The 57,671-nt window shown below is 60.1% G+C and carries 51 protein-coding genes (2 of these 51 running past the window's edge); 38 read left to right on the top strand and 13 right to left on the bottom strand.

Features of this window, described 5'->3' with window-relative positions:
* On the bottom strand, positions 1 to 368 hold the 5' portion of the coding sequence (locus BJP05_RS03505; protein ID WP_070362204.1) for a GNAT family N-acetyltransferase. It extends 205 nt beyond the left edge of the window; 368 of the gene's 573 nt are visible here — the first part of the coding sequence; the start codon lies at positions 366 to 368; the stop codon falls past the left edge of the window.
* A 129-nt stretch (positions 369 to 497) separates the two neighbouring features.
* Between BJP05_RS03505 and BJP05_RS03510 the strand changes: the two genes are divergently transcribed.
* The 22 genes from BJP05_RS03510 (at position 498) to BJP05_RS03615 (ending at position 26,708) form a co-directional block, all read left to right on the top strand.
* Positions 498 to 932 (top strand): SAV_6107 family HEPN domain-containing protein, encoded by a 435-nt coding sequence (locus tag BJP05_RS03510; protein ID WP_070362205.1) that lies wholly within the window; start codon positions 498 to 500, stop codon positions 930 to 932.
* A 96-nt stretch (positions 933 to 1,028) separates the two neighbouring features.
* Entirely contained in the window at positions 1,029 to 1,424 is a 396-nt protein-coding gene (locus BJP05_RS03515) for a DUF3040 domain-containing protein (protein WP_070362206.1), read from the top strand.
* Between the two features lie 405 nt (positions 1,425 to 1,829).
* A complete protein-coding gene (gene mraZ / locus BJP05_RS03520) occupies positions 1,830 to 2,264 on the top strand; it encodes a division/cell wall cluster transcriptional repressor MraZ (protein ID WP_070362207.1) in 435 nt (144 codons plus the stop codon).
* Positions 2,265 to 2,466: 202 nt separating this feature from the next.
* Entirely contained in the window at positions 2,467 to 3,465 is a 999-nt protein-coding gene (rsmH, locus tag BJP05_RS03525) for a 16S rRNA (cytosine(1402)-N(4))-methyltransferase RsmH (RefSeq protein ID WP_141742248.1), read from the top strand.
* Positions 3,466 to 3,479: 14 nt separating this feature from the next.
* Positions 3,480 to 4,187 (top strand): hypothetical protein, encoded by a 708-nt coding sequence (locus BJP05_RS03530; RefSeq protein ID WP_070362209.1) that lies wholly within the window; start codon positions 3,480 to 3,482, stop codon positions 4,185 to 4,187.
* 114 nt (positions 4,188 to 4,301) lie between these two features.
* Positions 4,302 to 6,239 carry a peptidoglycan D,D-transpeptidase FtsI family protein gene (locus tag BJP05_RS03535; protein WP_370295848.1) on the top strand — a complete coding sequence of 646 codons (1,938 nt, stop codon included), beginning with the start codon at positions 4,302 to 4,304 and terminating at the stop codon, positions 6,237 to 6,239.
* A 21-nt stretch (positions 6,240 to 6,260) separates the two neighbouring features.
* The gene (locus BJP05_RS03540) at positions 6,261 to 7,778 is read left to right on the top strand and encodes a UDP-N-acetylmuramoyl-L-alanyl-D-glutamate--2,6-diaminopimelate ligase (protein ID WP_070363470.1); all 1,518 of its coding nucleotides are present in this window, start codon (positions 6,261 to 6,263) and stop codon (positions 7,776 to 7,778) included.
* A 9-nt stretch (positions 7,779 to 7,787) separates the two neighbouring features.
* Entirely contained in the window at positions 7,788 to 9,326 is a 1,539-nt protein-coding gene (gene murF, locus BJP05_RS03545; protein WP_070362211.1) for a UDP-N-acetylmuramoyl-tripeptide--D-alanyl-D-alanine ligase, read from the top strand.
* A gap of 9 nt (positions 9,327 to 9,335) precedes the next feature.
* The gene (gene mraY / locus BJP05_RS03550) at positions 9,336 to 10,445 is read left to right on the top strand and encodes a phospho-N-acetylmuramoyl-pentapeptide-transferase (RefSeq protein ID WP_070362212.1); all 1,110 of its coding nucleotides are present in this window, start codon (positions 9,336 to 9,338) and stop codon (positions 10,443 to 10,445) included.
* The gene (murD, locus tag BJP05_RS03555; RefSeq protein ID WP_070362213.1) at positions 10,442 to 11,857 is read left to right on the top strand and encodes a UDP-N-acetylmuramoyl-L-alanine--D-glutamate ligase; all 1,416 of its coding nucleotides are present in this window, start codon (positions 10,442 to 10,444) and stop codon (positions 11,855 to 11,857) included. The genes mraY and murD overlap by 4 nt, the downstream gene beginning before the upstream one ends.
* 43 nt (positions 11,858 to 11,900) lie before the next feature.
* Positions 11,901 to 13,400, top strand: coding sequence for an FtsW/RodA/SpoVE family cell cycle protein (locus BJP05_RS03560; protein WP_070362214.1), 1,500 nt, complete (start codon positions 11,901 to 11,903; stop codon positions 13,398 to 13,400).
* A 33-nt stretch (positions 13,401 to 13,433) separates the two neighbouring features.
* Positions 13,434 to 14,513, top strand: a complete 1,080-nt coding sequence (gene murG, locus BJP05_RS03565; protein ID WP_070362215.1) for an undecaprenyldiphospho-muramoylpentapeptide beta-N-acetylglucosaminyltransferase — start codon at positions 13,434 to 13,436, stop codon at positions 14,511 to 14,513.
* Between the two features lie 7 nt (positions 14,514 to 14,520).
* Positions 14,521 to 16,008: a UDP-N-acetylmuramate--L-alanine ligase gene (gene murC, locus BJP05_RS03570; protein WP_070362216.1), complete on the top strand. Its 1,488-nt coding sequence runs from the start codon at positions 14,521 to 14,523 to the stop codon at positions 16,006 to 16,008.
* A gap of 1 nt (position 16,009) precedes the next feature.
* On the top strand, positions 16,010 to 16,753 hold the full coding sequence (locus tag BJP05_RS03575; protein ID WP_168156177.1) for a cell division protein FtsQ/DivIB: 744 nt from the start codon (positions 16,010 to 16,012) through the stop codon (positions 16,751 to 16,753).
* Positions 16,754 to 16,907: 154 nt separating this feature from the next.
* On the top strand, positions 16,908 to 18,125 hold the full coding sequence (gene ftsZ / locus BJP05_RS03580) for a cell division protein FtsZ (RefSeq protein WP_070362217.1): 1,218 nt from the start codon (positions 16,908 to 16,910) through the stop codon (positions 18,123 to 18,125).
* A 9-nt stretch (positions 18,126 to 18,134) separates the two neighbouring features.
* Positions 18,135 to 18,875, top strand: a complete 741-nt coding sequence (gene pgeF / locus BJP05_RS03585; RefSeq protein ID WP_070362218.1) for a peptidoglycan editing factor PgeF — start codon at positions 18,135 to 18,137, stop codon at positions 18,873 to 18,875.
* The gene (locus BJP05_RS03590) at positions 18,876 to 19,589 is read left to right on the top strand and encodes a YggS family pyridoxal phosphate-dependent enzyme (RefSeq protein ID WP_070362219.1); all 714 of its coding nucleotides are present in this window, start codon (positions 18,876 to 18,878) and stop codon (positions 19,587 to 19,589) included.
* 71 nt (positions 19,590 to 19,660) lie between these two features.
* Positions 19,661 to 20,149: a cell division protein SepF gene (locus BJP05_RS03595; RefSeq protein WP_070362220.1), complete on the top strand. Its 489-nt coding sequence runs from the start codon at positions 19,661 to 19,663 to the stop codon at positions 20,147 to 20,149.
* Between the two features lie 50 nt (positions 20,150 to 20,199).
* Positions 20,200 to 20,493: a YggT family protein gene (locus tag BJP05_RS03600; protein ID WP_070362221.1), complete on the top strand. Its 294-nt coding sequence runs from the start codon at positions 20,200 to 20,202 to the stop codon at positions 20,491 to 20,493.
* 273 nt (positions 20,494 to 20,766) lie between these two features.
* Positions 20,767 to 21,783 carry a DivIVA domain-containing protein gene (locus BJP05_RS03605; protein WP_070362222.1) on the top strand — a complete coding sequence of 339 codons (1,017 nt, stop codon included), beginning with the start codon at positions 20,767 to 20,769 and terminating at the stop codon, positions 21,781 to 21,783.
* Positions 21,784 to 22,127: 344 nt separating this feature from the next.
* The gene (gene ileS / locus BJP05_RS03610) at positions 22,128 to 25,316 is read left to right on the top strand and encodes an isoleucine--tRNA ligase (RefSeq protein ID WP_070362223.1); all 3,189 of its coding nucleotides are present in this window, start codon (positions 22,128 to 22,130) and stop codon (positions 25,314 to 25,316) included.
* Between the two features lie 6 nt (positions 25,317 to 25,322).
* Entirely contained in the window at positions 25,323 to 26,708 is a 1,386-nt protein-coding gene (locus BJP05_RS03615) for a DNA polymerase IV (RefSeq protein ID WP_070362224.1), read from the top strand.
* Here the strand turns inward: BJP05_RS03615 and BJP05_RS03620 are convergent.
* Entirely contained in the window at positions 26,697 to 27,608 is a 912-nt protein-coding gene (locus BJP05_RS03620) for an asparaginase (protein ID WP_070362225.1), read from the bottom strand. The two genes, BJP05_RS03615 and BJP05_RS03620, sit on opposite strands and share 12 nt — an antisense overlap.
* A gap of 130 nt (positions 27,609 to 27,738) precedes the next feature.
* Between BJP05_RS03620 and BJP05_RS03625 the strand changes: the two genes are divergently transcribed.
* Entirely contained in the window at positions 27,739 to 28,329 is a 591-nt protein-coding gene (locus BJP05_RS03625; RefSeq protein WP_070363472.1) for a hypothetical protein, read from the top strand.
* 7 nt (positions 28,330 to 28,336) lie between these two features.
* Here BJP05_RS03625 and BJP05_RS03630 read toward each other — a convergent pair whose 3' ends face one another.
* A complete protein-coding gene (locus BJP05_RS03630; RefSeq protein WP_070362226.1) occupies positions 28,337 to 30,034 on the bottom strand; it encodes an ABC-F family ATP-binding cassette domain-containing protein in 1,698 nt (565 codons plus the stop codon).
* 34 nt (positions 30,035 to 30,068) lie between these two features.
* Complete coding sequence (locus BJP05_RS03635; protein ID WP_070362227.1) at positions 30,069 to 31,001, bottom strand: DUF6263 family protein; 933 nt, start codon at positions 30,999 to 31,001, stop codon at positions 30,069 to 30,071.
* Between the two features lie 72 nt (positions 31,002 to 31,073).
* Between BJP05_RS03635 and lspA the strand changes: the two genes are divergently transcribed.
* From lspA to BJP05_RS03675, 8 genes are all read left to right on the top strand, one after another.
* The gene (gene lspA / locus BJP05_RS03640; protein WP_070362228.1) at positions 31,074 to 31,586 is read left to right on the top strand and encodes a signal peptidase II; all 513 of its coding nucleotides are present in this window, start codon (positions 31,074 to 31,076) and stop codon (positions 31,584 to 31,586) included.
* A gap of 44 nt (positions 31,587 to 31,630) precedes the next feature.
* A complete protein-coding gene (locus BJP05_RS03645) occupies positions 31,631 to 32,521 on the top strand; it encodes an RluA family pseudouridine synthase (protein WP_070976582.1) in 891 nt (296 codons plus the stop codon).
* Entirely contained in the window at positions 32,514 to 33,050 is a 537-nt protein-coding gene (locus BJP05_RS03650; RefSeq protein ID WP_145945241.1) for a hypothetical protein, read from the top strand. The genes BJP05_RS03645 and BJP05_RS03650 overlap by 8 nt, the downstream gene beginning before the upstream one ends.
* 76 nt (positions 33,051 to 33,126) lie before the next feature.
* A complete protein-coding gene (locus BJP05_RS03655; RefSeq protein ID WP_145945242.1) occupies positions 33,127 to 34,794 on the top strand; it encodes an efflux RND transporter periplasmic adaptor subunit in 1,668 nt (555 codons plus the stop codon).
* 186 nt (positions 34,795 to 34,980) lie between these two features.
* Positions 34,981 to 35,694 (top strand): ABC transporter ATP-binding protein, encoded by a 714-nt coding sequence (locus BJP05_RS03660; protein ID WP_070363473.1) that lies wholly within the window; start codon positions 34,981 to 34,983, stop codon positions 35,692 to 35,694.
* A complete protein-coding gene (locus BJP05_RS03665) occupies positions 35,691 to 36,971 on the top strand; it encodes an ABC transporter permease (RefSeq protein ID WP_070362232.1) in 1,281 nt (426 codons plus the stop codon). The genes BJP05_RS03660 and BJP05_RS03665 overlap by 4 nt, the downstream gene beginning before the upstream one ends.
* Before the next feature lie 56 nt (positions 36,972 to 37,027).
* Positions 37,028 to 40,591, top strand: a complete 3,564-nt coding sequence (gene dnaE, locus BJP05_RS03670) for a DNA polymerase III subunit alpha (RefSeq protein ID WP_070362233.1) — start codon at positions 37,028 to 37,030, stop codon at positions 40,589 to 40,591.
* 101 nt (positions 40,592 to 40,692) lie between these two features.
* Positions 40,693 to 41,901 (top strand): cobalamin-independent methionine synthase II family protein, encoded by a 1,209-nt coding sequence (locus tag BJP05_RS03675; RefSeq protein ID WP_070362234.1) that lies wholly within the window; start codon positions 40,693 to 40,695, stop codon positions 41,899 to 41,901.
* 79 nt (positions 41,902 to 41,980) lie between these two features.
* On the opposite strand, the gene BJP05_RS03680 is transcribed toward BJP05_RS03675, so the two are convergent.
* Together BJP05_RS03680 and BJP05_RS03685 are read right to left on the bottom strand one after the other, a co-directional pair.
* Positions 41,981 to 42,355, bottom strand: a complete 375-nt coding sequence (locus BJP05_RS03680; protein WP_070362235.1) for a hypothetical protein — start codon at positions 42,353 to 42,355, stop codon at positions 41,981 to 41,983.
* Between the two features lie 36 nt (positions 42,356 to 42,391).
* Positions 42,392 to 42,850, bottom strand: a complete 459-nt coding sequence (locus BJP05_RS03685) for a hypothetical protein (protein ID WP_070362236.1) — start codon at positions 42,848 to 42,850, stop codon at positions 42,392 to 42,394.
* Positions 42,851 to 43,044: 194 nt separating this feature from the next.
* On the opposite strand from BJP05_RS03685, the gene ilvA reads away from it, so the two are divergent.
* Positions 43,045 to 44,334 carry a threonine ammonia-lyase IlvA gene (gene ilvA / locus BJP05_RS03690; protein ID WP_070362237.1) on the top strand — a complete coding sequence of 430 codons (1,290 nt, stop codon included), beginning with the start codon at positions 43,045 to 43,047 and terminating at the stop codon, positions 44,332 to 44,334.
* On the opposite strand, the gene treZ is transcribed toward ilvA, so the two are convergent.
* A complete protein-coding gene (treZ, locus tag BJP05_RS03695; protein WP_070362238.1) occupies positions 44,318 to 46,102 on the bottom strand; it encodes a malto-oligosyltrehalose trehalohydrolase in 1,785 nt (594 codons plus the stop codon). The two genes, ilvA and treZ, sit on opposite strands and share 17 nt — an antisense overlap.
* Before the next feature lie 57 nt (positions 46,103 to 46,159).
* Between treZ and BJP05_RS03700 the strand changes: the two genes are divergently transcribed.
* Genes BJP05_RS03700 through BJP05_RS03710 form a run of 3 tightly spaced genes read left to right on the top strand, consistent with a single transcriptional unit; the run spans position 46,160 to position 47,444 of the window.
* A complete protein-coding gene (locus BJP05_RS03700; protein ID WP_070362239.1) occupies positions 46,160 to 46,804 on the top strand; it encodes a YigZ family protein in 645 nt (214 codons plus the stop codon).
* Positions 46,805 to 46,814: 10 nt separating this feature from the next.
* Positions 46,815 to 47,048: a hypothetical protein gene (locus BJP05_RS03705; RefSeq protein ID WP_070362240.1), complete on the top strand. Its 234-nt coding sequence runs from the start codon at positions 46,815 to 46,817 to the stop codon at positions 47,046 to 47,048.
* A gap of 9 nt (positions 47,049 to 47,057) precedes the next feature.
* Complete coding sequence (locus tag BJP05_RS03710) at positions 47,058 to 47,444, top strand: RNA-binding S4 domain-containing protein (RefSeq protein WP_070362241.1); 387 nt, start codon at positions 47,058 to 47,060, stop codon at positions 47,442 to 47,444.
* On the opposite strand, the gene BJP05_RS03715 is transcribed toward BJP05_RS03710, so the two are convergent.
* The 6 genes from BJP05_RS03715 to BJP05_RS03740 all read right to left on the bottom strand — a co-directional run bounded on the left by BJP05_RS03715 (position 47,441) and on the right by BJP05_RS03740 (position 56,013).
* Entirely contained in the window at positions 47,441 to 48,478 is a 1,038-nt protein-coding gene (locus BJP05_RS03715) for a GTP pyrophosphokinase family protein (RefSeq protein ID WP_070362242.1), read from the bottom strand. The genes BJP05_RS03710 and BJP05_RS03715 overlap by 4 nt on opposite strands.
* 25 nt (positions 48,479 to 48,503) lie before the next feature.
* Entirely contained in the window at positions 48,504 to 51,011 is a 2,508-nt protein-coding gene (gene treY, locus BJP05_RS03720) for a malto-oligosyltrehalose synthase (protein WP_070363474.1), read from the bottom strand.
* A 47-nt stretch (positions 51,012 to 51,058) separates the two neighbouring features.
* A complete protein-coding gene (locus BJP05_RS03725; protein ID WP_070362243.1) occupies positions 51,059 to 51,511 on the bottom strand; it encodes a hypothetical protein in 453 nt (150 codons plus the stop codon).
* Between the two features lie 188 nt (positions 51,512 to 51,699).
* On the bottom strand, positions 51,700 to 53,103 hold the full coding sequence (locus tag BJP05_RS03730; RefSeq protein ID WP_070362244.1) for an exonuclease domain-containing protein: 1,404 nt from the start codon (positions 53,101 to 53,103) through the stop codon (positions 51,700 to 51,702).
* A gap of 93 nt (positions 53,104 to 53,196) precedes the next feature.
* Positions 53,197 to 55,380: a glycogen debranching protein GlgX gene (glgX, locus tag BJP05_RS03735; RefSeq protein ID WP_070362245.1), complete on the bottom strand. Its 2,184-nt coding sequence runs from the start codon at positions 55,378 to 55,380 to the stop codon at positions 53,197 to 53,199.
* A 63-nt stretch (positions 55,381 to 55,443) separates the two neighbouring features.
* Positions 55,444 to 56,013: a TetR family transcriptional regulator gene (locus BJP05_RS03740; RefSeq protein ID WP_070363475.1), complete on the bottom strand. Its 570-nt coding sequence runs from the start codon at positions 56,011 to 56,013 to the stop codon at positions 55,444 to 55,446.
* 194 nt (positions 56,014 to 56,207) lie between these two features.
* On the opposite strand from BJP05_RS03740, the gene BJP05_RS03745 reads away from it, so the two are divergent.
* The 3 genes from BJP05_RS03745 to hisD form a co-directional block, all read left to right on the top strand.
* Positions 56,208 to 56,897, top strand: a complete 690-nt coding sequence (locus BJP05_RS03745; protein ID WP_070362246.1) for a hypothetical protein — start codon at positions 56,208 to 56,210, stop codon at positions 56,895 to 56,897.
* Positions 56,888 to 57,421 (top strand): hypothetical protein, encoded by a 534-nt coding sequence (locus tag BJP05_RS03750; protein ID WP_070362247.1) that lies wholly within the window; start codon positions 56,888 to 56,890, stop codon positions 57,419 to 57,421. Before BJP05_RS03745 ends, BJP05_RS03750 begins: the two co-directional genes overlap by 10 nt.
* Positions 57,422 to 57,553: 132 nt before the next feature.
* Positions 57,554 to 57,671, top strand: partial view of a histidinol dehydrogenase gene (gene hisD / locus BJP05_RS03755; protein ID WP_070362248.1) — the 5' end (the start) only. 1,196 nt of this gene lie beyond the right edge of the window; only the first 118 of its 1,314 coding nucleotides appear in the window; the start codon lies at positions 57,554 to 57,556; the stop codon falls past the right edge of the window.

The raw sequence follows: 57,671 nt of genomic DNA on the forward strand, positions 1-57,671 counted from the left end.
AACCTCGCGCCGATACCTCTCCCTTGATAGCTAGGGAGCACATGGATTTCAGCGACCTCAAAGTAGCTTTGGAGTAACTCCTTTTCGCTTTTCGACGGCCCCCCTTGCATGGCAAGCGCCCGCCTGAGCTGCTGATCCCACCATCGTTCACGCTGTCCCAACATTCCGTATGCAATGCCGATGATCGTGTCGTCAGCAACTGCCGCGATTGCAGTGAAGCCTGGGGAGAGAGCCTCTTGGCGCCAGGAGGAGATGCGTTGCGCCCGAACATTGACCGGGTAGTCCATGGCCTCTATATAGAGGTCGACGAGTGCAGGCGTTGCAAGAAGGTACTCGGCCGATGTGAGTCGGCGGATTTCGGTCTTCATGCCTTTATCGAACCATGAGTTCGGGAAGTTTCGCCATATTCGAACAAATGAGCGAAGTTCTGGGGGGTTTGTCGGACCCATTTTCTATATTCATCTCAAATGCGAAAGGGAAATGAAGGAGAAATCAACATGAACAGCGTTATCTCTGCGACAACGAACGAAGTTTACGGTGCTCGCGTCCGTCAATCGAAGCGTGACCAGTTTCTTGAAACTGCCGATGGTTGCCTCACGTATGCCTATGGGCGATTTGAGGAGGGGGCGTACGACGAGGCTATGGAATATGCCTACCGTGCAGCGCTGCGGACTGCGGGTGCGGTGTGTTCCGATAGTCCGGTAATTCAGAAGCGAAAGCGGCTGCCAAGTAGTGCGTGGAAGAAGCTTGCGCTCACGGGGAAGGGCGGTGAGCGGTGGGCGAATGTGTTTGAGTCGTTCTCGCGGGAACGCGGCCGCGTTGCCTCGGGGATTGAGCATATGCCGCCAGCTGGCAGGGTTGCGCAGTTGCTTGAGCAGGCGGAACAGTTCCACCTCGAGGCACTTCCTGCCGGAAATGGTGTTGCGGCTTAGCCGGGGCAATCTTGCCCTCGTCTCCCGGGGAACAAAGGCGCTAGGATGGCCGTTGTATGGATAGCAACGTCCGCTTTGGAGCTTGGGAGTAGAGCAGTGTCACTTTCTGAACAGGAGCAGCAAGCACTCCGCGCAATTGAGCAGTCACTCATGGCAGATGACCCTTCATTTGTGCAAAGCGTCGGCCGAAACGCCGACTATGCGGCTCCATCGTCCACAGGCCGGATTACGATGCGCAGCGTTGCGTTAATGGTGCTTGGAGTGGTGTTGTTGCTCGGCGGTGTTGCGCTTGCCTCGCTTTCCATTTGGACAGTAATCATTAGCGTTATCGGGTTCGGCGTCATGATGGCTGGTGGAATCATGGCGTTGCGCACCCCAGCGCATGGCCCATCTGTATCGCAGTTGCGGAATGTTTCCCGGAACCAGCCGAAGTCTCCTCGAGTGAGCTCGATGGAGCAGAACTTTAAACGCCGGTTCGAGGATCGGCCTTAATCCTAAAAAGGACCACGCCCCCTTTACTGGGGGCGTTTTTTATTGTGTGGGCGAAGCCAAGCGCCCCACTTTCACCCACATTCTCCACTTTTGCCCACACGTGTATGCGGAGATGGACTTTTGTGGGTATTTCTTTGCGTATCTAGTCGACTAGTGGGGTGATTGTGGCTATTGTGAAGCGCGAAAGGGGGAGGGAGCCCCACCGTTTTCTTACTCGTTGACCTGCGGTTATGTTGAAGTCGGTAATCTTTTTTGTGTGTGGTGTGGCATTTGTGGGGCACAGTGGGTTAAAGTGGGGCGTAGCGGAAGGCGCGGTGGTGTGCTGACTACACACCTTTGTCGCACGAAGCAGAGAAAACTACATACATCACGTGTCTGACGGCGTGGAGGAAGGTGGGTCGCCCGATGTTTCTGGGAACCTACACTCCCAAGCTTGATGACAAAGGACGCTTGACGCTGCCTGCGAAGTTCCGAGAGGACCTCGCGGACGGGCTGATGGTGACCAAGGGGCAAGATCACTCTTTGGCGGTCTACCCCCGTGCGGAGTTCGCAGCGCGAGCCAAAAAGGCTGCTGCAGCATCCCGCACGAACCCGAAGGCTCGAGCGTTCATTCGTAATCTGGCTGCCAGTGCGGATGAGCAAACGCTTGACGGTTCTGGTCGTATCACGTTGTCGGCGTCGCACCGGGAATACGCAAACCTTTCCAAGGAGTGCGTGGTCATCGGTTCTGTAGATTTTCTCGAGATCTGGGATGCACAATCCTGGGCTCAATATCAAGAAGAGACTGAAGCCGCCTTCTCGGCGGCGGATGACGACGACATACTCTCCGGTCTGCTGTAAGGCTGACTACCTGACAGTGGACATCGACTACTGACGGAGAGCGTGTACGGACTCTATCCCGGGCGTGAAGCGTTCTGGTGTACTTCCCCGACATCAGAGCAGCCGCCCGGGGTAGGGCTCTATACGCTCCCCAAACATGGGTGTAGGTAATTTTCAGAACAACGCAGTGAAGGGAGTGTGCCCGACAATGGTAGAAGCCGCGATGGACTTTGATCCGGTGGCAAACCGTGGCCACGTTCCCGTGATGCGTAACCGGATGGCGGAATTGCTCGCACCAGCAGTTGAGCAATTCGGCGATCGCGCAGTGATTGTCGACGGCACCCTCGGGGCAGGCGGCCACACTGAGTACTTTCTTTCTACATTTCCAAACGCGTACGTTATTGGAATCGACCGCGACCCAAACGCGTTAGCTGCGGCAACGGAGCGTCTGGCTCCATTCGGCGACCGTTTTGTTCCGGTGCAAGCCCGTTTTGACGCAATTGGCGAAGTTGCGGCTTCTGACGAGCGGGTGCCTTTCGGCATCGTCCGCGAAAATGGAGTTGCCGGGGCGCTGTTTGACCTTGGCGTTTCTTCGATGCAGCTCGATCAGGAAGAACGCGGTTTCGCGTACAAGGTCGATGCCCCGCTAGATATGCGGATGGATACGACGCAATCGCTCACTGCAGCTGACGTGCTGAATACCTACTCGCACGGTGACTTGGCACGCATTTTGAAGACGTACGGAGACGAGCGTTTTGCGGGAAAGATTGCTCGGGCGATTGTTCAGCAGCGTGAACAGGAGCCATTCACAACGAGTGCGCGTCTGGTGGAGCTGCTGTACGACACGATTCCGGCAGCCACACGTAGGTCGGGCGGGCACCCGGCAAAGCGAACGTTTCAGGCGCTGCGGGTCGAAGTGAACCGCGAGCTCGAAGCGGTCGAGCAAGTCCTCCCCGTCATTACTGACCTCCTCGGAGTTGGTGGACGTGCGGTCTTCATGAGCTATCAATCGCTGGAAGACAAAATCGTCAAGGCGGCGTTTCGGGAACTCACGGAGTCGAAAACCCCACCGGGGCTCCCGATGGACTTACCCGGTACGCAGCCGCTGTTTCGATCCATCACAAATGGGTCGGAGAAGGCGTCGAAAACTGAAATTGAACATAACCCTAGAGCGGCGTCCGTACGGGTACGTGGTGTCGAGAAACTAGCACAAGGCAACTAAGGAACTGATCAATCATGGCAGCACGAGAGCACAGCGGATCGAACATGACGCTGACGCGCGGTGATCAGGCGCGCCCGCAGACGCGGCGCTCCGGCCAGCAGCGTAGCGCGAACACTCGGCTGCTCAACCCGGGAATTCGGCCACACGTCCCACACCCGCGTACTCACGGGCGGTTGGGGTCGAAGCAGATTGTGTCCTACCGCGGCAGGAGGATTGCGCAGCCGGCTGTCGCTAAGAAACAGTTGTCGCTGACGTTCACAGTGACGGTGGTACTGCTGGTATTCGGGGTTGTTGCTGCGATGGGGCTCAGCGCTTTGTCGACGACGCAAACGTTTACCATTCAGCGCCTTCAGGCGCAGGAACGAGAGCTGACCAACCGTGTCGAATCGCTGACCCGCGACCTTGAGGACCGCAAATCATCCGCAGAGATTGCACAACGTGCAGGTGACGCAGGCCTGTTGGTTCCATCGGCTCCAGGGATCGTTGCGGTGCATGAAGATGGCAGTGTGCATGAGCAGCGTCCGTTCGACCCGAACGCAACTGTCGGTGTGGTGGACGTGAATGAGTCTCACGCACGATCTGGGCGCGCGTCGAGTGACCAGCAAGCAACTCGCGAAATCGGTGATTCTTTGACGCAGCTTCCTGGCAATAACGTGCTTGGCAGCACTTCTCGTTTGGACAACGTGGCGCCGTATGCGCCGAATGTCCCACCTACGCTCTAAGCTCTAAGGGCACGAATCGTTTCTTACCCGTTGAATGCAATTGAGTGAGGTGAATATAGGGCAGTGGTCGAATCGCACCCGGACCGGAGAAAACGAACTGCTCGGCCACGTGCCCTGCAAGCACCTCAAGCGCCTAAGACACGGCGAAGTGTGTTGCACCAGCGGTCCCAATGGGCAGTAATTCTGTTTCTTGTAGTCAGCGTATTTTTGGTCGGCAGGCTGTTTCTTGTGCAGGTGGTGTGGGGCCCACAGCTGCGCGAGCAGGCGCAGTCGCAGCGCGCCAGGATTTACACTGACCCCGCGCGGCGCGGTGAGATCGTGGACCGCGAAGGTAACCACCTGGCGTACACGATGCAGGCGCGGTCGTTGACTGTGTCGCCGGTGACGCTTCGTAAGGAATTGCGTGAGCAGGTCATGCTCAATGAAAACATTCCGAATCTCGACGATGACGCGACGCGAGCCATGGTTGACGCGAGAGTCGAGGATATTCTGCGCACGATGGCCAACGAGATTCCCGTCATGATTGGCGAGGCAATGGGCGAAGAGGACGTCGATAGGCGACGAGACAATGACGATATGCGCAGTGTGGGCAAGGTTGACGCACGCGACATCCTCGAGAAGCTGCACGCGGATTCGAACTACGAGGTACTTGTCCGGAACGTGGACCCTGATGTGGCGTCGAACATTGCTGCTGAGTTCCACGGCGTGGCCTCGGACCACCAGGACATCCGGCAGTACCCGAACGGGGCGATTGCTGAAAACATCCTCGGCAAGGTGTCGATGGACGGGCAGGGACAGTTTGGGCTTGAAGCATCGAGTGATGCGGTGCTCACCGGGATCAACGGGCGCAAGACAGAGGACGTGTCGAACGACGGGCAGTCCATCCCCGGTACGCTGCGCGACGTTGTACCCGCGGTGGATGGCGCGAAGATCACCTTGACGATCGACCTGGACCTGCAGTCGTTTGTGCAGCAGACTCTGGAGAACGCGAAACGGAACTCGTTGGCAAAGGACGCCGAGGCAGTAGTGCTCGATGCCCGCAGTGGTGAAGTGCTAGCAATGGCGAATACCTCCACTATTGACCCGAACGGGGACATCGAGCGGCAGCTGCGCGAAGGGAAGGACTTCAGCAATAACGCGATCTCGCACCCGTTTGAGCCGGGTTCCGTGGCGAAGATTATCGCGGCGACTGCGGCAATTGAGGAGAAGGTGACTACTCCGGAAGAAGTACACCAAGTGCCGGGCTCTATCGACATGGCTGGTATTACTGTGCGCGATGCGTGGGAGCATGGTGTAATGCCGTACACCACAGCGGGCATCTTCGGGAAGTCCTCGAATGTGGGCACCTTGCAGATTGCGCAGAAGCTGGGCGAGGAGCGCTATTGGGATTACCTGCAGCGCTTCGGAATCGGAAACACAACCGGCATTGAGCTGCCCAACGAGTCCGCCGGTCTGTTGCCAGTGCTAGAGCAGTGGTCCGGAGGAACGTTTGCGAACCTACCAATTGGGCAGGGAATGAGCTGGACAGCGCTTCAGATGGCCAGCGTCTATCAAACGCTTGCCAACGGTGGCGAGCGGATTACGCCTCGCATTATCCGCAGCATTGAAAGTGCAGAGGGCACACCGCTGGAACAGCCCGAGCCTGAGCGGCATCGTGTGGTGTCGGAGGCGACGGCACGCACAGTCGTGGACATGTTCCGTTCCACGTTCCAAAACGACCCGGCAGGGATCAACAACGGTACCGCCCAGAACAGCCAACTTCCTGGCTATCAGCTTTCGGGCAAGACTGGTACCGCGCAAAAGGTGAATCCTGAGACTGGCGCCTACTCGCAAAACCAGTTCTGGATTACGTTTGCTGGCATCGCGCCTGCGAACGATCCGCGATTTGTCGTGGCCGTCATGCTTGATGAGCCGCAGCGAGGTACACGAGAAGGCGGAGCCGGTGGACAGTCGGCAGGTCCGGTGTTTACTGAAATCGCCAGCTGGCTGATCAATAGGGAGAACTTGCCGCCTAGCCCAGAAGCGGACCAGTACGTTTTGCAAGCCCAGTAGGGAAGTTTCACAATGAATGACATGACGCAGACAACACCGAACGCGCCTACCCTGGAGGCGCTCGCAGCGCTGTCTGGTGGGACGCTCCACAACGCCCCAGATCAGCCGCTGCACATTGAAGAGATTGCACTCGATTCGTCGAAGATTGCCCCAGGCGGACTGTTCGCAGCTTTGCCCGGCACCCGCGTGCATGGTGCAACGTTTGCAAAGCAGTGCCCAGCGGGCGCCATCTTTACTGACAATGCAGGCGCGAAGATCCTCGAGGGCCAAGGTGAAACGCGGCCGGTGCTGGTCGTCGAAGACGTTCGCGAAGTTCTCGGCGATGTGTCAGCCGAGGTGTATGGTCACCCATCCGAGCACATGACGCTGCTCGGGGTTACCGGCACGTCTGGCAAGACTACCGTGACGTACATGCTGGAGAAGGGGCTTGAGGCAGCAGGAGCGAAGGTAGGTCTGATTGGCACCACCGGCACGAAGATTCTCGGCGAGTACGTTCCAACGTCCCTGACTACCCCGGAAGCCCCGACGCTGCAGGCTCTGTTCCGCCGCATGCTGCAGGCTGGAGTGACGCACGTAGTGATGGAGGTTTCTTCCCACGCGCTCATGCTTGGCAGGGTGAGTGGCACGTCTTTCGATGTCGCTGGGTTTACAAACCTGAGCCAGGATCACCTGGACTTCCATAAAACAATGGAGGAGTACTTTGAGGCGAAGGCGCTCTTCTTTGACCCGACGTCGCGCAGTGCCGCGAAACGCGCGGTAGTTTGCGTCGATGACGAGTGGGGCGAGCGCATGGCTGACCGGGCACAGCACCCGGTTCGCGTTGGCACCCACGGCCAAGTTGGGGTCGACGTGAGCGCGAAGCAGCTGTCCGCAGACAAGACTGGTGCGCAAGAGATTTCCTTATCGACGCCGACTTCGACCCACACGTTGACGCTGCAAATGCCGGGCGCGTTCAACGTGGCTAACGCTGCCTTGGCAACCGCTATGGCGTACACCGCCGACGTTGATGTAGATGCATTCATGAAGGGCCTATCAAAAGCGCAGGTCCCTGGACGTATGGAACGCATCGACTGCGGGCAACCGTTTGTTGCAGTCGTGGACTACGCGCATAAGCCTGCGGCCATCGCAGCCGTGCTGGATACGCTCCGAAAGCAAGTGGCTGGACGCGTCGGCATTGCTGTTGGCGCCGGCGGGGACAGGGATGCGTCGAAACGCGTCATTATGGGCCGCGAATCTGCGCAGCGTGCTGACTTCGTAGTGGTGACTGATGATAACCCGCGTACAGAGGACCCAGCATCGATCCGCGCGGAGGTGCTGCGTGGTGCATTGGAACTCGCGGATGCTCCCCACCACCCGGAGGTGCGTGAAATCGGCGACCGCGCTGCGGCGATTGACGCTCTGGTGCAGTGGGCACAGCCGGGAGATGCGGTCATTGTCGTTGGCAAGGGGCATGAAGTCGGCCAGATTGTTGGCACTACGACGCACCACTTCGATGATCGGGAAGAGATGCGTCGCGCCCTAGAAACTTTCGCGAGGTAACAGTAGATAATGATTGCATGTTCGTTGGGTGAGATCGCCGAGATCGTCGGGGGAACGCTGTCGAAGGAGGCGGACCCCGAGGCGAAAGTATCGGGTGGCGTCGAGTTTGATTCGCGGAAGGTGTCTGAGGGTGACCTTTTCCTTGCGCTGAAAGGCGCGCGGGTTGATGGACACGACTTCGTCGGCACGGCATTGGAGCAGGGCGCGGTAGCCGCCATAACCACGCGCGACGTGGGTGCTCCTGCGGTGATCGTTCCGTGCGCCGAGGTTCGGCCAGATGACAACTCTGACTTGGCTGCGAGCGACCCAACGGGCAGTGCACTCGGTGTTGTCGCGGGCCTTTCGAAGCTCGCAGCGCACGTGGCTCGCCGCCTAGTTCGCGAACACGGACTCACGATTGTCGGCGTGACAGGATCGGCGGGGAAGACCTCGACGAAAGACCTGATCGCTGCGGTGCTTCGCCACAAAGGCGAGACCGTGGCTCCTCCGGGTTCCTTTAATAACGAGATTGGTCACCCGTACACGGTGCTGCGCTGCACACAGGAGACGGCGTTTTTGGTGGCGGAGATGTCCGCGAGGGGCATTGGGCACATCGCGCATCTTGCAAAGATTGCCCCGCCATCAATCGGCGTGGTGCTGAACGTCGGCTCCGCACACCTTGGGGAGTTTGGCTCGCGCGAGGCGATTGCTCAGGCGAAGGGCGAGTTAGTCGAATCACTCCCTGATGCGGATCACGGTGGAATCGCCATCTTGAACGCCGATGACCCATTTGTTGCAGGTATGCGCCCCCGCACAACTGCGAAGGTGTGGATGTTTTCGGCTGAGGGATCGCCCGAAGCAGACTTTTTTGCTACGGACATCTCATTGGACGAGGTTGCCCGAGCATCGTTTGTGATGCACACGCCAGACGGGCAACAGCACAGAGTTCACCTGGGCGTGCACAGCGCCCACCAGGTTGGCAATGCGCTAGCTGCGGCGGCAGTTGGTTTCGGCGCAGGCATGCAGCCTGAAGCGATCGCGGCAGCGCTGAGCCAGGCACGGACCGTATCCGTGAATCGCATGGATGTGCGCACCCGCGAGGATGGCGTGACTGTCATTAACGACGCGTACAACGCAAACCCTGAATCGATGCGTGCCGGTATCGCAGCGCTTGCGTCGACGGCTGCCGCACACCCGGGGGCGCGCTCGATAGCGGTGCTCGGTGAGATGGGCGAGCTCGGCGAGGAGTCCGCGTCAGCCCACGCTGAGCTCGCCGGAGAACTGGTAAAGCACAACATCACGGACCTTGTAGCGGTGGGGCAAAGTGACGCGATGGAATCGCTGGCGCAAGCGGCACAGCAGCAGGGCATCGCCACACAGTCTGTTGCCGATAGTGCCGAGGCAAGCAACGCTGTCGAAGCTACGATTGTCACTGCCACACCCCCGCCAGCAGTGGTGCTGGTCAAAGCGTCGAACGCCCAAAAGTTGTGGGTGGTGGCTGAACAACTCATGCGCACCCGTACGCTTGACAGTCAAAGTAAGTCAACCAATGAGAATGAAGCAAGGTAGCAGTCTCACATGATTCAAGTAATTGTCGCAGGAGTTATTAGCTTCCTCGTTTCCATTTTTGTCACACCTTTGTTGATTCGGTATTTCCACCGCCGCGAGATCGGCCAGGAAATTCGGGAGGACGGGCCGCAGTCGCACGCGCGGAAGCGCGGCACCCCAACGATGGGCGGCATCGCTATTTTGCTCGCGATCACGCTGGGCTACTTGGCTAGCTCGATTGTCGCGCTGGCCACTAACCACGCGGCGTTTACCGCAAGCGGCGTCATCGTGTTGGGCTTGACATTGGCGCTTGGCCTGGTCGGGCTTGCCGACGACGGCATTAAACTCTTCATGAAGCGCAATCTCGGTTTGAACAAGACCGCGAAGCTTGTGTCCCAGTTTGCAATTGCCATTGTTTTCGGCCTGCTGACCACGCGATTCCCTGACGAGAACGGCTTGACGCCAGGCTCGACCCTGCTCAGTTTTGTGCGCGATATCGAAACGATTGACATCGCGGTCGGCGGCGGAATCCTTGGCGCAATCCTGTTCCTGATCTTTATTTACATTCTGCTGGCTGCTTGGTCGAACGCGGTAAACCTCACCGACGGGCTCGACGGGTTGGCCGCTGGTACGACTGCTCTGGTGATGGCCGCGTACACCATGATCACGTTCTGGCAGTTCCGGAATTCTTGCGAGGCAGCGCTGGCAGCGGGTTGCTACAACGTCCGCGACCCGCTTGACTTGGCGGTGCTTGCGGCTGCAGGCTTCGGTGCCTGCGTTGGATTCCTGTGGTGGAACGCGTCCCCGGCCAAGATTTTCATGGGTGATACGGGTTCGCTGGCGCTCGGTGGCCTCGTAGCGGGCCTGTCAGTGGCATCCAAGACCGAGCTTCTGATGATCATCATCGGCGCACTCTTCGTACTCGAGGCAGCCTCGGTGGTCATCCAGGTGGCATCGTTTAAGTCCACCGGCAAGCGCGTGTTCCGGATGGCGCCGTTCCACCACCACTTTGAGCAAGGAGGCTGGGCGGAGACAACCGTGGTTGTGCGTTTCTGGCTCATCGCTGCGATGGCGGTCGCGCTCGGCACCGCAATTTTCTACGGTGAGTGGCTCACACAGAACGGAGTGACGCTGTCATGACCGATACGAGTGTGATCCCCGCAGAGATTTCCCGCGGCGTGCTGCTGGCTGGTGCGGGCGTTTCGGGCCGAGGGGTGCTCGGCATGCTCCAGCAGGTCGGCGTTCCATGCATCGTCGCGGACGACAGCGAGGAAAACCGCGAGTTCGCTGAGCGCACGTGGGGAGTGCGGGCCGTCGATACGCAGCTGGCACACGAGTACTTCGGTGAGGTCGAGGTAGTAGTGACGTCTCCAGGGTGGAGGCCCGACACGCCGCTGCTTGTCGACGCCGCCTCGGCCCAACTCGATGTCATCGGTGATGTCGAGCTGTGCTACCGGTTGGATCGCGCGGGCGTGTTCGGGCCACCGCGCGAGTGGCTCGTTGTGACAGGCACGAACGGTAAAACCACCACCACTGGCATGCTCGCAGCCATGATGCAGGAGGCATCTGCCCGCACTGGTAAGCGTGCGCTGGCGTGCGGAAACATCGGTACCGCCGTGGCTGACGCGGTGGTGGATCCCCAGCGTGTCGACGTGCTCGTGGCCGAGCTGTCCAGTTTCCAGTTGCATTGGTCGAGCCAGCTCGTTCCCAACGCGGCAGTTCTTCTCAACCTTGCGGACGACCACATTGACTGGCACGGCTCATTCGAGGCGTACGCGGCTGCGAAGGCGAAGGTGCTCAAAGCTCCCAACGCCGTGGTCGGCATCGATGACGAGCACGTGCAAGCGATCGTGGCACAGAATGACCGCAAGCAATTCTTCGGTTTTACGCTCGGCCAGCCCGAAGAGGGCCAGGTCGGTGTTATCGACGGCAAGCTCGTTGCGCGCCGCGACGGCTCGGTCCTTGAACTGGCAGATACGAATGGCATTGAACCCGCGGGTGCTGCAGGCGTGCTGGACGCAGGCGCCGCCGCTGCCGTGGCGTTGCTGTGTGGTGCGACACCCTCTGAGATTCGTGAAGCACTCGCAGGCTTCCACGTTGCGGGGCATCGCGGAGCCGTGGTCCACGAGGCGAACGGCGTTCGGTGGATCGACAACTCGAAGGCGACGAACCCGCACGCGGCTGATTCGGCGTTGACCGGGGCGGGCACCGTCGTGTGGGTTGCAGGTGGTCAGCTGAAGGGCGCTGCGATTGATGAGGTCGTCGAAAAACATGTGGGGCACATGCGTGCCGTAGCGCTGCTTGGGGTCGACCGCATGGAAATTTACGACGCCGTCAAGCGGCTGGCACCTGACCTGCCTATCTTTGCGACTGACTCGACTGACCCCGAGGTGGCAATGGACGCCGTGGTTCGCTTTGCTGGAGAGCATGCGCAGCCTGGCGATAGCGTTGTGCTGGCACCGGCTGCCGCGAGCCTGGACATGTATCCGGGTATGTCTGCGCGCGGCGACGCGTTTCGTGCGGCCGCCAGGCGACACTTTTCACTACAGTAACTTGAGACACAGCAGTGTTCGAAGCGAAGGGTAATGAGGTGCCATGAAGCGAAATCGTCGACAGCAACCGCCGGCGCGTGCGCCAAAGACTGGCACCCGCGACGTGCCTCAAAGCGCACTGGGCCGGGCACATACGTCGTTCATTGCGGCGCTTGAGCAGCGGCCCCTCATTGACTACACCGTGATTCGGACCGTGGTGCTGGTGCTGGCTGCGTTGGGCATCGTGATGGTGATGAGCTCGTCGATGGCGTCATCGTTCGCTGCTTCGAGTAGCGTGTGGTCGACTGCGCTTCGGCAATCCCTGATGGTGCTGGCGGGCCTTGTCTTGTTTTGGGTTTCGCTGTTGGTCCCGCCCGAGCGCATCCGGAAGCTGGCCACGCCACTATTCCTATTCGCGGTGTTCCTGCTGGTACTGGTGCTGCTAATCGGTACCGGACGTGAGGAAGTCGGTTCGCAATCGTGGCTGATGTTCGGCTCGTTGACGATGCAGCCTTCTGAGTTCGCCCGTGTGGCTATTGCAATTTGGGGTGCTGCGGTGCTGTCGAAGAAGCAGCCGCCAGCATCGGCGCCTGCGTGGCAGTCGCCGACCGCACAGTTCTTGCTTGGAGCGGGCGTGTGCATCCTCCTGATTGCGAAGCAGGGTGACGCCGGCATGACCATGTCGTTTGCCGCCATCGTGATCTTTGTGCTGTGGTTCGCAGGCTTCCCGCTCAAGGCCATCGGCATCCTCTGCGGGCTCATCGGTGCTGCAGCGGTCATGTTGTTCCTGCTTGGCGGCTTCCGCTCGCAACGCTTCCACGTCTACTTCGAGGCGCTGTTCGGAAACTTCAGCGATACTCGCGGTGCTGCGTTCCAGACGCACCAAGGATTCCTTTCTCTTGCCGACGGCTCCCTCTTCGGCGTCGGCCTCGGACAGTCCCGCGCGAAGTGGTTCTACCTCCCAGAGGCTCGAAACGACTTCATCTTCGCCGTCATCGGCGAAGAGCTCGGTATGTGGGGCGGCATTATGGTGATCGCCCTGTTTGCTGCCCTTGGCTACTTCGGTTTGCGCACTGCGCAACGCGCACAGACATCGTTCCAGGGACTCGCCGCTGCCTCGTTAACAGCAGGCGTAGTTTCGCAGGCGTTCATTAACATCGGGTACGTCGTCGGCCTTGTGCCGGTGACGGGTATTCAGCTGCCGATGTTGTCCGCCGGTGGTACCTCGGCAGTGATTACCTTGTGGTCGATGGGCATGCTGGCCTCCATTGCCCGCCACGAGCCCGACGCAGTCTCGGCCATGCAGAACTACGGGCGCCCACGCTTCGACAGAATGCTGTTCGTCCCGGAGCCGAAGGCGACGGCACAGCTGCGCGCGACTCGCGCGGGGCGAACTCACATACATGAGCAGTCACGCCGAGAGCAACGGTACGGAGTGCCTGTTGCTCACCGAGTCGTCCCAGACGACCGTGCGCAGCGACACTCGCCCCGGCCCACGAGGAATGTCGAGGTAACGCAACGGAGACCACGACCGAACCAATCAGAGCGACGCCGGTACCGTTAGGTGGCCGTCGAAAAGGAAAGGACGGGATCCATCATGGACAAGACCCAGCACACAGTGGTGCTCGCAGGGGGAGGCACCGCGGGCCATATTGAACCGGCACTCGCGGTAGGCGAGGTGCTTCGTGAACAGTACGGCGCAAATGTGATTGCGCTCGGAACTGAGCGTGGTCTGGAAACCACTATCGTCCCCGCGCGCGGCTTTGACCTTCAACTCATTGACCCTGTGCCGATCCCGCGCAAGAAGCCATGGAAGCTTCTTGGCGTGCCGTTCAAACTTGCGCGTTCCGTGCACCAAACACGGAAGGTGATGAAGGAGTCGAAGGCTGAGGCAGTCTTTGGTACGGGTGGCTATGTGTCGGCGTCTGCGTACCTTGCCGCGGCATCGTTGCGCCTACCATTTTTCGTCTTGGAAACGAACGCGTTGGCGGGCATGGCCAATAAGCTTGGCGTCAAGCTAGGTGGTGTCGGGATTAACGCCGTGGCGAACTCGGGGATGCCGGGTGATGTCGTGGGGATCCCGGTGCGTCCGGGAGTGGGCGTCGATACGGATGGAGCGAAAGCGCAGCGTGGGTACAAGATGTGGGACCTTGACCCCGACAAGCCGGTGGTTCTGATTACCGGTGGGTCACAGGGCGCGGTGAGCATCAACCGGGCTGTTGCCGGGGCCATCGAGGACATCACGGCGCGCGGGTTCCAGGTGCTGCACGCCTACGGCAGAAAGAACGACGCCCCGAAGCCACACGAAGGCTACACGGCGGTGCCGTACATCGACGACATGGAAGCTGCGTATGCCGTGGCGGACATGGTTGTGTGCCGCTCCGGCGCCATGACCGTGGCGGAAAACTCAGCCGCTGGCCTGCCAGCCGTTTACATCCCACTGCCGCACGGCAACGGCGAACAGGGGCTCAATTCGGCGCACCTGGTAGCTACCGGGGCGGCAGTGCGCATCGACGATGCCGAGCTCACCCCAGACGCGCTTGCCCGCAGCGTCAACGAGATTTTGGGTCGGCCAGAGCAAATGCAGCGCATGCGAGAAGCGCTCGAGCACTCTGGCGCGGGTAGTGTGGCAGAAGATCTCGCTGCACGGATCATTGCGACTATCACAAAGGAGTAACACCGTCATGTCTTCCGAACACACCACCGCGCCTGGTTCTGTGGATCTTTCCCGCGTACATCTGGTCGGTATCGGTGGCGCTGGCATGAGCGGTGTCGCCCACATCCTGCTTGACCGCGGGGCAGTAGTGACCGGGTCCGATGTGAAAGACTCCCGTCCAGTGCGTGCGTTGCGCTCGCAAGGTGCACAGGTCGCAGTTGGACACGACGCCGCGAACCTCGAGCTGACGGGGCAACTTCCGACCGCCGTGGTCACCAGCTTTGCTGCGATTCCGAAAGATAACCCGGAGTTGGTGCGTGCGAAGGAGGAGGGAATTCCTGTGATTCGCCGCTCAGATCTGCTCGGCGAGTTGATGGACGGTTACACGCAGCTCCTGCTAGCAGGCACGCATGGCAAGACGTCCACGACGTCCATGACCGTGGTGGCGTTGCAGGCTGCGGGGGAGGACCCTTCCTTTGCGATTGGTGGCCAGCTCAACAAAGCCGGCACCAATGCCCACCACGGTGCGGGCGATATTTTCGTGGCGGAGGCGGACGAGTCCGATGCTTCGTTGCTTCGCTACAAGCCAAATATCGCCGTTATCACCAACATTGAGCCTGACCACCTGGACTACTTCGGCACGCACGAGGCATACTTCAAGGTGTTCGACGACTTCGCTGATCGCGTGCAGCCCGGCGGTTTCCTCGTCGTTTGTATGGATGACGAGCACGCTGCAAGCTGTGGTGAGCGCGCATTGCAGCGCGGCATCAACGTCGTCGGCTACGGCACTGAAGCAGCGGCTGCAGCGCACCCAGATATTCCCGCAGGTGCAGTAGTTGTAGAAGAGCGTATCGACGGCTCCTACGTCGACGTGCGTGCTCGACTCAACACCGGCGGCGCATCTGCTGAGTACTCCTACCGCCTGTCGATCCCCGGCCGGCACATGGTGCTCAACTCCCTGGCCGCGCTGTTGTCCTCGACGCTGGCGGGTGCGGAACCTGAACGGATCGCAGCGGGGCTGAGCGGGTTCTCCGGTGTCCGGCGCCGCTTCGAGTTTAAGGGCCTCGTAGAGGACGGGCCGTTCGCAGGTACCCGTGTCTACGACGACTACGCGCACCACCCAACCGAGGTCACCGCTGTGTTGACGGCGGCGCGGGAGAAAGTCGAGTCTGAGGGCAAGGGTGCGCGCGTCGTGGTGTGCTTCCAACCGCACCTGTACTCGCGCACACAGAACTTTGCCCAAGAGTTTGCTGACGCCCTCTCACTCGCGGATGTCGTCATGGTGCTGGACATCTTCGGCGCACGCGAAGCGCCCGTTGAAGATGTGACCAGCAGGCTCATTACTGACAAGATGGATAGCTCGGTGCCGGTAGTGCTTGAGCCCAATTTCCTCGCAGTACCGGTGACACTGGCATCAATGGTTCGTCCTGGGGACGTCATCCTAACGATGGGCGCTGGGTCGGTGACAATGCTCGCCGATGAGATCCTCGCGCAACTTCGGCAGACGGAGGTTTAGCGTGACAGAGCAGACAGAGCAGGAAGCCTTCGAGTCGGACCACCTCGACGAGTTTGGTGATGAGGACGCTCAAACGCGCAGCAAGAGCAAGCGCAAGCGTCGCTTCGCTATCGCGGGAGCTGTCATCGCTGGTCTCGCTGTGTGCGGAATTGCGTTGCCGTTTACACCGTTGATGCCGGTGAAGGGTGTGGTTGTTGATGGCAACGACGTGCTCACGCCCGAGGCGGTGCAAGCCCAGTCCGACATTGAGCTGGGCACGCCTATGGGGCTGGTCAAGGTGCGCCGTGCTGCTGAGAACATCGTGCAGGACCCGTGGGTGGACGTTGTCACGGTGCACCGCGACTGGCCAAGCACTGTGAGAGTTGACCTCAAAGAGCGTGTCGCAGTGGCGTACTTGCAGCAGCCGGACGGGGCGCATCTGATCGATACTGAGGGCAAGGATTTTCTGATCGCTGAACCGCCGGTTGGGGCGATGGAGCTCGTGGGGGTCGACGTCGAGAACAAGGAGCAGATGCGGGACGCTGTGGCGATCGCGGCGTCGATAAGCAGTGGTGCGCGTGCGCAAGTTGCCGCTTTGGAGGCGAATGGCCGGTACTCATTCGTGCTGCGGTTACACGACAACCGCCGCGTGGTGTGGGGCGCCTCAGAAGACAATGCGAATAAATCACTGGCCTTTGAAACCGTTTTGCAACGCGAGGGCGCCGAGTTCAATATTTCTAATCCGGAGCTGATTACCGCGCGGTAGCGGTGTAAAACCCCAGGTCAAAACCCTAAAGTAAAGGTTTAGGGTCGAGACACGCCGAGGGAAACAATAAATTTTTTCGTGTTTTCGCCCATGATGGGATGCGTTACCGCAATTGTTGAAGTTCTAAGAAGTTTTGAAAGGCGAGACACTACCCATGACCTCTCCCGCAAACTACCTCGCCATGATCCGCGTCGTCGGTGTCGGTGGCGGTGGCGTTAACGCTGTCAACCGCATGATCGAAGAGGGCCTGAAAGGTGTGGAGTTCGTTGCGATCAACACGGACTCGCAGGCACTGCTCTTTACGGATGCAGACACCAAGCTCGACATCGGGCGTGAGGCGACTCGCGGACTTGGCGCCGGAGCAAACCCTGAGGTTGGCCGGACCTCTGCTGAGGACCACAAGCAGGAAATCGAAGAGTCGCTGAAGGGCTCGGACATGGTCTTCGTGACCGCTGGCGAGGGCGGCGGTACGGGTACTGGTGCTGCACCAGTTGTCGCGGGTATCGCGAAGAAGATGGGTGCGCTGACCATTGGCGTTGTCACCCGTCCGTTCACGTTCGAGGGCAAGCGGCGCACCCGTCAGGCGCTCGAGGGCATCGCGAACCTGAAGGAAGTGTGCGACACCGTCATTGTCATTCCGAACGACCGACTGTTGCAGCTGGGTGATTCGGACCTGTCCATGATGGATGCATTCCGCGCTGCGGATGAGGTGCTTTACAACGGTGTTCAGGGTATTACGAACCTGATCACCATTCCGGGCATGATTAACGTCGACTTCGCAGACGTGCGCTCGGTGATGGCCGACGCCGGCTCCGCCCTGATGGGCGTCGGCTCCTCCCGCGGTGAAAACCGCGTGATGAATGCGATGGAGCAGGCGATCAACTCGCCACTGCTGGAAACCACGATGGAGGGCGCGAAGGGCGTGCTCATTTCCGTTGCTGGTGGTTCCGATCTCGGCCTGAACGAGACGAGTGCCGCAGCGTCCATCGTCGAAGAGAAGGCAGACGACGACGCGAACATCATCTTCGGCACGATCATCGACGACAACCTCGGTGACGAGGTGCGCGTCACGATTATCGCAACTGGCTTCGACGAGAAGGCCAACGCTCGCCCGGATGCCCAGCAGCCGGTCGATGCTGCAGCCGCATCGGCGGAAGAAGGCGCGGCGCCGTCTCCATCGCGTGGTTCACTGTTTGAGGATCGAGCTCCGGAGACGGAACGCGATGACTCCTACCAGGCGCGTCACCGCTACGAGCCGCACCGCTCGGGCCTCTTCACCGGCGGGGAGTCCGAATCCTCCTATGAGCGTCGTGGACGCGAGGAGCGCGGCGGCGATGATTTTGACGTCGATGTCCCTGATTTCTTGCGTTAGTCTGGGAGCATGACTGACTCTCTTCTCGACGTAGAACAACGCCCCGTCCGCATGGTGTTTACAAGCCGTGCGGGCGGGGCGTCGTCGTCCCCATATGACTCTTTCAATCTTGCGCTGCACGTCGGGGATGACCCGGAGGCCGTACGCGCGAACCGCGCGCGGCTTGCATCGCTGCTCGGGGTTGATGTGGGGCGCTTCGTGTGGATGGAGCAGCTCCACACGCCGAACGTGACGGTGGTGGACGGGCCGCAGTCTGAGCCTGTCGAGGCTTCTGATGCCATCGTAACCACGACCCCGAACCTCGCCCTGTGCGTGCTGGTCGCTGACTGTACGCCGGTGCTGTTGGCAGACCCCGTCGCTGGAGTGATTGCCGCGGTGCACGCTGGGCGTCTTGGGGCGCGAAACGGCATCGTGAAGAAGACCGTTGAAACAATGCGTGACCTGGGTGCTCAGCCTTCACAGATGCAGGCGCTGCTCGGCCCTGCAGCTGCGGGAGCGTCATACGAAGTGCCTGCTGATATGGCAGCGGATGTTGAGCGCAAGCTGCCAGGCTCCCGGATCACTACGCATGCAGGGACCACTGGGCTTGACATCCGTGCCGGTATTCGGCGCCAGCTCACTGAGCTCGGTGTGCAGCGAATTGACGTAGATCCGCGCGATACCATCGCGGACGAGGACTTCTTCTCGTACCGGAGAGAATCCACAACTGGGCGCCAAGCAGGCGTTATTTGGCTAACTGGAGTGAAATAAATGAGCACAACTGATATTGCAAGCAACCTTGCCAAGGTGCAGGAGCGTATCCGCTCCGCGGAGCGTGCCGCGGGTCGCGAGCCGGGAAGCGTGGAACTGCTACCAGTGACGAAGTTTCATCCGTGCTCGTCGATTGAGGTACTTGCCGCGGAAGGTATTCGCCTGGTGGGGGAGAACCGCGAGCAGGAAGCGAGCGCCAAGGTCGCGACTCTGCGCGAGCACGGGGTCGACTGTGGTATCGCGATGATCGGGCAGATCCAGTCGAAGAAGGCGAACGCAGTGGCGCGATGGGCGAGTGAGGTTCACTCGGTGGATTCCTTGAAGTTGGCGAAGGGACTCGAGCGTGGCATGGCGCTCGCTCTTGAGCGGGGTGATCGGACGTCCGAAATCCTGCCGTGCCTTGTTCAGGTTTCTGCAGACGGCGACGAAAGCCGTGGCGGTGTCGCGGTGGAGAAGATCGCCGAGTTGGTTGAAGCGCTCGAGGGGGCTGAGCACCTCCAGTTCGACGGGTTTATGGTTGTGCCACCGCTAGATGCAAACGCCAGCGAGGTATTCGACCAGGTCCGCGAGCTGCGAGACACCTACGCGGCCAAGCTTGGGCGGCCCCTGCGTTTCTCGGCGGGGATGTCCGCGGACTTTGAAGAAGCCATCGCGCATGGCTCGGATGTCGTGCGTGTCGGAACGGCGGTGATGGGGCCGAGGCCCGTAGTCTAAAAACCTAATCCGGAATTACATAGAGGTAATTTCTGCCCCGTCAGCACAGGCAACAAACGAGGAGCACCCAGATGTCTATTATCGGCAGCGCGAAAGAATTTTTCGGTCTTGGCCCGTTCAACGAAGATGACCCCTACTTCGATGAAGTGCAGTACGACGAGCGCGAGAACACTCGCGAGGAATCGACGAGACCTTCGCGCACATCTGAGTACGGCAGCGAGGACCGCTACCGCTCCTCAGCTACCCGTGACTACGCGGATCGCGCACCGAAGTCCTACACTCCCCAGGTCGTGTCCACTGCTCCGCGCAATTACAACGATGCGAAGGATATCGGCGAGCCGTTCCGTGATGGCGATGCCGTGATTATGGAGCTGACGGATCTCGACCCCCACGATGCAAAGCGCATCGTCGACTTTGCCGCTGGTCTGTGCTTCGCACTTCGTGGCAACATGTACAACCTGAGCAGGGGCGTTGAGACCCGCCGACGAGTCTTCGCGATCGTTCCGGAAAACGCTCGTTTGACCGAAGTTGAGCTGCAGCACACAGCGCGTCTTCGCTAATCGACGTCCAGCTCTGCGAAACATCAAGAAGAACAGGTAGTGTGTGACCCGTGTCTTTATTAGGAGCAATTCTTTACGCCGCGCTTGGGTTGTACTCCCTGATTGTGGTCATCCGCATCATTGTCGAGATGGTGCAATCCTTCTCGAAGCAGTTTGATCCACCAAGTTGGTTTATGGTCGTTGCGGAAGGCATGTTCGTGGTCACGGACCCGCCTGTGAAGTTCTTCCGCAAACTCATTCCGCCCATGCGTATGAGTGGCGGCGTTGGGATAGACGTCAGTGTGATCGTACTGTTCGTGGCGATTATGCTGCTCCAGATGCTGGTACGGGTCACCATGTTGTAATAGTGAGCTTGGATTGAGGCACCTACATTGGTAGGTGCCTTTTTTGCTTAGTTTTCCCGTAATTTATGCCCGGATCGACATCAATTATTGGGCATCGGGGGCAGAAAAGGGGTATAACTGGCGGTGATGCCTGGTGCGTGTGAACCTATGCGTTACTATGGATCGATAAAAGAATGACGAACTATTAGATTTTAGGGTTCGCTTCCCGTAGCGTGGGAGGCAATCTGTGTTCGCGACATTGCGGACACAATATCGACATCGAAGGGAACGCCAATGCCGCTGACACCAGCAGACGTGCACAATGTCGCTTTCAGCAAACCACCAATTGGTAAGCGGGGCTACAACGAGGACGAGGTTGACCAGTTCCTGGACCTCGTGGAAGACACGCTTGCGCAACTGCAAGATGAGAACGATGACCTTCGGGCCCGTGTCGAAGAGCTCGGTGCTGGTGGGTCTGCTGCCCCGGTTGCTCCTGCGGCCGCGTCCAGCGATGTCGACGAAGCTGAGATTGAAAAGCGAGTTGAGAAGAAGGTTCGTGCTGAGTACGAGCAGAAGCTCCGTGCTGCGCAGGAGGCAAAGGTAGCGGCTGAGAAGGACGCTCAGGCTGCGAAGCAGGAAGCGGCAAAGGCTCGCCAGGACGCGGAGCAGGCTGCAGAGCAGGCTAAGCAGGCGCCAAAGGCTGCCGCCGCGCCGCAGCAGGCTGCGGCTGTCGACCAGAATGCAGCATCCGCCGATACGCACATGCAGGCGGCGAAGGTGCTTGGGCTCGCGCAGGAGATGGCAGACCGCCTCACCAACGACGCGCAGGCAGAGGCCCGCTCGATGCTCGACGAGGCCCGTGGTTCCGCAGAGCGTCAGCTGGCAGATGCCGAGGCACGCTCGAAGAAGCAGCTGTCTGAGGCAGAGACGCATTCCCGCGAGCAGATCCAGGCGGCTGAGCGTAAGGCTGCTGAGACGAAGCAGTCGGCTGAGGCTCGTGCACAGCAGCTCGTTGCAGACGCCGAGAAGAAGGCTGAGGAAACCACCAACGAAGCTAACTCGCGCGCTGAGGCGCAGATTCGCCAGGCTGAGGAGCAGGCAACGAAGCTGCGCACCGAGGCTGAGCGTAAGCACACCGAGATCATGAACACGGTGAAGCAGCAGCAGACCGCCCTCGAGAACCGCATCGCTGAGCTGCGCACCTTCGAGCGCGAGTACCGCACTCGCCTGCGCACACTGCTCGAGTCCCAGCTGGAGGAGCTTGAGACCCGTGGCACGTCCGCTCCGAGCGGCGACGCTGGCAATAAGTAGTTTCTTTCAAACATCAGCCACCATTCACTGCGGTGAGTGGTGGTTGTTGCCATTTCTGGGGGACAAAGGGCTAGAATGAGACAAGCTACGTGCTTCACCACCTGGTGGTGCGGTAGCGCGTGATGATCCGACCATCATCGGGGAGCGTTTCCGGAAGAACAGCTGTTGCGCTACAGTACGCTATTGCTTAGTAGAACCGGACGTAATTAGGAAGCGTTATTTCTTTCACCGCAAATGAAGCGGAAGTTCGTCTCACGGCGGACTTCAAGCAGGGTGGTACCGCGTGGCGTTGTTCGCTGCGTCCCTGTGACAAGGTAAGCATTGTGCGTGAAGGAGAGACGGAGATGAGCAAGGTCGGAAGTGTCTACCCAAAGGTAGATCTGACCGGGGGAAGTACCGCGTTTCCAAAAATGGAGGAGCAGGTACTGAAGTACTGGAACGAGGATGATACGTTCCAGGCATCGCTGAAGCAGCGCGAAGACTGCGAAGAATATGTGTTTAACGACGGCCCTCCGTTCGCCAACGGTTTGCCACACTACGGCCACTTGCTGACGGGCTACGTCAAGGACATCGTGCCACGCTACCGCACGATGGCTGGTTACTACGTTCCGCGCGTGTTTGGTTGGGACTGCCACGGCCTTCCCGCGGAGCTCGAGGCTGAGAAGCAGCTCGGCATCAAGGATAAGGCCGAGATCGAAAACATGGGTCTGGCACAGTTCAACGAGTACTGCGCCAAGTCCGTGATGCACTACGCCGATGAGTGGAAAGAGTATGTGACTCGCCAGGCTCGTTGGGTGGACTTCGATAACGGCTACAAGACGATGGAACTGCCGTACATGGAGTCCGTCATGTGGGCGTTTAAGACCCTGTATGACAAGGGGCTGATTTACCAGGGCTTCCGCGTGCTGCCGTACTCGTGGGCGGAGCATACGCCGCTGTCGAACCAAGAGACGCGTCTGGATGATTCTTACCGCAACCGCCAGGATCCGACCGTAACCGTAACGATGCCGTTTACGGGTGGGCGTGAAGGATTTGCTGCTGCGGAGACCTGGAAGCAGCACCCTGAGCTGCACGACGCAGCTGCGATCGCCTGGACCACTACGCCATGGACGCTGCCGTCGAACTTGGCGCTTGCGGTCCATCCGGACGTTGAGTATTCGCTGGTCCGTGTTGGTGCGGACGGTGAAGAGGTGGTCGTCGGCAAGAAGCTGCTGCTGGCGACGGAGCTCATCGGCGCGTACGCGAAGGAGCTTGGCGAGGAGCGCGAGGTTGTCGCCACCTTCAAGGGCTCCGAGCTCGAGGGCTTGGAGTACGAGCCGGTCTTCGACTACTTCCGTGACCAGGAAAAGGCGTTCATGGTGTTGAACGCGGACTACGTGACCACCGAGGACGGCACGGGCGTTGTTCACCAGGCGCCTGCGTTCGGTGAAGACGATATGTACACCTGCCAGGAGTACGGGATCGACCTAGTCATCCCGGTTGATGCTGATGGTAAGTTCACCTCGCTGGTGCCGGAGTACGCAGGCAAGCTGGTTTTTGACGCGAACCGTGACATCATCCGTGACCTTCGTGCGAAGCACCGCGTGGTCCGTGACCAGACGATTGAACACTCCTACCCGCACTCCTGGCGTTCGGGCGAGCCGCTGATCTACATGGCGCTTCCGGCGTGGTTTGTGAAGGTCACTGAGTTCCGCGACCGCATGGTGGAGCTGAACCAGGAGATCGACTGGATCCCATCGCACATTCGCGACGGCCAGTTCGGTAAGTGGTTGGAAGGCGCGCGTGACTGGAACATTTCGCGTACCCGCTACTGGGGCTCACCGGTGCCGGCGTGGGTGTCGGATAACCCGGAGTACCCGCGTGTGGACGTCTATGGGTCGCTCGAAGAGCTGGAGAAGGACTTCGGCGTTCGCCCGAAGTCGCTGCACCGCCCAGACATTGATGAGCTGGTCCGCCCGAACCCAGACGATCCGACCGGGAAGTCGATGATGCGTCGCGTGCCGGACGTGTTGGACTGCTGGTTTGATTCTGGTTCGATGCCGTTTGCGCAGTACCACTACCCGTTTGAGAATGTTGAGGAGCACGACGCTCGTCAGCCTGCGGACTTCATCGTGGAGTACTCGGGCCAGTCGCGTGGTTGGTTCTACGTGCAGCATGTCTTGGCGACGGCACTCTTCGACCGTCCGGCGTATAAGAAGGTCGTTGCGCACGGCATCGTGCTGGGCAATGACGGTCTGAAGATGTCGAAGTCGAAGGGCAACTACCCGAACGTCAACGAGGTCTTCGACCGTGATGGTTCCGACGCGATGCGTTGGTTCCTCATGTCTTCGCCAATTCTTCGTGGCGGCAACCTCATCGTGACGGAGCAGGGCATCCGCGAGGGCGTGCGCCACGCGTTGCTGCCGATCTGGAACGCGTACACCTTCCTGCAGTTGTACTCCTCCGAGGAGGCAAAGTTCAGCGTCGATTCGCAGGATGTGCTGGACCGCTACATCTTGGCGAAGACGCATGACCTCGTGGCTGCGGTGAAGGAGGCGCTCGACGACACACGCATCGCGGACGCATGTGACGAGGTCCGTCGCTTCGCTGACTCGCTGACGAACTGGTACGTGCGCCGGTCACGCGACCGTTTCTGGGCGGGTCAGGAGGAGCATCCTGAGGCGTTTGACACGCTGTACACGGTCCTGGAGATCCTGACCCGTGTGACGGCCCCGTTGCTGCCGTACATCAGTGAGGTCATCTGGCGTGGCCTGACCGGTGGTCGCTCGGTGCACTTGGCGGACTTCCCGTCCGCGGATGCGATCCCGGCGGACCCTGCACTGGTCAGTGCGATGGATGCAACGCGCGCGGTGTGCTCCGCTGCTTCGTCTGTGCGTAAGTCGAAGAAGCTGCGCAACCGCTTGCCACTGCCGAAGCTCACGGTGGCGCTGGCGGGCTCGGACCAGCTGCAGGACTTCGCGTCTGTGATCAAGGATGAGGTCAACGTGAAGGAAGTCGTGCTGACTGATGACGTCGACTCCGTTGGTTCCTTCGAGGTTGTGGTGAACGCGAAGGTCGCGGGTCCGAAGCTGGGCCGTGACGTACAGCGCGCTATCAAGAACGTCAAGGCTGGCAACTACGTCCGTGAAGGCGAAAACGTTGTTGTCGACGGCGACATCGTGCTCACCCCGGAGCTCTACACCGAGCGCCTGGTGGCTGAGGACCCGACGAGTACCGCTCGGGTTGACGCTACCGATGCCGTCGTTGGCCTGGTCGTGCTTGATACGGAGCTGACCGAGGAGCTCGAGGCCGAGGGCTGGGCAGCAGACGTGATTCGTGGTCTGCAGGACGCTCGTAAGCAGGAAGGATACGAAGTCTCTGACCGCATCTCGGTACAGCTGTGCGTACCTTCCGACAAGGTCGAGTGGGCGCAGCGCCACGCTGAGCACATCGCGCATGAGACGCTCGCGACGTCCTTCGAGATCGTCGAGACGCTCAACGGCGAGGCGCACACGATTCACGAAGGTGTGAGCGCAGCGATTGCTAAGCAGTAATTTGCGATGAAACGTTGGGTCCTGCACATCGACATGGATGCGTTCTACGCATCCTGTGAGCAGCTCACACGCCCAACGTTACGTGGACGCCCCGTCCTCGTTGCTGGTGTCAACGGGCGGGGCGTTGTCGCGGGCGCAAGCTATGAAGCCCGCAAGTATGGGGCGCGTTCCGCAATGCCGACCCACCAAGCTGCGAAGCTGGTGGGTCCGCGAGCGGTGCTCGTTGCCCCGCGGCGCCCGGTGTACAAGGTGGCGTCGCAACGCGTGTTTGAAATCATTGAGCGCAGGGTCAGCGTCGTGGAGCAGCTCTCTATCGACGAGGCGTTCATGGAGCCCGAGGAGCTCGCGGGAGCGAATCCGGAGACCGTGCTTGAGTGGGCCAACGAGCTACGTGGAGACATTAAGGATGAGACAGGCTTGCCAAGCTCGATTGGTGCGGGCAGTGGTAAGCAATACGCGAAGATCGGCTCGGGCCTGGCAAAACCCGACGGGGTGTACATTTTGCCTCACGAACAGCAGGAAGCGCTGCTGCACCCTCTGAACGTCAACGAGCTGTGGGGCGTTGGGCCTGTCACTGAGGCGAAGCTTGCGCAGGCCGGGATTGAAACGATCGGGGACTTCGCGGCGCTGAGCGAGAAGGAAGTCGATATCGCGCTCGGAGGGGTCGTCGCGAAGCAGTTGTGGCAGCTGGCGCGGGGGCACGATGATCGTCCGGTGGCGCCGAGGGCCGTCGCGAAGCAGATTTCTTCCGAGCACACTTTTCCCCAGGACCTGACCACTGCGGCCGAGGTTGACGCCGCGGTCGAGCGCGCCGCCGAGGAGTCGCACAGGCGCTTGTTGAAAGATGGGCGCGGTGCGAGGACTGTGACGGTGAAGCTAAGGATGGCGAACTTCCGCATCGAGTCGCGTTCTGCGACGCTGCCTTACGCCACTGACGATGCGGAGACACTGCGCGCGACGGCGTTTCGCATCGTGCGCTACCCGGACGAGGTCGGCCCGATCCGGCTCGTGGGCGTGTCCTACTCAGGACTCGAAGATGCGCTCCAGGACGTGCTCTTTCCGGAGCTAGACCAGGAAATCATCCGGCCTGTACCCGCTGACAGTGATTACGAATCCGGGGTCAGCGACCACGTGGCCAGCAGCGATGTTGCAGTCGAGCTATACGACGGGCCTACCAACGGCGTGTGGCGCGCCACCCAGGACATTTACCACGAGGATTTCGGCCACGGCTGGGTCCAAGGCGCGGGCAAAGGCTGGGTGAGCGTGCGTTTTGAAACGAGGGCCACGGGACCTGGGAAGATGCACACATTGCGTATCGACGACCCCAAGCTCCAGCCAGCGGACCCGGTGGATTCCCTTGCGTGGCAGGACTGGCTCGACTCAGAACACTGACGCCGGATCCACGCCGTTGGCCAGCGCTGTCGCGAGCGCGATGCGCGCCTGACCAGCGCGTAGGAACCCCGCGGCGATCGCCCCTTGGGAGCCGAGGGTAGCGCCACCACCGGTGCCGCCGTAGGCGAAGGTGACCTCGCCGTAGGGTACGGAACTGGTGATTACGACGGGGATACCCGAATCGAGTGCGCGGGTGATTGCCTTACCCATGCCGGGGCCAACATTGCCGGATCCGAGCGCCTCGATCACGATGCCATCCGGGTTCATACTGGTGACGGCATCCACGATCTCGCCGTCCGCGCCGGGCCATGCGCGCAGGATGGGAATGTGAATGGCTGCCAACGGCTTGCTGGCAAGTGCTGCGGGGCGGGGAAGTGGGCGTTCGCTGCTCAAGGTGAAGGCTTCGAGGGCGTGTGTGTCGCGCTTCAACAGCCCGCGGGCGGGCAGGGTGGCGCCGCCGAAGTGGAGGAGTACGCCGTTGTTGCGTCGAAGCGGATCTGCGGCGGCGGCAATTGCGCCCGCGAGGTTCCCGGGGCCGTCGGGGTGTTCGTGGTCGGCGGCGTGCTGGGCACCGGTAAGCACAATAGGGCGGGGGTCGTCGTGCACGATGTCGAGTGCGAATGCGGTCTCCGCCATGGAGTCGGTGCCGTGGCTAATTACGATGCCACTGATCTGCGGGTCTTGCAGTGCTTGTGCAGTGAGGGAGCGAAGCTTGTCGATGTCAGCGAAGGTGATCGCGGACGAGTCGAGACGCAGCGCGTCATACACGCGGACGGGCTCGGTGGTGCCACTGGAGTGGACGAGGTCTTCAGCGCTAAGGCTTGGAACGAGTGCGCCTTCAGAGTTTGCGGTGCATGCGATGGTGCCACCGGTGGCGATGAGCAGTACGAAAGATTCCATAACTCACAGCGTGCCAGAGTGGCGTATTGGTGCCAAGGTAAAAACGCCGGTAACGTTGGCAAGGTTAGAGCGGTGTCGGATCGCTAACTGTGACCGTGAGCCGCTGAAGACAATGCTTCAAGGAGAAATCGTGAAAGCAGCACCGATCGTAGCTGTCGCCGCCGCGCTGGGCCTCGGGCTCGGCGTGAGCGCATGCTCTGGCGACAACAGCCAGGATGATCCCGCGACCACGGCAACGCAGGCCACCAGCGAGTCTGTCGCGCCCGCCGCGCAGCAGCCAACCGCTGAAGAACTCAACGCAGTGCTCATGCGCGCAACCGATGCAAGCCTGCCGATTGAGGAGCGCGTGAACACGGTCCAGGGCGGAGAGAACGTCCCTGAACTGTTCGACGTGATGGCGCAGTCCCAGGAGGAGTCCGGCGCGAACTTCCAGGTCGTACCGCCTGTGCTTCCTGGCTACACCCCGGATACCGTTCTGGCAACGGTCAGCTTCACCCGTCCCGACTCCCAGCCGCAGCTTGCGGAGGACGTGGAATTCGTTTTCGAAGACGGCGTGTGGAAGCTTTCTCAGGTCTGGGCATGCACCCTGATCAACAACACCCTGCCGCCTGAGCAGGTACCAGAGATGTGCAAGAGCTCTGCTCCGCAGCCGGCAGCCCCGGCTGAAGAGCAGCCAGGTGAGCAGCCTGCGGAAGGCTACCAGCAGGCACCGAACCTCTAAGCAGACACTACTGCTTATCCGCGCGCCAGAGCTCCTCAGTCCACAACGTGGCGAGAGTCAGAGTTCTGGCGCGTGCGTCTTTCTTGGCCTGGCGCTCGTGCCACTGGCGGCGCACCCAACGGTCATGGCTGGTGATGATGACGGTGCCCTCGAACGCGAGCAGGGCGTGTTCCAGCTCTTCGGCCAGTGCGAGCGAGAGGTGGTTTGTCGGCTCGTCGAGCAGCAGCAGGTCAGGCGGGCACGCCAGGATGATGCCCAGTGAGACGCGGCGACGCTGGCCGAGCGAGAGGTCGTCGAGCTTCTTCGCTGCCTGCTCCTCGGTCATCAGGCCCATTTCTACGAGGTCTGGCACACCCTCTGGGGTGAGCTCCGCGAACACTTCGGCTGCGGTTTTGTCGAGGTCAGTCCACGAGTCGTCCTGCTCGAGGCGTGCGACGGTCATCTCTTCCGGCATGATGATCTCGCCCTCGTAGTCGCGCAGCTGGCCGTCGATAATTTTCAGCAGCGTGGACTTACCGGAGCCATTTGGGCCTTCAACGAGGAGCTGCTGGCCGGGTTGCACTTTGATACTCAGTGGGGCGAGGCGGTCAGGAACGGAGAGGTTCTGGGTGACCAGCGCCGGGAGCCCAAGCGAGGTCGCGGTATGCGGCGGGAGGCCACGGAAGCGCAGCCGCGCCGGTGGCTCCGGAATCTCCGTTCGCTCCAGCGCTTCGAGGCGTTGCGACGCCGAGCGCCTGCGGTTGCCCACCGTCTTCGCCGCGCGGTCCGCCTGGAACTTTGCCGCCATTCGGATGTCAGAAGAGGCTTCTTGGGAGTGGAAGATGTCCTCGCCGGTTTGCTCAGCGGCCTTCTCAAGCCTGGCGCGCTCGTGCTCTTGCGCTGCGTAGTCGCTTTCCCAACGGCGGCGTCGATCCTCGCGGGCCTTGAGGTAGTCGCTGAACGCGCCACGGTAGCGGGTGCCCTGGCGAGTCTCCTCGCCGAAGCCGCCCTCGGCGCCCAAGCCAGGGTCGAGGTCGACGATGCCGTCGCACGCGGTGTCGAGGAAGTAGCGGTCGTGCGACGCGGCGAGTACAGGCCCCTTGAATGCCTCGAGCTCGCCGATGAGGAAGTCGACGGCTTCGTCGTCGAGGTGGTTGGTCGGCTCGTCGAGGACCATGGCGTCCACCGGGTGTAGCAGCAGCGTGGCCAGTGCAAACCGTCGGCGTTGCCCGCCAGACATCTCGCCCAGTGGGGTGGCCAGGTCGACGTTCGCAAGGCCGAGGCCAGCCAACACGGTAGCGATGCGAGCATCTAACTCCCACACGCCGGAGTTTTCCGCGCGGGACAACGCCCGGTCGTACGCGTCGGCCGCCTCCTGGTCGTCTGGGTTGTCGACCATGCGCTGCGCAAAGGTTGAGATGTCTTCCTCGACAGCGCGAAGCTCTTTGACGGCTTCGTCGATAAGTGATTGGGCGGGCTCGCTGAACGGCAGCGAGGTTTCCTGCGGGATGAAGCCCGTGATCGGGGGCGTGATAAGCACCCCTGCGTCGGGTTTCAGCTCTCCGGAGATGATGCCGAGCAGCGTCGATTTGCCGGCGCCGTTCTCTCCGATGAGCCCGGTGACAGACCCGGATGGCACCGCGAAAGAAATGTCGGTGAGGACGCGGTGTCCGCCTGGGTACGAAAACGAAATGCCGTCAAGGCCAATATGCAGTGGGGCAGTCATGGGATGTTCCTCGTCATCAAATGTGGGCCGTCTCTTATACGTTATAGTCCACAACGCTCGTGGTGTCTTGGGCCACACGGGTATCGGCTTCGTCACTGCCGTAGACAAGCCGCGTAGCGGTAAGCACAGAACCGCCCACCGGAAGTGGCGAATGCAGGTCCACCGTCAGCGAGCCCTCCGAGTGCGAAGTGTTGCTCACCACGTGCAGCGTCGTGCCGTCCAAGGCGCCAGCGACCTCGTTATCAATCGTGATGGATCGCTTCAGCGGGCGTTCCTGGACATCTACTTTCAGCTCGAGTGTTGCGTCCTGTGCGGATTCCAGCGTGTACGTGGTGGTCCGTAGCATGTCCGAGGCACCAAGTCCTCGCTGCTCAACTTTCCAGGAGCCGCCTACGCCGACTGGCTCATCCGGGAAGACAACTTGCCACGACATCAACTCGAGCAAGTTCTGCTCGGCGATGGCCCGGCCTTCCTCATCGGAATCCGCCGTAGGCATCAGTTGTACCGCCGATACTGTGCCGTTAGGGTCGCTGTGCCAGCGCATCTGGAAGCCCTCGTTTGACGTCAAGCTGTTCTGCATCGCTAAATCCGAGTGCTCTAACCCTTCTGCGACAAGGTCTACCTGGCGCACAGCACCCTCGTTGTTGCTTTCTGAAGTGTGCGTCGAAACGGTCAGCGTGACTGTGTCGCGCTCGTGCTCGCGCGCGATGACCGGCTCCGAGCCCTCCTCGCCGGGGTACTGCGCAATCGCGTGCGACAGCGCGACCCGCTGCGGCGCCGTAGTTTCGCTGTCTGCTGATGCGCCGTCCTCGTACTTCCACACCTGCGGGTTTTGTCCTTGTGAAAGTACCTGCACGACTGGTGACTCAACGGCGAACTCGGGAATGTCAGCGAATGGATCCGGCTCCTCGGCGCTGCATGCAGTGAGCGCAAAAACCGCGGCGGTGATGGTCAGAGGGCCGAACAATGAACTTTTGGGATGAGCGGAGTACAACACAACTTCACAAGCTACAGCATTTGCATACTACAGTTATCTGCGATGGGTAATTCAAAGGAATCACGTGTGCGCGACGGAGCGTCAGCGAAGCGTCGCTCGCTCGGTGTCGTCGTCGGCGTTATGCTCGCTGTTGCTGCTGTGGATCAAGTAGTCAAGCAAATCATGGTGACATCCTTGACACCCGGTGAGCCCGTGCCAGTGATCGGTGATTGGGCTCGACTGTATTTATTGTTTAACCCTGGCGCGGCCTTTTCGATGGGACAGAACTCGACGTGGCTGTTCACGACGATCCAGCTTGCGTTCGTTATCGGTGCGTTGATCTATGCCCCACGCCTTGCTGGCAGGTGGGAGACACTTGGGGTGGCGTTGATCGCGGGAGGGGCGCTTGGCAACCTCATCGATAGGCTCGTGCGCGAGCCGGGCTTTTGGTTCGGCCATGTCGTTGACTACATCTCCATCGGTTCGTTTGCAGTGTTCAACCTTGCCGACGCCGCCATCACCATCGGGGTGGCCGTCGTCGTCATCTCGATGTTTGCAAAGGAGGCGCGGTCGTGAGTACGGGGTTTCGCGCGCTTCCGGTGCCTGAGGGGCTGTCGGGGATGCGCGTTGACGCGGCAATTGCAAAGCTCTTTGGGGTCTCGCGCAGTGTTGCGGCAGAGATGATCGCCGACGGCAGCGTACTTATCGACGCCTCCCCAGTACAGAAATCCGATCGTGTTACTGCGGGCGCCCTGCTGGAGGCCACGCTGCCACCGCCGAAGCGCGCGCCGGAGCCTGTGGCCGAGCACGTCGACGGACTCGACGTGATCTACCACGACGCGGACGTCATCGCTGTGGACAAGCCGGTAGGCGTTGCCGCCCACCCAACACTGGGTTGGGAGGGGCCAACCGTGGTCGGTGGGTTGCAGGCGATGGGTTTTACACTGCCAGATGCTGGCCCCCCGGAGCGCAAGGGGATTGTGCAGCGATTGGACGTCGGCACGTCCGGAGTGATGGTTGTCGCAAATAGTGTGCGTGGCTATTCGGTGCTGAAGCGTGCGTTCAAGGACCGAACGGTGCACAAGACGTACCACGCGGTGGTGCAGGGGCTGCCTGACCCGATTGTCGGCACGATTGACGCGCCGATCGGGCGCCATCCGTCGGCGGGGTGGAAGTTTGCTGTCACGGCGGATGGGCGCCAGAGTATTACGCACTACGAGGTGCTCGAGGCGTTTCGCCAGGCAAGCCTGCTTGAGGTCCATCTGGAAACAGGGCGCACACACCAGATTCGTGTCCACATGTCTTCGGTAGGGCACCCGTGCGTCGGCGACCCAATGTACGGGTGTGACCCGAACCTTGCTGCCAAGCTTGCGCTCAACCGACAGTGGCTGCACGCCACCAGCTTGACGTTCGACCACCCAAGTACCGGAAAGCCAATGACGGTGAAATCTTCCTACCCGGACGACTTGCAGCACGCCTTGGACATGTTGCGATCGGCGAACCGTGGCTAACCAGGCAAAGGGGTGGCGGGCTGTAATCACGGCATTGCTCGCCGGTGCTGTGCTTTACGGATGCTGCTACCTTGTTGGCGTCAATAATCCGCCGGAGCAACCTGTGCTGCAAGGGGACGCTCTGGGGGCAGAACAAGACGAGACTGCGCCGCAGTACGCGGCGCGCGCGGAGCAAAGCCTCGAAGAGGCATTGCAGGAAGGTGAACAGGCTCACTTCGCGCTTGTATCGTTCGGCCATCCTTTGAATCCAGAAGAAGCAGACGCAGTACTGCGCCCAGTTGGGCGCGTGAACGCCGTGATCACCGAGTTAGGCGCGAATCCAGTCGGAGAGCCTGCGCCCGGAGCGTCGCGCGCCGAGATATTCCGAGGAGTCTCTGCACACATTGAAGGCGCAGTCGTCTACGACGCTGTTGCGCATTTGGCTGATGTGAACGATGTGAACGATGTGTTTGCTGTGGAAGTTTTACCAGCTGACGCGGTATGGGGCGCGTTCGCAATCCGGCCCGTAAGTTTCGTAGACGCACAGTGAAGGCGTGTATAGTTTTCCGGGATTGCACCTATACGCGCATCCAAAAGGTGCGCGGAAAACAACACGAGGAGAGACATTGGTTTCCGACCCTGGAGTCAACGCCCGAAGCCCGCAGCGTCAGCGATTTTCGAAGACACGAATTGCGGGGGTAGCGTTGGCTACCACCGCGGCGTTATTCGCTGCCTCGTGTGGCGCTATTGGCGGTGGTGATGATGGCGGGCACGATGGTTTGCTCGCCGGAGATTACACGATCGCTGCAGAGGAAAACCTCACCAATAGCATCGTGGTCAATGGCAACATTGCGCCGATTCGCTCAGTGAGCATCACGACCGCGCTGCAGTCCGAGGTCGAACGGCTCGCAGTGCAGCCAGGCGACCGCGTCGCTAAAGATCAGTTCTTGGTGCAGATGAACACCGACGCGCTGCAGCGCCAACTTGCCAAGCAAGAAAAGCAGCAGGCGAGTGCCCAGGCAGAAGCGATGCAGGGCGTCGAGCAGGCCAAGAGTCAGCTCAACGCGTACGACCAGGCGATGGCAAACGGCTCCAACCCGGCCGTGGCTCAGGCGCAGGCCCAGGTGGATCAGGCGCAGGCAGCGCTTGATGCTGCGCTTGCCGCGCAGGGTGGCGCACGGATGATCGCTTCGCCGAAGATCGCAGCCCACGTTCAAAAGATGGCCGGCGATTTGTCCTCCCGTCTGCCAGGCGGTTCCGGCCACGGCATCCGCACGGCACCTCCTGCAGCCCCGGCCGCGCCGGGTCAAGTTCCGGGTGGCGGCCAGGGTGCTGTCCCGATGCTGAGCGTGGAGCAGGCTCGAGCTGCACTTCAGGAGTCGCAAGCCGCGCTGGAGGCCGCCAAGGCGCAGGCCGGGCAGGAGCGGCAGCAGCTCCAGGCACAGGTTGATTCCGCGTGGCGCGCAGCAGAGAATGCTTCTGCCGCTGACGACGACGGTACGCTGCAGCTCCAAGTGCAGGAAGCAACGATTAACGCTCCAATGGCTGGCGTAGTCACAAACGTTGACGTGCAGGTAGGCGATATCCCGCAGGGTCGCGTCCTTGGCATCGCAGATGACTCCCGACTGTTGATCCGCGCTAACGTGCGCGAGGCGGACGTCCCGGCGATCAAGCAGGACAACCGCGTTGAGTTCACCTCGACTGCGACGGGTAAGAAGAAGTTCACTGGGCGCGTCACGCGAGTTTCCCCGGTCGGTTCCACAGGCGCGAGTGCTGGTAGTGGGGCAGAGGCTGCAGCCGCAATGTCCGCAGGTGGCAGCGGCGGAGGCTCCTCGGTGATGTTCCCCGTTGAGATCGAAGTCACCGGTGACAAGGAAGGCCTGCTGCTCGGTGGCAGTGTGCGTGCTGAAATTATCACTGAAGAGGCGAAGAACTCCATCAACATTCCTCGCGACGCCGTCTACGACGAGAACAAGATTTTGGTGCTCGCAACGGAGAATCCCGGCGACACCAGCGGCGTCGTAGAAGAGCGCACTGTCAAGACCGGTGCGAAGAATGACGTTGACGTCGCTGTCACGGGGGGCGAGCTCAAGCCAGGCGACATCGTGATCAACTGGCCTGAGAACTTCAAGGACAAGGTTGGCTCCACGGTGAAGGTCAACGACGAAAACTTTGATCCTGAGCAGGTAAAGAACGCAAAGGACAAGAAGCCGACAGGCAGTGCCGCTGCAACCACTCCGGCGACGTCTTCTGCAGCGCCGAAGTCTTCCGCGCCAGCGGAAAAGGAGGGGTAGGCGATGGCACGGAATCCCTTCCGAAAGCACTCCCGACAACGCGTACAGGACGATGCCACCGACGCAGAGTTCGACGAGTTGTTTGAGGCCGCCGAGCCTTCGACGGAGGAGCTCGAAGTACCAACGCTGACAGAGCCAGTTGCGCAACCTCAACCAGCACTGCACACACCTGCAGGGCAAGAGGCGATGTCGAAGAGCGGTCTGCTCATTGACATGCGCAGGATCGTCAAGACGTACAACGTCGGAGAGCCCAGCGAGCTGACCGTGCTGCATGGCATCGACTTCCATGCAGAGCAGGGCGAATTTGTCTCTATCGTCGGCCCGTCGGGTTGCGGCAAGTCGACGCTGATGAACCTGGTTGGCATGCTCGACCGGCCGACAGACGGCGCGTACGCGTTCAACGACGAGCCGGTGTACGCCAAGTCGGACAACGAGCTGGCCGCGTATCGTAGCCAGAACATCGGCTTTATCTTCCAGAACTTTAACCTGATCGGTCGAATCGACGCGTTGCAAAATGTGGCGATGCCAATGATGTATGCGGGCGTCGATAAGAAAGAGCGCGAGGAGCGCGCCGCTGAACTTTTGAACATGATGGGCATGGGCGACCGCTTGCACCATAACCCGAACGAACTGTCGGGTGGGCAGAAGCAGCGCGTGGCAATTGCTCGCAGCCTTGCGAACGACCCTGACCTGCTGCTCGCGGATGAGCCTACCGGTGCCCTGGACTCCAAGACGGGCCGCATGGTGATGGACCTCTTCCACGAGCTGCACGACGACCTTGGTAAAGCCATCGTCTTCATCACGCACAACCCTGAGTTGGCAGAAGAAACTGGCCGCATTGTAGAGATGATGGACGGGCGCATCGCGCAGGTTCGCGCCCCACTGGGGGCGAGGCCATGAACGTAGGAGAGTCAATCAAGCTTGCCTCCTCGTCGCTTCGCAAGAATAAGCTTCGCTCGTTGCTGACGCTGCTGGGCATCATTATCGGCATTATGGCAGTGGTCATTATTATGACGCTCGGCCGTGGTCTGGAGCGCCAGGTGATGTCGGGGCTTGAAGGCGTCGGCACTACGACGCACCCGGTGATGGTGCATGAGCGTCCCGATGACGCGGATGCATCCGAGGATCCCTTCGCGGCGTTTTCTTACGCGCCACCATCCGATGAGCGCAACGCAGTCACTCCCGAGCAGCTCGATGAGCTGCGTCAGGCATTTGGGGACCGTATCCAGGGCGTGGACATCGATGTTTCCACGAGTGGGGAAGTGGTCTCCGATGACACAACTGTGTCCACGAACGTCAAGCCGGTCCTTGCAGACTCGATGAAGGTGCGAAACATCGAAGTGCAGTTCGGCCGCGAGATTTCCCAGGATGACATCGATGGGCACCGGCCGCTCGCAGTCGTGAGCCCCTCGCTTATCGACGCCCTCTTCGACGGCAACGCCCAAGCCAGTTTGGGCAAGCGCATCGATGTGGTTGTAGACGACCAGCCGGCAGTGTTCACTATCGTGGGCGTGCTCGATGGCGAGGAAGATTCCCGAGGCGGCGGAATGTTTGGTGCCGCAGAACAGTTTGCGGACATCTATATCCCGCTCACCGCTGCAGATCGCGTTGGGCTTGACAGCGACTGGTTCACGTCATTTTCGGTGCAATCGGCGCCGGATGAAGACGCGAAGACCTTCCAGGCCGACCTGCAACACTACATGGACCGTTGGTACGCCAATAACGAGGATTACACCATTGAGGTGGTGGATCTTTCCTCGAGCTTGGAAGAGCTGACGAGCGTATTCCGCATCATGTCGACGGTGCTCTCCGCTATTGGCGGAATCTCTTTGCTGGTCGGTGGCATTGGCGTGATGAACATCATGCTGATCACCGTCACTGAGCGCACACGGGAAATCGGTGTGCGCAAGGCGCTGGGTGCCAAGCAAAGCGATATTCGTACGCAGTTCATCGTCGAAGCGATGCTGGTGTGCCTGATTGGCGGCATCATCGGTGTAATTCTGGGCGGGGCGATTGGCATGATCGCGACGGCCGCGTTCGATGCCTTTACTTGGCCGCCGCTCGGCGCAATTGTGTTGGCGCTCGGGTTTTCGCTGGCAACCGGTATCTTCTTCGGTGCCTATCCGGCTGCGAAGGCTGCAAAGATGCAGCCTATTGATGCTTTGCGTTACGAATAAGTTCGCTGGTTGCTGGCTCTTTTGGCCGTGTCCGAAGTCTGGATAAGATGAAGCGCATGGCCAAAAAATCTTCCTTCGTCCACCTGCATAACCACACCGAGTTTTCGATGCTCGACGGCATGGCGAAAGTTGACATGCTTGCGGAGGAGGTTGTGCGCCAGGGAATGCCCGCGGTGGGCATGACTGACCACGGTAATATGTTCGGCTCGAACGCGTTTTACCGCCAGATGGTGGACGCGGGGGTGAAGCCGATCATTGGCATCGAGGCCTACTTGGCGCCGGAGTCGCGCCTGAATAAGAAGCGCGTGCTGTGGGGCACCCCTGACCAGAAGCGCGACGATGTGTCCGCCTCCGGTGCGTATCTGCACCAGACGATGCTGGCAGAAAACGCGACCGGCCTGCGCAATCTGTTCAAGCTCTCGTCGCTGGCTTCGTACGAGGGGCAGCTTGGTAAGTGGCCGCGCATGGATGCGGAGCTCGTCGCCGAACATGCCGACGGCATCATCGGCACCACGGGGTGTCCGTCGGGTGATGTGCAAACCCGTTTGCGGCTTGGCCAGTACCGTGAGGCCCTTGAGGCCGCGGCGATGTGGCAGGACATCTACGGCCGTGATAACTACTTCCTCGAGCTCATGGACCACGGTCTGGATATTGAGCAGCGCGTACGTAATGACTTGCTGCGCATCGGCAAGGAGCTCGATCTTCCGCCACTGGTGACGAACGACTGTCACTACGTCCTGGAGTCCCAGGCGCCGGCGCACGAGGCCATGTTGTGTGTGCAGACCGGCAAGACGCTGATGGACCCGGACCGCTTTAAGTTCGACGGCACCGGCTACTACATCAAGTCAGCTGAGCAGATGCGCGACCTGTGGGACTCTACGGTGCCTGACGCCTGCGATAACACCCTGTGGATTGCGGAGCGTGTCGGTGACTACAGCGAGCTGTGGGAGGAACATCCGCACGACCGGATGCCGGTGGCTGACGTGCCGGAAGGGGAGACCCCAACAACGTGGCTGCGCAAGGAAGTGATGCGTGGTTTGCAGGCGCGCTTCGAGGGCCGGGAGGTGCCGGAGGAGTACATCGAGCGCGCGAACTACGAGATCGACGTCATCGATATGAAGGGCTACCCGTCCTACTTCCTCATCGTTGCCGAGCTGATCAAGCATGCGCGTGAGGTTGGCATTCGCGTCGGGCCGGGCCGTGGCTCCGCGGCGGGTGCGCTTGTGGCGTACGCGCTGACCATCACGAACATTGACCCGATGGAGCATGGCCTGCTCTTCGAGAGGTTCTTGAACCCGGAGAGGCCGTCGGCACCTGATATTGATATCGACTTCGACGACCGCCGCCGCGGGGAAATGATCACGTACGCTGCAGAGCGCTGGGGCGAGGACAAGATCGCGCAGGTGATTACCTTCGGCACGATTAAGACGAAGCAGGCTATTAAGGACTCGGCCAAGGTGAACTTCGGCCAGCCTGGCTTCCAGATGGCGGACCGTATTAACGCGGCGTTGCCTCCTGCGATCATGGCGAAGGACATTCCGCTGGCAGGTATTACGGATCCGGAGCACCCGCGGTATAACGAGGCGACCGAGGTGCGCTCCATGATTGAGACTGACCCGGATGTAGCCCGCATCTACGAGACTGCGCGTGGCCTTGAAGGTACTGTGCGCCAGGCAGGCGTGCACGCTTGTGCCGTGATTATGGCGTCGGTACCTTTGATGGACCACATCCCGATGTGGAAGCGGCCTGCCGACGGTGCGATCATTACTGGTTGGGACTACCCAGCGTGTGAGGCCATCGGCTTGCTGAAGATGGACTTCCTTGGCCTGCGAAACCTCACCGTGCTTGGCGACGCACTGGAAAACGTGAAGAAGAACCGCGGCGAGACCATCGACCTTGAGTCGTTGAGTACTGATGACCCGAAGGTATACGAGTTGCTCTCTCGCGGCGATACGCTTGGCGTGTTCCAGCTGGACTCGGGTGGCATGCAAGAGCTGCTCAAGCGCATGGGCCCGACTGGTTTTAAGGACATCGTCGCTTCGCTCGCGCTGTATCGCCCAGGCCCGATGGGCATGAACGCCCACTGGGACTACGCGGACCGCAAGAATGGCCGCAAGCCGATTACGGCCATCCACCCGGAACTTGAGGAGCCACTGAAGGACATCCTGGACGAAACCTACGGTTTGATCGTGTACCAGGAGCAGATCATGGAGATCTCCCGAAAGGTTGCGAACTACACCGCTGGTGAGGCAGACGGCTTCCGTAAGGCCATGGGTAAGAAGAAGCCAGAGGTGCTGGCGCAGCAGTACGAGAAGTTCTGGTCGGGGATGCAGGACAACGGCTATTCCAAGAGCGCGATGGACGCACTGTGGCAGATTATTGAGCCGTTCGCCTCGTACGCGTTTAACAAGTCTCACGCTGCAGGTTACGCGCTAGTGTCCTACTGGACGGCGTACATGAAGGCGAACTACACCGCTGAGTACATGGCAGCGTTGTTGACCTCGGTGGGCGATAAGAAGGACAAGTCGGCGATCTACCTTTCCGACTGCCGCCACCTTGGCATTTCCGTGCTCCAGCCAGATATTAATGCTTCCGAAGAGAACTTTATGGCTGTTGGCGAGGACGTTCGATACGGCCTCGCGGCGGTGCGTAATGTCGGCGTCGAAGTTGTTGAGTCGATTAAGGAGACACGCCGGACGAAGGGCGAGTTCACGAGCTTCTCTGACTACCTCGACAAGATTGACCTACTGCCATGTAATAAGCGAATTACTGAATCTCTAATTAAGGCCGGTGCGTTCGACTCGCTTGGTCACCCGCGTAAGGGGTTGATGCTCATCCAGGAGGATGCCGTCGATTCTGTGCTTACCACGAAGAAGGCTGCTGACAAGGGGCAGTTCGACCTGTTCGCCTCCTTCGGAGGTGACGACGCTGTTGCTGCTGACAACGCGTTTGCGCTGCAGATCCCGGATGAGGAGTGGGACAAGAAACACAAACTTGCTCTCGAGCGTGAGATGCTGGGCTTGTATGTCTCGGGCCACCCGCTTGACGGCTTCGAGGAAGCAATTGACGCACAGACCGATACTCAGTTAACGACGATCCTCTCCGGCGAATTGCGAAACGGCGCCGAGGTAACGATTGGCGGTCTGATCTCTTCGGTCGATCGGCGTTTCTCGAAGAAGGACGGTTCCCCTTGGGCGATCGTCACGATTGAGGATCACCACGGCGCCTCCGTTGACGTGTTGCTGTTTAACAAGGTGTATTCGCTGGTTGCGCCACAAATTGTGGAAGACAATATCATCCTTGTGAAGGCGCACGTCTCGATCCGTGACGAACGCATGAGCCTGTTCGGCGACGACGTCAAAACGCCGGAGCTCGGGCCTGGCAACGGTGCTGGGCTGCCACTGCGTCTCACGCTTCGCACCGAGCAGTGCACTGTGGATAATATCCAGCGTTTGAAGGGCGTGCTGCAGAACAACCCGGGCGACTCGGATGTGTACCTGAACCTTGTACATGGCGACGAGACGCAAATGATGGTGTTAGGCGACCATCTGCGGGTGGAGCGTTCGGCGAGCTTAATGGGCGATCTGAAGGCGACGATGGGGGTTGGGATCCTCGGCTAGTGGAGGGGAGTGAATATATTCCCCGGTGTGAAAATCAGCTTGGCTACACTCTGTCGTTGGAATCAATACCAGCTAAGAGGCGAATGAGTGGAGCATAATATATGTCCGAGCACAAGATTTTGACAACACATGTTGGGTCCCTGCCGCGCACCCCTGAGCTGCTCGAAGCGAACCAACTTCGTTCGGAGCAGCAAATCAACGACGAGGACTTTAAGGAGATCCTTGAGCGCGCGATCGACGACGTGGTGCAGCGCCAGGTTGATCTGGGCATCGACATCATCAACGAGGGTGAGTACGGTCACATCACCTCTGGCGCGGTCGACTACGGTGCTTGGTGGAACTACTCTTTCTCTCGTCTTGGTGGACTGACCATGACCGACGAGGACCGCTGGGCCTCGCAGGAGATCAAGCGTTCCACGCCTGGAAACATTGAGTTGACCAGCTTCGCTGATCGCCGAGACCGCGCACTCTTTTCCGAGGCGTACTCCGACCCGCACTCCGGCATTTTCACTGGCCGTGCGAAGGTTGGTAACCCGAAGTTCACGGGTCCGATTACCTACATTGGCCAGCAGGAAGTTGAGACGGACGTTGCACTGCTGAAGCGCTCCATGGATCGCGCCGGTGCCACGCAGGGGTTTGTCGCAGCGCTTTCGCCAGGCTCCGCCGCCCGTCTGAAGAATGAGTATTACAACACCGACGAAGAAGTCGTACAGGCGTGTGCTGCTGCGATGGCACACGAGTACAAGGCAATTACCGACGCCGGTTTGACCGTGCAGCTCGACGCACCTGACCTTGCGGAATCCTGGGATCAGATTAATCCCGAGCCGACCCTGGAAGACTACCGTGCGTGGCTGCGTATTCGTATCGACGCCATCAATGAGTCCATCCGCGACTTGCCGAAGGAACTGACTCGCCTGCGCATTTGCTGGGGTTCGTGGCACGGCCCGCACGTTACCGACGTACCGTTCGGTGACATTATCGAGGAGATCCTGCGGGCAGAGGTTGGCGGCTTTTCCTTCGAGGGGGCATCGCCGCGTCACGCGCATGAGTGGCGCGTTTGGCAGGACCACGCGTTGCCAGAGGGCAGCGTTATTTACCCGGGTGTCATTTCGCACAGCACGAACGCTGTCGAGCACCCACAATTGGTTGCGGATAGGATCGTTCAGTTCGCCGAGGTCGTCGGCCCAGAAAACGTTATCGCTTCGGCAGACTGTGGCTTGGGTGGGCGGCTGAACCACCAGATCGCCTGGGCGAAGCTGGAATCACTGGTGAAGGGCGCAGAGATCGCGACGCGCCATCTGTTTGGCTAATCGCAGTAGCCAAATGAGCTAAGGCCGGTGCCCACTCTGTGAAAGGAGGGCACCGGCCTTAGCGTTGTGTGCTACGCAGCTACTTAAGCATGGACTTCAGCTTGTCCTGCGCTCCAGGGATCGCCTTGATCGCCGCGGTGATCATCTGAATCAGCCCGACGAAGAGTGCGATGCCAGCCGAGATATAGCTGAAAATCTCGCGAGTTTCATCGGTCATGATGCCTTTGTTGATCGCTTCGGAGCTTGGGCCTTCAGCTTTTCGTGGCTCCGTGGTCTTTGGTACTGGCGAAGCGGTAACCGTCACGGTCACAGCAGGTGCTGTTTCTGTGGCAGTAACACGTGATTGCGTGGTCGGCGTGTCTTGCTTCTCTTGTGCCATCAGTGGGCTTGCCGTGAGGCAAGCACCACCGAGGGCGGTAGTGATTGCAAGCGCGACCAGTGAGCGTGTATTCACGTTTAACTCCCTGTTTGTCTGAAGTAGTGGTGAAGCTTAGAACACCTTCGGCACGTGGACGTGGCCGAGACCCAGGTGGAACTGCGCGTTTGCCATGTCGATGAGCTTGTTGAGGCCAGTCGGGTCGGACAGGACGATCAAGCCGGTGGTCAGGACCGCAGCGAGGATGCCTGCGAAAGCGCCGAGGGCGTGTCCCTTAGAGCTGCCGGACGTCTTCGTGTTGTTGTTGGTGCCAGGATTCGTGTTGTTGTCGCCTGGTTTCTCGGTCTCGCCTGACTTTTCGGTCTCGCCTGGCTTCTCCTCGTCCTTCTTGTCGGACTCCTTGCCGGTGTCAGGGGTTTCCTGGGTGTTCTGATCCTTGGTGTCACCAGGGGTCTGCTCGGCGGTTGGAGCCGTGGTGTCCTTCGCTGGGGCGTTCTCCTCTGCGAACGCAGGGGCGACGGTCAACGAGATTGCGGTTGCGGCGGCAACGGCAACGGTGGAAATGCGCTTCATGAAATCTCCTGAAGTTGTTTGAAAGGATAGGAATTCGAGGCGAAACCACAGCAATGTCAATGAAATGCTACGGTCTCCACGAATTGTTGCTAGAAAATCTAGCAGATAATTGACGCTTTTAATAGTTAGAACGCCTGGACTGGCTACGGCAAAGTATCACCTAGACGTGGTGCAGCGGTATACACTTTGCTGTTATGAGTGAACAGGAACAGCCAGCTTTCCACGCGGTACACGCCGCGGACGTTCAAGCAGCGCAGTCGAAGATTTCTGCGGTGATTGAGCCGACCCCATTGCAGTACTGCCCCCGCTTGTCGCAGCAGTACGGTGCCGAGATTTTCCTCAAGCGGGAAGATTTGCAAGACGTTCGTTCCTACAAGATTCGTGGTGCGTATTACAGCATCTCACGGCTCAGTGACGAGGCGCGTGCAGCCGGCGTCGTTGCGGCGTCAGCGGGCAACCACGCTCAGGGTGTGGCCTACGCATGTCGGGCGTTGGGGATCCAGGGCAAGATTTTTGTGCCGAAGCCAACGCCGAAGCAGAAGCGAGACCGCATCCTGGTGCACGGCGGCGACAATATCGAGTTGGTCGTCGTGGGGGATACGTTTGACGCCGCTGCGGAGGCCGCCCGCAAGGACGCTGCTGAGCGCGGTGCAACCATGGTTGAGCCTTTTGACGCCCGTGATACCGTCATCGGGCAGGGGACAGTTGCGGCGGAGATCGTGTCGCAGTTGTCAGTTATGGGCCGCGAGCTGGACACCATCTTCGTGCCAGTCGGCGGGGGAGGCTTGCTGGCTGGCGTGCTTTCCTACGTGTCCGACATGGTGCCTGGCACTGCGGTCGTAGGCGTTGAGCCCGAGGGTGCACCGTCGCTTGAGGCCGCCCTGGAGGCTGGTCACCCTGTGACGCTCAACGAAATTGAGTCCTTCGTGGATGGCGCGGCTGTGAAGCGCACCGGCGATTTCCCGTTCGCTGTTATTGAGGAAAACCTTGCTCGCACGCACCTGCTGCGTTGCAAAGAAGGCGCGGTGTGCACGTCGATGCTGGAGCTGTACCAAAACGAGGGCATCATCGCGGAGCCTGCGGGCGCGCTGTCTGTGGCGGCACTATCGCAGATGAAGCTGCAGCCGGGCAGCACGGTGGTGTGCATCATCTCTGGTGGCAACAACGACGTGTTGCGCTACGCAGAGGTCATGGAGCGTTCGCTTGTGCACCGCGGACTGAAGCACTACTTTTTGGTGAACTTCCCTCAGGAGCCAGGGCAGCTGCGCACGTTCCTTACCGACATCCTTGGGCCTAATGACGATATCGCCTTGTTCGAGTACCTGAAGAAGAACAACAAAGAAACCGGTGCCGCACTGGTTGGCCTGGAGCTTTCTTGCGCTAGCGACCTCGAGCCGTTGCTTGAGCGGATGGAGGCGTCGGTCATTGATTGCCGACGCCTCCTCCCAGGCACACCCGAGTATGACTTTATTGTGTCGGCATAACCAGGGCGAATGCCCACGGTTCTAAGCGGGTTTCGTCGGCGGAGACCTCGGCGCCACCGAAGGTGTACAGCAGTGTTCCGCCCACTGGGGCGACGGTGCCCTCCGACCCAAAGTTTGCCACCAGCACTGCCTGGTCACCCATGGTTAGCCACGCGTCGTCTGCGCCCTGAGCTGGGCCGTGATCTACGGTCAGCTGGCGAAGGTCGTCGCGTGCCATCGGGTATTGTCGGCGCAGCTCGATGAGTTTCTTGTACGCGCTGAGGATCTCGCGTTGCTCCTCGTCGAAGTTCCAGTCGAGCTTCGCGGAGGTAAACGTTTCCTCCGCGGCAGGATCCGGGACGGCTGAGGAGTCCCATCCCATGCGGGCGAACTCGTTCATGCGCCCCTGGCGGGTCATTTCCAGGAGCTGTGGATCGCTGTGCGAGACAAAGAATGGGAACGGCGTGCGTGCACCGAACTCTTCGCCCATGAAAAGCATCGGGCTGAATGGAGATAGGAGTACGACGGCCGCCTTGAGGACCTGCTTGCGCGCACTGAGATACTGCGACGGGCGGTCACCCTTCGCGCGGTTTCCGGTCTGGTCGTGGTCGGTGGTGTAGGTGACCATCTGCCACGGTGCGACGCGGTCAAGGTCGAGCGCCTTGCCGTGGGTACGCTGGCGGTACACGGAGTAGTCCTCGCGGAAGCGGTAACCGTTGCGCAGTGTATCCGCCAGGATTTCGAGCGTGCCATAGTCGGCGTAGTACCCGGCACGCTCGCCGGTGACCAGCGTGTGGATCCCGTGGTGGACGTCGTCAAGCCAGTGTGCGTCGAGCCCGTAGCCGCCGCGCTCCGGGGACTCGAGGAGCCGTGGGTTGTTTTGCTCCGATTCGGCGATGATGGTGCGGGGGATGCCGGTGGAAGCTTCAACTTCGTTGGCGACGTTCTTGATTTCCTCCATGATGGAGAAGGCCAGGCGATCGTCGTAGGTCTGCACCGCGTCGAGTCGCAGGCCGTCGACGTGGAACTCGTCGAGCCATTGGAGCACGGCGTCGAGTACATATGCGCGGACCTCATCCGAGTGGGCACCGGACAGGTTGATCACGTCACCCCAGTCGGTGTGCCCTGCGGTTGTGTACGGACCGAAGTTGCCGTTGTAGTTACCTTCGGGGCCGAAGTGGTTGTACACCACGTCGAGGATGACGGCGATACCGCGGGCGTGAGCAGCGTCGATAAGGGTCTTGAGGCCCTCGGGGCCGCCGTACGATTCCTGCACGGCGAACCAGTCCACGCCGTCGTAGCCCCAGTTGCGGGCACCCGCGAAGGGCTGCACCGGCAGCAACTCGATGGAGTTGACGCCAAGTTCGGCAAGATAATCAAGCTTTTCGACGGCCCCCTCGAACGTCCCCTGTGGCGTGAAGGTGCCCACGTGGAGCTCGTAGAGGACTTGGTCGCGAAGTGCGATGCCTTCCCACGAATCATCCGTCCAATCGAACGTGCTGCTGGTCACCTCTGATGGGCCGTGGACGCCCTCGGGCTGGAAGCGCGAACGAGGGTCGGGTAGTGGCTGTGACCACTCGCCGTCACGAAGCAAGGAGAAGCTGTAGCGCGCACCAATTTCGGGTTGGGCGACTTCGCGCGGAACCACCCACCAGTCCCGGCGGGTCTCGTCACGCTGCATCTCGAGCGTGCGGGGCCCTTCGCTGTCGTGGAGGTGCAGGCGCGCGCCGTGCGCGTTCGGAGCCCACACCCCAAATTGTTGGGGCATCGGAGTGTGCTTGCTAGACATACCACCAACTGTATGGAAGTACCATAACCGTCGCAATGGATTTAGAGTGGAAGCACTATGCGCACATCGTACGAACTGCCCGCCGCCGGTGACATCACCACTCACGAGATCGAGATCAAACGATCCCGATTCATCACTTGGATTGGCCGCACCCAGTCTGAAGCCGAGGCGCGGGCCCTGATCCAGCAGGCCCGTGAGACCTACCCCGATGCACGTCACCATTGCTCCGCATATATTCTGCACGTCGACGACGCCCTGCCCGTCGAACGCTCATCCGACGATGGGGAGCCCTCCGGCACCGCAGGCAAACCGATGCTCGATATGCTGCACGGCTCCGAAATGCTTGACCTCACCGCTGTCGTGATCCGATATTTCGGTGGTATCAAGCTGGGTGCAGGAGGGCTGGTTCACGCCTACTCTGACTCGGTTGGGCAGACGCTTCCACTGGTACCGCGGGTGCTGCGTAGTACAAAGGAACTCGTGCGCGTCGATCTGCCGCACGCGGAGGCAGGTCGCATTGAGGCCGAGCTGCGCAACGCAGGCTTTGACATTGTCAACGTCGAGTACGGTGCCGCCGCCACGTACACGCTGGCGCACGACCCCGGACAACGCGAAGCACTCGACGCGCAACTCGCAGCGAGCACCCAGGGCCGAGCGGAGGCAGAAGAAGCAGGCCGCCAATGGATTGAATCTGCACGCTAAACTGTGTGCCATGACTATGCAGCCTCGTCCATCGAATCCGATTGAATCCCGCAAGCAGGCGGTACGCCGTTACTCCAAGAACGCAGTCGTGTGGGCCGGCGGTGGCCTCGGCGCTGGTGTAGCGCTCGGCCTGATTGCCGGTTCGTGGCAACTGTTTATCGTGTGCCTTGTCATTGGCGTGGTTGGTGGCTATATCAACTGGAGCAAGGTGCAAAAGATCGTAAACCATCACGACAACTACTAAACAAGCACGATGACTAGCCCAAATACCACCGCGACGAGGATCGACGTCTGGCTCTGGGCTGTCCGCATCTTTAAGACACGCTCGTTGTCCGCGGAGGCGGTTCGGGCCGGACATGCCAAGCTCAATGGCAAAGCAGTCAAGCCCTCAGCACAGGTCGTGCCAGGGGATCGGCTCAAGGTGTGGAAGGACCACCGCTACCTTGACCTGGAAGTCACCCAGACGCTGCAGAAGCGCGCCGGGGCGAAAATCGCCACGACCTGCTATGTAGACCACTCCCCACCTCCTGTGGCATCGGAGGTGTTAGGTGCGCTGCCCGTACGGGATCGTGGGGCAGGTCGGCCGACGAAGAAAGAGCGCAGGCAGCTCGACCGCCTGCGGGGGCGCAACAGCTTCTAGGCGTTCTCGCCCGAGTTTGTTTGCGGGGCGCCGCCCTCACGGAGTTGGGTGAGCCTGCGTGTAAGTTTGCGTTTGCGTAGTAATGGCCGGTTTCCGCTTTCCCACGTGCGGTTGATGTGCTCCTGCCCGTACTTGTTCAGCAAGAGATCGTCGACAAGCCTGACTTGGCCTGGGGTGAACCGCGTCTGCAGCGTGTTCTGCACGGCTTCGATGTCTGCCGGGTTCGCTAACTCCGCGAGAGCAGAGACTGTCTCGATGCCGTCGGCGCTGAGTAGCTCGTGCAAGAATCTGTAATCATCAACGCGGGACAGGGGAAACGACGCCCCAAGGATCACGGTGAGCACGCCGGGGAGCGTCTCTGGTGCCAATGCCGCTGCGGTATCGGGAGCGCTCGGGCTCTGTTTTTGCGGGTTGGACAGCTCTGCGATTTGGTCGAACTGCTGATCCGCAAGTTCGATAAGCCCGGCTGCGAGCGTGAACGCGCGATCAATTTGTGGGTCCAGCTCGCCGTGAGAGCGCTTGTAGCGCACATCGTGCTCGAACTCCGCCCACGCGTGCTGTAGCACCGTCCGTACTTGCACCTCGAAGACTTGCCCGCGGTAGTGTTCGAGCTCCTCGTTATGCTCACCTACCTGGAGCACCAGGTGGTGCGAGCCGTATCCGAACGTGCCCGACACCCTCGTCTCCTGCGCCTTGTCCACGCTTCGGAGCACATCGAATTGATCCGCCAGAAGGCGCAGCACCGCCGGTATTTCGGTGGAATGCATCACGGTGATGCGGGCCCCGATGAGGTCACGGATGTCGTTCCACGGGTCCGGGTACACAATCTTTCCACCACGACGCTTCTTAGCTTTTTCTTTCAGCGAAGGCCAGCTTTTGATGCGGACATCGACGCGGTCAAAGTTGATACCGGCGTCGATCATGAGCTCGTGGAGCGCATGACGAAACTCCTCGGCAACCCCTTCGTGTTGCCGCAGCCACGCGAAGTAGGTGTTGCCGAGTTGCGCGATTGTGTCATTGTGCTTCGTGTTCATCGGCACAACAGTGTACCGATTCTTCCTAGTCGAGGGCCTCTCGACGCTCCAACAGCGCAGTAGGAAGGTACTCGAGCAGGACACCGACCGGGACAGTGCCGTGAAACTGTCTACCGGTGAACCGCTCGAACCAGGAGCCCTGCGGCAACGTCAGTGTGGTGTCCTCCCAGCCACCCCGGCGCGCAAGTTCAAGGGGCTTTCGGGTTGCAACCGCAATCATGCCAATCTCGGCCGTATCCCGGTGCTCACGAGCGAATCCTACAAAGTGCTGCTGGGATGGGCCGACCGCAAACACCGCGCGGTGCTTCCCCTCGGTAAACAAGGTCGGCGTGGTCTTTCGTGCCGTAAGGCATTCACGGATAACCAGCTGCTTGGCGGCGTCAACAGACTCGGATAGGCCGGGCCAGGACCGGCCCGGCGAACCGTCTTGCTCGCAGCCCAAGAAGTCACCCAGATTGAACTGCGGTTGCTGCCGTGCATCGAGGTACTGATGCAGCGTTTGGGTACGCGCTGTGTAGTCGATGAAGCTTCGGTTGTCCGGGTCTACGAGTGTGGGTTCGAAAAACTCCATGCCCTGATAGGTATCGGGGACACCTGCGCCAGCCAATTGGAGCACCTTGCGTCCCAGTGATACCGCGACGGCCCCCTCGTGGAGAGTCGCCACGAAGTCCGAAATCAGCGAAGTCGCAGGGCCTGCCAATACCGCATTCACCCAATCCAGTACCTGCTGCTCGTACCCTTCATCGGGGTCGAACCAGCTGGTATGAAGAGCGGCCTCGCGGATCGCCTTCAGCGCATAGTCACGCAACCGTTGCGAAAGCGTCTCTGTCACAACCCCATCCGCGGGCCAAATCCCCACGATGTTCTGCAGTAAGAAATGCGCCGTGGCGTGGTCTGGCGGAGGCAACAGCGCTGTCGTCGTGTTCACTAACTCCGCAAACGCGTTTGGTACTTCGGCGATCTCCAGCATCCGCGCGCGGGTATCTTCGGAGCGCTTCGTATCGTGGGTGCTCAGCGTCGTCATTGTTTGTGGCCACAGCTCAGTACGCTCTTGCTGCAACAAGTGGAACTCTGCCGCACCAACCCCGAAACGGCCAGGAGCGCCGCCTACTTCCTGCAGCGCCACCAACCGGTTCGCCCTATAGAACAACGTGTCCTCGACGCCCTTTGCCATGACTGCGCCACACACCTGCGCAAAGCGGGTGCTTGCCTCACCTTCAGCGAGCAGGGCAGCCGCGATGAGGTCGAGGGCGTCGCGCCGGGAAGGGAAGCGCTGCGCCATATCGGCAACGACCGTCGCGGTAATCCTGGACAGTGATCGGTAATCGGCGCGGTAGACGGGGATGGCTGCGATTAATGCAATGACGGTGTCAACGAGGATTTCGTCAGAGACGGCGGAGCCGGCCGTCGAAAAGTTATCGCGCCGAATAGCGCGCGTGAGACGGCGAACCTCCGCCTGAAGCTCGTGCGTTGCCACCTCACGCTTGAGCTGTAGCGCCGCGGCATCAAGCGCCGCCTGATCCCACGTGGAGCCCGATTGGCGCAGTGCGAGCATACTGAGTGTATCCTCGGCCGTCTGGTTGACGAAGATGCCGTCGAGCTCGCGAAGCGCGTCGTAGCCAGTTGTGCCGTTGACGCGCAGGCGTGGGTCGAGCGGCTCGTCGGCCTCCAAGATCTTCTCGATGACCAGCCATCGATCGGGACCAACAACATCACGAAGCCGTGACAAGTACCCGAAAGGGTCCGTGAGTCCATCCGGGTGGTCGACGCGGACGCCGTCAATCAGATCCTCAGCCACAAGCTGGCGGATGATCGCATGCGTGTGTTCAAAGACCGCGGGGTCCTCTTGTCGGATGCCCGCAAGCCCGTTGACAGAGAAGAATCGGCGATAAGAAATGATGCCGTCGCGCCAAAACATCAGCTTGTAGGACTGACGCTCGTAGACCTCCTTCGGATCGTCGTCGAGGGAAGAGCAGGTGCCTGGCTTGAGTGGGAATACGTTGTCGTAGTAGGCCAGCACGATGCCGCTTTCGGGGTTGTCCTGATCTAAATAGCGCAGCGTGAGAGCATCTTCGTCGTGTTCCTTCCCGAAGATCGGCAGGCCGAGCTTCCCGCCCGCCCCGTTGTCAGCGTGCCAATCGATATCGAAGTAGCGCTCGTACTCAGAGTCGCGACCATGCTTGAGAACGTCCCACCACCAGTTATTGAGCTGCGGGGAAGCGACACCCAGGTGGTTCGGCACGATATCGATAATCACGCCAAGGTTGAGTTTTCTGGCTGCCTCCACGAAGCGCCGGAAGCCTGCTAGTCCACCCAGTTCCGGGTTGACCACAGTCGGGTCAGTGACGTCATAGTTGTGATTCGATGTCGGCAGTGCCTGCAAGATAGGAGAGAGGTACACATGGGAAATACCGAGTGACTCCAAATAGGGCAGACACTGCGCGGCCTGGTCGAAGCCGAACGCGCGACTCGACGGATCTGCTTGTGGGCCGCGCAGCTGGAGACGGTAGGTTGATGTAATTGGGGTTTGCAATACGTCCTCCTTGAAGTTACCAGCCACCCTAGTAGCTCAAGACGCACTTAGCTGCGGACGCGAGAATCACAAGAGAGGGGGAAGCCAACCGAATAGCGCATGACGTGCTCCGGATTGGCGAACGCCAGAACTTCCTCCAAGGTGGCGTCGAAGACGAAGAGTTCTTGCTGATCGCGGGAATAGAACAGCAATTCGTTGTGCGGCATGAGTACGCGATCAACGTGAGCATAGAGCGTCGAGAAGAGTTGCGGGTGAGCGAGCCAAGACGCCGCATACCCAGCAGAGCTTTGCACCTGCACCCCCTTCGGCACTACCTCCCCCAACGAATCCTCCGCCCGCTCGTAGTCCAGAGTGACTCGGCCCTCGAGAAGATCGGTGCTCAGCATGCGCGCAGCTGAGTTCCACGCCTGGTGGACCGTCAAGCCCATCGCGCCAATGGACTGGTGCGTCAGGCCCTCCACCGAATCTGAGTCAAAGACGCACACCAACCCGGGCGCCAAACTGATGTAAGCTGTCGAAGCCCCGAAACCTGGCGTGAGCCACGCACGCGAAGAACTCGACGTGATTTCACAACGTCGGGCCAGACGGGGGAAAATGGGTACAAGCATTGAAGGGGCGCACGGAGCGGGCATATGAGTAGTCATATGTACTTAGACCGTTCAAACCCGCCGATGGTTCCCAAAAAGTTTTAAAACGGTGGTTGCTCGTTCAATCCTAGGGCATCCAGCAATTGATCGGCCTTCCAGATTGCTATGTCTTGGCCCTGCTCAATAAGCTGCCGAGCCCGCTTTTCCTTCGAGGTCATTGACCCCCATTCGCCAACAACGAGGATGGTGGTCTTCTTCGTCACGTTCTTGCCCACCTGGCCGCCCTGAGCAGCAATGCCTTGCCACAGCGCACCCTTATCAAATGGAGAAAACTCACCGGTCAGCGTGACGTGCTGCCCAAACAATGGCGAGGAAGCATCGGCATCGAGCGCCGGTTCTGGCACCGTGTCCGGGGTTGCCACCGCTTGCCACGGAGCTGGCTTGCGATCCTTGCTCTGCTTCGGCGTGCTCTTTCTAGAGGGGCCCGCTTGGTTGCTTCCAGCAGGTGCAGGAACTGCAGCGGCAGCTGCCTGCATGCCTCCCTTGGCGATGCTTTCTGCTTGCAGTGCACGGCCCGCGCCGGATCGGTCCCTGAGCACTGGAGTCACCCGATGGGAATCGATCGAGCCCAAAGTGAAGCCAGCGTCATGGACAAACCCAACAAGTGAACCCTGGTAGTGCGCCCGACGGGCCAGGCCAACCATGATGCCCGCACAGGCTGCAGCATCCGCGCAGGCGTCGTGGTGCTGCTCCAGCGGCACGCCGAAGTGAGACGCCAAGGTGGGCAACTTGTGGTTCTCAACATCAAGGTCGCACGAGCGTGCCTGCGCCAACGAGCATGCGAAGAGCACCTGTGGCGCATCCATCCCGACTGCACCAGCAGCTTGAAACAGCGCAGTGCTATCAAAATGCGCATTGTGAGCCACAAGGGGGAGGGAAGCAGCGAACTCGACAAGTTGCGCAATACAGTCAGCCACACTTGGTGCGTCTGCCACGTCCTCCCGACGAATCCCATGAATAGCGACGTTGTGGGGGTCAAACTCGGCCCACTGCTCCGGAGGCATACACAACCAAGAAACGCGGTCAGTTTCTACACCATCAATGACTTTCACCGCACCGATCTGACAGATAGAACCCCACCTCTGGTTGGCGGTTTCCACATCAAACGCAACGAAATCAAAGCCAGGCAAACCGCTTGAACCGCCTCGCTGCGCGTCCTGCGTCGGGGCGTCGCCACGCTGTGCAGCAGAAATAGCATCCTCGAGCTCGCGCATCGCAGCGCCCGCGCCAGGCGCAAAAACAACGTTTACAACGATGTCGCTACACGTGATACTGACGGTGCCCGTGCTCCAGTCATCGCCTTCGGTCAAGTCAACCTTTGTGATTGCCTCTATCGGAATGCGCGTGGGCTCGCTGGAGCCAGCCAGCGCCGCCTCCAAGGGGGTTGGGGTGACGACCAGCTCCGTATTCGAAACACTCAACGTCGCACGGCTAGCAGTAATCACAGCGTATGGCTCCAATCAAAAATCCGGTAGGCGGGTAGCACACATACTACTCACCCACCGGACATGAAACTGACGGCGGTCAAGCCCCTGGAGTTAGGCGTCCTCGCGAACCGGGGCACCTACCTGCTTCAGCACAACTGTAGAGCGCGCCGGGACGACGGTGGTCTCCGAGGCGCCGATTGTCAGCGTGCTCGCCGGGTAGCCAAGTTGCTCAGTTGTATCGATGAGCACCTCCCAGCTTGATCCGAACTCCTGTGGCAGAAGCGTGAATTCGATGTCTTCGTAGTGGGCGTTGAACATCAGAATGAACGAATCATCTCGCACACGCTGACCGCGAGCATCCGGTTCTGCGATGGCGTCGCCATTGAAGTAAACCATCAGTGCCTTGCCAAACGCGAAGTCCCAGTCGGACTGCGTCATCAGCTCGCCGGACGGCACCAACCAGGCGATTTCGCGGTCGACAGCATCCGTGCCCAGCGCGCCGCCTTCCAAGAACCGGCGCCTGCGGAAGACCGGGTGGGCCTTGCGGATAGCGATCAGACGCTTGGTGAACTCGTGCAGCTGTTCGCTGTCGTCGAGCTGTGTCCAATCCATCCACGCAATCTCGTTGTCCTGGCAATAGACGTTGTTGTTGCCACCCTGGGTACGGGCCAGCTCGTCGCCGTGGGAGATCATCGGTGTGCCCTGGGAGAGCAGGAGCGTCGTCAAGAAGTTGCGACGCTGCTGCGCACGCAACTGATTCACCTCGGCATCATCCGTCGGGCCCTCGACGCCACAGTTCCAGGAGCGGTTGTGGCTTTCGCCGTCGCGGTTGTCCTCACCGTTGGCCTCGTTGTGCTTGTGGTTGTAGGAAACCAAGTCATTCAACGTGAAACCGTCGTGGGCCGTAATGAAGTTAATCGAGGCAGTAGGGCGACGTCCGTTGTGTTGGTACAAGTCAGAGGAGCCGGTCAGACGGGATGCGAACTCACCAAGCGTAGCGGGTTCACCGCGCCAGAAGTCGCGCATCGTGTCGCGGTACTTACCATTCCATTCGCTCCACAGCGCAGGGAAGTTGCCAACTTGGTAGCCGCCCTCACCGACATCCCATGGCTCGGCGATCAACTTGACCTGCGAGACTACCGGGTCCTGTTGGACCAGGTCGAAGAACGTTGCCAGACGATCGACGTCAGAGAACTCGCGTGCAAGGGTCGAAGCTAGATCGAAACGGAAACCATCGACGTGCATCTCAGTGACCCAGTAACGCAAAGAGTCCATGATGAGCTGCAGTGAGTGAGGGTCGCGCACATTGAATGAGTTTCCGGTGCCTGTGTAGTCCATGTAGTGGAACTTGTCGTTGTTCACCAGGCGGTAGTAGGCCTCATTGTCGATGCCGCGGAAAGCAATGGTGGGGCCGAGGTGGTTGCCTTCAGCAGTGTGGTTGTACACGACGTCAAGGATGACCTCCATGCCTGCCTCGTGGTACGCCCGCACCATGCCCTTGAACTCGGCGACGGCGTCGCTCGGCTGCGCAGCAGCTGCGTAGTTGTTCTCGGGGGCGAAGAATCCAAAGGTGTTGTAGCCCCAGTAGTTACGCAGACCAAGGTCGCGCAGACGCCCATCCTGCAAGAACTGGTGGACAGGCAGGAGCTCGACAGACGTCACACCCAGATCCTTGAGGTAATTGACCACTGCTGGGTGTGCCATGCCTGCGTAGGTGCCGCGGAGGTTTTCGGGTACGTCAGGGTGCGTCTGGGTCATGCCTTTGACGTGGCATTCGTAGATGACGGTTTCCTCATCCGGGATGCGTGGTGCGCGGTCATCGCCCCAGTCGAAGAACGGGTTGATGACGACAGAGAGCATCGTATGGCCCAGCGAGTCTTCTTCGTTGCGGCCCGTTCCGGGAGCGTCTGCGTTGATGTCATAGGAAAACAGCGAAGAATGCTGTGAGAACTCGCCGTCGAAAGCGCGCGCGTAGGGGTCGACGAGCAACTTGTTCGCGTCGCAGCGCTTGCCGTTCGCTGGATCCCACGGACCATGGACGCGGTAGCCGTAGCGCTGTCCAGGTGTAATTCCTGGAAGGTAGGCGTGCCACACGTGGTTGTCTACCTCTTCAAGTTCGATGCGAGTTTCGGCGCCTTCGTCGTCGATAAGGCAAAGTTCAACCTTCTCCGCAGCTCCTGAAAAGAGCGTGAAGTTTGTTCCGGCACCGTCATAGGTAGAACCTAGCGGGTATGGGGAACCAGGCCACACGACGATATCGTTCGCGGGCTTTGGGGAAGTAGAGCTTTGAATCATAAGGAATCACCATAGTGCACCCCCGGGGGTTCCCGCATTGCGAAACCCTCACCAGCCTGGCAATCAGCAGCCCGCTTGCAGCCCCCGAATGATGAGATCGACGGAAAATGCGAACGAGTCGTCCCTCTCAATGGTCTGTGATTGTGGCAATGTTTCGCTTGCATTCGTAGCCGCTACCAGCTGGGATTCAGTTTGCTGGACGAGGGCACTGCCAAGGATCAGGTGTAGGAGAGCATCGGCGGTTGCGCGGAGCTGAGGTGTCGACGCCCCTTCGACTTCCATAGCCAATGATGTGATGAAAAAGCGCTGGAGTTGGGAGTGTATCGGAGACTCCGGATTGCCTACCGCTGTGACCGTCACCTCAGCACCATCTCGAATGCTGAGCAGGCAGTTACGGAGCATTCTGGCTGCTTCACTCGTGGATGTGGCTGGTGAGGAGGAGGTTGTGAGGGGCGCAACGATGTGCTCTGCCAGGCGAGCCACAAGGTCCTGTTTGCTTGCCACATGCCAATACAGCGCTGACGGTGCGACGTCGAGCTCCTTGGCGATCCTGCGCATTGACACATCGGCTAAGCCATATGACCTGAGTAAATCCATCGCAGTGATCGTGATCTGATCCACGGACAGGTGCATGTGTGCCCATGTTACCTGTCTCATGGTGGAGAGGGGGTGGACGTTTACAACGAGTTCACAGAGAGTGTTCAGATACTTTGTACCGGAGCGTAATTGGGCCAGCAGAAACGAGTGGTTAAAATTGGCATCAACGATTTTTAACGTAACAGGCCGGGTACAACCGTTGTGCTGGTCGCTGTAAGGAGAGATACGTCGTGAGGATTTCCACCACTGGTTCCAAGGTTGCTGCAGCTGCCGTTGTTGCATTGGCAATGTCATTGACTGCGTGTGGCTCTGATGACGAGACCGCGGGCGGCGGACTGTCCACCGCTGCCAGCGCTCCGAATTCGGCGGCTTCTGAGAAAGATAAGGCCGAGAATTCGGCGAAGGAAGAGCCGAAGAAGGACGAAAAGGGCGAGAAGAAGTCCGACGACAAAAAGCAGACGGAGGCACAAGGGGAGCCCGGTGCGATCCCAACGATTGCGAACCCGTTTGAGGACGGAGAGTTCGCTGTTCCAACCTTCGAGCCAATCGAGGGCGGTAAAGAAGGCACCGAAGAGCAGCGCAAGGAAATGGAGGAAGTGGTTCGCAAGGTGACCAACCCGGAGTCCTTCGAAAAGTGGACGCGCGTCATCTTGGATAACTCCTGTAAGAAGATCACCGAACCCGCACTGGAAGAGATGGAGCGCCAAGGCGTTTCCCTCGAGGTGATTGAGCAGGCTGCCCGTATGCAGGAAGAGGCCGGTCAGGCGATTGAGATCCCGAAGACCGAAATTTCCCTGAGCGACGTCCGCGTTGATGGCAACCATGCTTCGGCGACAGTGAAGTCGAATAACTCCGAGGGCGAAAAGACCCAGACCCAGCTCTTCACGCACGAAGACGGTCGCTGGAAGCTGTGCAACTAGCACAGCAGCTCGACTCCAAGCCGCGCGCCACGATCCACGCTGGCGCCGGCCTGCTTTTCGTTGGGCTTGTCAGCGGTGTAATCGGTGGGGCAGCGTGGGCGTGGTTGCGTCCCCCGATAGTGACCGTTGTGTCGGATGGATCGTTCATGATCGATGAAACGGAAACGATCCAGAATGCGCAGTTTGCTGGACTCGGCTGGCTAGCGGTGGTGTTGTTGGTAGTCGGGTTGGTTGTCGGTGCTGCGGGTCGAGCGCGTCGAGGCGGGGGCCAGCTCGCATGGTTTGTCTGGCAGCTCATCGTTGCCGCGCTCGCCGGATACGTTGTATTGGCGGTTGGCGGAATGGTCTCGGGCTGGCTCACAGCTTTGCCTGAGCATGCAGACGGCTTCCAGGACGGTCAACGCTTAAGCGTGTTTCCGATAGTTGCCCCGGGAGTGGCGTTGTGCCTCGCTCCATTCGCCACAGGACTCGTCGCGTGGTCGAGGATGGTGATCCGCGCAGTCGACACCCCCGAAATAGTGTGAACTACCTTATTCCCTTGGTGAAAGCTCTGGGGTGACGCCTTTTTTGGCCTGAACAGCTTTTTCGCGCCTGTCGGAGAATACAATGGCTGCGGTACGTATTGTGCTCATTTGTTGAATCTGGGAGACACGAAAATGCTGAGAGTTACCGACCTCCGGGGGACAACCCCAACGACCGCCGAACTTCGCAGGGCACTGCCACGTGGTGGCGTTGATGTCCATGCCGTGCTTCCCGCAGTTACGCCGATCGTTG

This window comes from Corynebacterium sp. NML98-0116 (assembly GCF_001767255.1).
Classification (GTDB): Bacteria; Actinomycetota; Actinomycetes; order Mycobacteriales; family Mycobacteriaceae; genus Corynebacterium; species Corynebacterium pseudogenitalium.

What these genes read in the sequence shown, in the direction of transcription:
- BJP05_RS03740 (WP_070363475.1), bottom strand. Translation starts at nt 56,013, where the DNA reads ATGCACCTGTCCGTGGATCAGATCACGATCACTGCGATGGATTTACTC.
- ileS (WP_070362223.1), top strand. Translation starts at nt 22,128, where the DNA reads ATGAGCAAGGTCGGAAGTGTCTACCCAAAGGTAGATCTGACCGGGGGA.
- BJP05_RS03715 (WP_070362242.1), bottom strand. Translation starts at nt 48,478, where the DNA reads ATGAACACGAAGCACAATGACACAATCGCGCAACTCGGCAACACCTAC.
- BJP05_RS03540 (WP_070363470.1), top strand. Translation starts at nt 6,261, where the DNA reads ATGACGCAGACAACACCGAACGCGCCTACCCTGGAGGCGCTCGCAGCG.
- lspA (WP_070362228.1), top strand. Translation starts at nt 31,074, where the DNA reads ATGGGTAATTCAAAGGAATCACGTGTGCGCGACGGAGCGTCAGCGAAG.
- BJP05_RS03705 (WP_070362240.1), top strand. Translation starts at nt 46,815, where the DNA reads ATGACTATGCAGCCTCGTCCATCGAATCCGATTGAATCCCGCAAGCAG.
- BJP05_RS03685 (WP_070362236.1), bottom strand. Translation starts at nt 42,850, where the DNA reads ATGAAGCGCATTTCCACCGTTGCCGTTGCCGCCGCAACCGCAATCTCG.
- murC (WP_070362216.1), top strand. Translation starts at nt 14,521, where the DNA reads ATGTCTTCCGAACACACCACCGCGCCTGGTTCTGTGGATCTTTCCCGC.
- murF (WP_070362211.1), top strand. Translation starts at nt 7,788, where the DNA reads ATGATTGCATGTTCGTTGGGTGAGATCGCCGAGATCGTCGGGGGAACG.
- BJP05_RS03510 (WP_070362205.1), top strand. Translation starts at nt 498, where the DNA reads ATGAACAGCGTTATCTCTGCGACAACGAACGAAGTTTACGGTGCTCGC.
- BJP05_RS03595 (WP_070362220.1), top strand. Translation starts at nt 19,661, where the DNA reads ATGTCTATTATCGGCAGCGCGAAAGAATTTTTCGGTCTTGGCCCGTTC.
- glgX (WP_070362245.1), bottom strand. Translation starts at nt 55,380, where the DNA reads ATGATTCAAAGCTCTACTTCCCCAAAGCCCGCGAACGATATCGTCGTG.
- mraY (WP_070362212.1), top strand. Translation starts at nt 9,336, where the DNA reads ATGATTCAAGTAATTGTCGCAGGAGTTATTAGCTTCCTCGTTTCCATT.
- pgeF (WP_070362218.1), top strand. Translation starts at nt 18,135, where the DNA reads ATGACTGACTCTCTTCTCGACGTAGAACAACGCCCCGTCCGCATGGTG.
- BJP05_RS03700 (WP_070362239.1), top strand. Translation starts at nt 46,160, where the DNA reads ATGCGCACATCGTACGAACTGCCCGCCGCCGGTGACATCACCACTCAC.
- BJP05_RS03530 (WP_070362209.1), top strand. Translation starts at nt 3,480, where the DNA reads ATGGCAGCACGAGAGCACAGCGGATCGAACATGACGCTGACGCGCGGT.
- mraZ (WP_070362207.1), top strand. Translation starts at nt 1,830, where the DNA reads ATGTTTCTGGGAACCTACACTCCCAAGCTTGATGACAAAGGACGCTTG.
- BJP05_RS03660 (WP_070363473.1), top strand. Translation starts at nt 34,981, where the DNA reads ATGTCGAAGAGCGGTCTGCTCATTGACATGCGCAGGATCGTCAAGACG.
- ftsZ (WP_070362217.1), top strand. Translation starts at nt 16,908, where the DNA reads ATGACCTCTCCCGCAAACTACCTCGCCATGATCCGCGTCGTCGGTGTC.
- BJP05_RS03615 (WP_070362224.1), top strand. Translation starts at nt 25,323, where the DNA reads ATGAAACGTTGGGTCCTGCACATCGACATGGATGCGTTCTACGCATCC.
- dnaE (WP_070362233.1), top strand. Translation starts at nt 37,028, where the DNA reads ATGGCCAAAAAATCTTCCTTCGTCCACCTGCATAACCACACCGAGTTT.
- BJP05_RS03560 (WP_070362214.1), top strand. Translation starts at nt 11,901, where the DNA reads ATGAAGCGAAATCGTCGACAGCAACCGCCGGCGCGTGCGCCAAAGACT.
- BJP05_RS03620 (WP_070362225.1), bottom strand. Translation starts at nt 27,608, where the DNA reads ATGGAATCTTTCGTACTGCTCATCGCCACCGGTGGCACCATCGCATGC.
- BJP05_RS03665 (WP_070362232.1), top strand. Translation starts at nt 35,691, where the DNA reads ATGAACGTAGGAGAGTCAATCAAGCTTGCCTCCTCGTCGCTTCGCAAG.
- BJP05_RS03710 (WP_070362241.1), top strand. Translation starts at nt 47,058, where the DNA reads ATGACTAGCCCAAATACCACCGCGACGAGGATCGACGTCTGGCTCTGG.
- treZ (WP_070362238.1), bottom strand. Translation starts at nt 46,102, where the DNA reads ATGTCTAGCAAGCACACTCCGATGCCCCAACAATTTGGGGTGTGGGCT.
- rsmH (WP_141742248.1), top strand. Translation starts at nt 2,467, where the DNA reads ATGGACTTTGATCCGGTGGCAAACCGTGGCCACGTTCCCGTGATGCGT.
- BJP05_RS03605 (WP_070362222.1), top strand. Translation starts at nt 20,767, where the DNA reads ATGCCGCTGACACCAGCAGACGTGCACAATGTCGCTTTCAGCAAACCA.
- ilvA (WP_070362237.1), top strand. Translation starts at nt 43,045, where the DNA reads ATGAGTGAACAGGAACAGCCAGCTTTCCACGCGGTACACGCCGCGGAC.
- murG (WP_070362215.1), top strand. Translation starts at nt 13,434, where the DNA reads ATGGACAAGACCCAGCACACAGTGGTGCTCGCAGGGGGAGGCACCGCG.
- BJP05_RS03590 (WP_070362219.1), top strand. Translation starts at nt 18,876, where the DNA reads ATGAGCACAACTGATATTGCAAGCAACCTTGCCAAGGTGCAGGAGCGT.
- murD (WP_070362213.1), top strand. Translation starts at nt 10,442, where the DNA reads ATGACCGATACGAGTGTGATCCCCGCAGAGATTTCCCGCGGCGTGCTG.
- BJP05_RS03675 (WP_070362234.1), top strand. Translation starts at nt 40,693, where the DNA reads ATGTCCGAGCACAAGATTTTGACAACACATGTTGGGTCCCTGCCGCGC.
- BJP05_RS03630 (WP_070362226.1), bottom strand. Translation starts at nt 30,034, where the DNA reads ATGACTGCCCCACTGCATATTGGCCTTGACGGCATTTCGTTTTCGTAC.
- BJP05_RS03645 (WP_070976582.1), top strand. Translation starts at nt 31,631, where the DNA reads ATGCGCGTTGACGCGGCAATTGCAAAGCTCTTTGGGGTCTCGCGCAGT.